Genomic DNA, 47,532 nt, shown 5'->3' with positions numbered 1-47,532 from the left:
GCCAGCAGCAGCGCGCCCGCCGGGATCGCCGACGACAGCGACAGCCGCGCGCCCGTCAGCAGCGCCCCTCCGCCCAGCACACCGGCGCCGATGCCCGCCGTCGTCCGTACCGCGGCGGGCTTCACCCACAGCACCACGGCGAGGTCCAGCACGACCGTCGCGAGCGCCGCCCAGGCCAGCGCGAGCGGACCGCCGTCCGCCGCCAGCACGCCGAGCGGAAGCGGCAGTTGAGCCGCCACCACCGCCGCCGGCAGCGGGATCCACAGCCGCCCGAGCGCCGAACCGTACGCCGTCCACACGCCCGCGAGCACCGCCGACGCCCCGGCCGCATACGCCAGACCGTCCGTGCCCGCCAGCGCCACCCGGTGCAGCGCGTACGCGTCGAGCACCATCAGGGCCAGCCCCAGCGCCGCCACCGACTCCGCCGTGGAGGCCAGACCGCGCCGCAGCAGCACCACCGGCAGGGCCAGCGCCGCCGACGTCACCGCGAAGAGGACGGCCGCGCGGCCGCCGATCCCCATCGAGCCCCAGCTCACCAGCGTGAAGGCCACCGCCGCGATCGTCAGCAGCGCCCCGCCCAGGGTCAGCAGCACGTTCTGCGCGCTGCGCGGGGTCGAATCCGCGACCGGCCGCGGCGGCGTCACCCGCGGCGCCACGGCGGCCGGGTGCAGCAGCTGCAGCAGCCAGGCCCGGCGGGCCAGCAACTGAGACCTGCGGGCGTCGAGTTGAGCCAGCTCACGGTCGACGAGCACCAGCTCGTCCGCGGGCGGCAAGGCATTGTCCATACCCGGAGTGTGGCGCCGGACACAGCCGGGGTCATGCGCGGACGTACTCATATCCCGGCGTGAGTACGTACACACTGAGGACATGGACTGGTGCCGCTACCGCTTCCGCAGCGTCTGGCAGTTGGCCGCCCCGCCCGACGCGGTCTTCGCCGTGCTCGAACGCGGAGAGGACTACCCCCAGTGGTGGCCCCAGGTGCGCGAGGTCCTCCCCGTCGACGAGAACACCGGCACCGCGCGGTTCCGCTCACTCCTCCCGTACGACCTGTGGGTCACCGTCGAGGCCCGGCACCGCGACCCCGTCGCCCACGTCCTGGAGGTCTCCCTCCGGGGCGATCTCAAGGGCTGGGCGCGCTGGACCCTCACCCCTCGCGGGACCGGCACCCACGCCCTCTACGAGCAGGAGGTCGAGGTGACCAGCCCCCTCATGCGCCGGCTCGCCGTCCCCGGCCGGCCCGTCTTCCGCGCCAACCACGCCCTGATGATGCGCGCCGGACGGCGAGGCCTGGCCGCCCGACTGCGCCGGGTTTGAACGAAGCCCGTCGAGGCCTGTATGGTTCAACCCGTTCCCGGGCGATTAGCTCAGCGGGAGAGCACTTCGTTCACACCGAAGGGGTCACTGGTTCGATCCCAGTATCGCCCACCGGGAGAGGCCGGTCCGTCGAAAGACGGACCGGCCTTCCGCATTCCCGGCCTACGCCGCCGTCCGCAGCTCCGGACGGAGCGGCCACGCCGGATCCACCGCCTCCGGTGTCCCGTTGCGCGCGAACCAGGCCTGCAGCCCCCTCGCCTGCGCCGCGTGCCACACCGCCTGCAAGGTGTGCAGCTCCGCAGGCGACAACCGTTCGAGCCGGGACGCGAAACGCCGCGCCACCGCCCGTACGACATCCAGCGCGGCCGCCGCGTCCGCCGCCGCGTCGTGCGCGCCGTCCAGCTGCACGCCGTACTGCGCACACAGATCCGTCAGCGTCCGGCGGCCCTTGCGATAGCGGTCCAGATGCTTGTCGAGCACCCGCGGATCCAGCACGCACAGCGGCGCCGTCTCCAGATAGCGGCCCAGTGAGGAGGCGCGGTGGCGGCGCAGCTCGCGGTCCAGGATCGTCAGGTCGAACGGTGCGTTCATCACCACCAGCGGCCGGCCCGCCGCACACTGCTCGGCGAGCGCCCGCGCCACCTCCTCCATCACCGGAGCGGGCCAGCGCCCGTTCCGCCGCAGATGATCGTCCGTCAGTCCGTGAACCTCCGTGGCCGCGGCGGGCACGGGTATCCCAGGGTTGACCAGCCAGCGCGTGATCCGCGGACGCCCGCCCGCCGTGTCCTGGACGACGAGGGCGGCCGAGACGATCCGGTCCTCCTCGACGTCAACTCCCGTGGTTTCCGTGTCGAATGCGGCCAGGGGCCCCTCATACCAGTGCGTCATCCCCGAACTCCTCGCACATGTGGGGCAGATGGCGATGTCCCTGCCCGAATCGGTGATACCCGGACTGTTTGCGCCGTACGCCGCCCGGTGACAACACAGATGACGGGGAAGGGAATTGACATGGCGCTCGCCCAGCCCGAATCGGGAGGGCTGCCGCCCCAGCGGGCAGCACCACTGCGCGGCTCACTCGCCACCACCGCCTGCATGGAGACGCTTCAGGTGGGTTATCTGCACGCGGTCGCGGCGGCGGCGGGCTGTTCGCTGTCGCAGCCGTTTCCGGACAACGGCATCGACTGGCACGTGAGCCACAGCGCTCCCGGCCACACGGTCGACGACGAAGTGACCATCAAGGTGCAGCTCAAGTGCACCTACCAGATACCGCCGCGGCCGACCGGGTCCGCGTTCTCCTTCACGCTGGACAACGACCATCTGGTGAAGCTGGCGCGGACCCCCGTCGCGGTGCACAAGATCCTGGTCGTGATGCTCGTCCCGCGCTCGCAGGACGACTGGCTGCGGGCCGACCATGACCGGCTCGACCTGCGGCACTGCTGCTACTGGATCAACCTGGCCGGCCATCCGGTCACGGGACGGCGCCGGACCACCGTGCGCGTCCCGACGGCGCGGATCTTCGACGACCGGGCGCTCTGCGAGATCATGACCCGTGTCGGCGTGGGAGGGAGACCTTGATGCACCGGCCGATCGAGGAACCAGGAGACGGGACCGGCCACGAGCCCGCGCTCCCGCCCTTCCGTCCCCATCCGGCACCCGGCGACGGCCCGGGCCACGGGAGCGAGATCCCCGGCGCCCCGGCCGGTCCCTGGGCCGAGACCGGAGGCATCCCCGACCCCGGGCGCGTCGACCCGCTCGTCCTCGGCGCGCTCCTCGCCCGCCACGGCTGGCGACGGCGCGGCGGCGCCGCCGGCCGCTACAGCCGGTGGACCCCGCCGGACCCGGTGGGCTCCACGGGCGGCACGAGCCTCCTGGTGCCCGAGAGCCGCGCGTTCCCCGACTGCGAGGACCTGCTCGGTGAGGCGCTCACAGCCCTCGCCCGCAGCGCCGCGCCGTCGGCCCGGGAGGTGCTGATCGGGCTGACCGTGCCCAGCGACGAGATCCGCTGGTGGCGCGACATGCCGTCGGGCCCCTCCGGCACGGTGCCCTGGAGCGTCCAGGAGCAGCTGAGGTCCGCCGCCCGCCGGCTCCTGCTGGCCGGCGCCCTCGCCGTCCGCGGCCGTGCCGGCTACTACGGCGCCCGGCACCGCCGTCAGGCCCAGGCCTCCTTGGAGGGGGTGGCCGTCGGGGCGGCTCCGGGGGGCCGGGGCCTGACCGCCTTCGTCCCCGTCGATCCGGGCCGGGCCGTCGCCGTACGCCTCTACCACGCCCTCTACGCGGCCCGGGAGGCCACCGACTATCAGCGGGCCACGGGCGGGATGGAGGCGTTCGACGCCGCCGTCGAGGCGGGGGTGAGCCGCGAACTCACCGAGGCGCTGGTCGCGCTGGTGCGCGGGACCGAGGGCGCCCGGGTGGCGCTGGAGTGGGCCCCCGCCGCCGGGACGCCGGCGGGCTGCGCCCCGCGGCCGGAGCCCGTCGAGTTCTCCCCCGGCGACCTTCCCGCGCTGCGCGAGGCGGGCGCCCGCTATCTGACCGACGAGCCGTCGGTGCCGGTACGGATCACCGGGGCGGTGGTCCGGATGCGCCGCTCGGGTCCGCGCGGGGAGGGCACCGTACGGCTGCGGGTCCTGGCGGGTGCGGAGGTGCCGCACGTCAGGGTGACCTTGGACGAGGAGTCGTACCGCACGGCGGGCCACGCGCACCTGGTCGGGCTGCCGATCCGGGTCCTCGGCCGCCTGGAGAGCAGGGGAGGGTTCCGGCGGCTGACCGACGCGTCCGGGGTCGTACCGGTGCAGGTGGACGAGGCGGAGCGGGACCGGCTGATGAAGTCGCTGCACGAGAACCTCGACTTCTTCGAGGAGGCCTGCGGGGGCGAATGACGGCGCACTCGGGTGTCCCAGCCGGACCTGCCCGGACCCGCCCGGGCCCGGTCCCGCCCCGTCGCCGCCCGGCGGCGCGGCTCGGTCCCGCCCGGCCGCCGTCCGACGGTGCGGCTTGGTCCCGCCCGGCCGCCGCCCGGCGGCGCGACTCGGTCCCGCCCGGCCGTTTCGGGGGAGTCGGGCCCGGTCTCGGCGCACCGTTTCGCGGGTGGGGGTCCGGGCTCGGTACGATCGACGGCGACGCGGCACCTCGTCTCTGCCGCGCACCGTCGGCGCCGGCACTTCGTGTCTGCCTGCGCCCTTATGGAGAAGAGCATCCGTGTCTGATGTCCGTGTGACCGTCCAGTCCGCCTCAGGAGCCGAGGATCGGGCGGTGAGCGCGGGCACCACCGCCGGCGCGCTGTTCGCCGACGACCGGTCCGTGATCGCCGCCCGCGTCGGCGGTGAGCTGAAGGACCTCACCTACGTCGTCGCCGAGGGCGATGTCGTCGAACCCGTCGAGATCTCCTCCCCGGACGGTCTCGACATCCTGCGCCACTCCACCGCGCACGTCATGGCCCAGGCCGTGCAGGAACTCTTCCCCGAGGCCAAGCTGGGCATCGGCCCGCCGGTCCGTGACGGCTTCTACTACGACTTCGACGTCGAGAAGCCGTTCACCCCCGAGGATCTCAAGACCATCGAGAAGAAGATGCAGGAGATCCAGAAGCGGGGGCAGCGCTTCTCCCGCCGTGTGGTCACCGACGAGGCCGCCCGCGAGGAGCTCGCCGACGAGCCGTACAAGCTGGAGCTCATCGGGATCAAGGGCTCGGCGTCGACCGACGACGGTGCGAACGTCGAGGTGGGCGGCGGCGAGCTGACCATCTACGACAACCTCGACGCCAAGACCGGCGATCTGTGCTGGAAGGACCTCTGCCGCGGTCCCCACCTGCCCACCACCCGGAACATCCCGGCGTTCAAGCTGATGCGCAACGCGGCCGCCTACTGGCGCGGCAGCGAGAAGAACCCGATGCTCCAGCGCATCTACGGCACCGCCTGGCCGTCGAAGGACGAGCTGAAGGCCCACCTCGACTTCCTCGCCGAGGCCGAGAAGCGCGACCACCGCAAGCTCGGCAACGAGCTCGACCTCTTCTCCATCCCGGACGAGATCGGCTCCGGCCTCGCCGTCTTCCACCCCAAGGGCGGCATCATCCGCCGGGTCATGGAGGACTACTCGCGCAAGCGCCACGAGGAGGAGGGCTACGAGTTCGTCTACTCGCCGCACGCCACCAAGGGCAAGCTGTTCGAGAAGTCGGGCCACCTCGACTGGTACGCCGAGGGCATGTACCCCCCCATGCAGCTCGACGAGGGCGTGGACTACTACCTCAAGCCCATGAACTGCCCGATGCACAACCTGATCTTCGACGCGCGCGGCCGGTCCTACCGTGAACTGCCGCTGCGCCTCTTCGAGTTCGGCACCGTGTACCGGTACGAGAAGTCCGGCGTCGTGCACGGTCTGACCCGGGCCCGCGGCTTCACCCAGGACGACGCGCACATCTACTGCACCAAGGAGCAGATGGCGGAGGAGCTCGACAAGACCCTCACCTTCGTCCTGAACCTGCTGCGCGACTACGGTCTGACCGACTTCTACCTGGAGCTGTCCACCAAGGACCCGGAGAAGTTCGTCGGCTCGGACGAGATCTGGGAGGAGGCCACCGCGGTCCTCCAGCAGGTCGCCGAGAAGCAGGGTCTCCCGCTCACCCCCGACCCGGGCGGCGCCGCGTTCTACGGCCCGAAGATCTCGGTGCAGGCGCGGGACGCGATCGGCCGTACCTGGCAGATGTCGACCGTGCAGCTGGACTTCAACCTGCCGGAGCGCTTCGACCTGGAGTACACCGGTCCTGACGGCACCAAGCAGCGTCCGGTCATGATCCACCGCGCGCTGTTCGGTTCCATCGAGCGCTTCTTCGCGGTGCTTCTGGAGCACTACGCGGGCGCCTTCCCGGCGTGGCTTGCCCCGGTGCAGGCGACCGGCATCCCGATCGGCGACGCGCACATCCCGTACCTGCAGGAGTTCGCCGCCAAGGCGAAGAAGCAGGGGCTGCGGGTGGAGGTCGACGCCTCCTCGGACCGGATGCAGAAGAAGATCCGCAACGCGCAGAAGCAGAAGGTCCCGTTCATGATCATCGCCGGTGACGAGGACATGGCCGCAGGGGCCGTCTCCTTCCGCTACCGCGACGGTTCGCAGGAGAACGGCATCCCGGTCGACGAGGCCATCGCCAAGATCGCCAAGATCGTCGAGGACCGCGTCCAGGTCTGACCCGTCACCACGGTGAGGAGGCCCCGGGGGGATCCCCCCGGGGCCTCCTCGCGTCGGGCCCCGGCGCTCGCCGCTCCCGCGGCCCGTCGCCCATCGGATCGGCATCGCCGCCCGCCGAGAGATCCCGCCCCGGCGACACGTTCCGAACGGGCGAAGCAATATGCTGCTCATCATGACGATTGAGCCGGAACAGCAGATCGGAGTGGGGACGCAGGACGCGTTCCAGCGCCTGTGGACGCCTCACCGGATGGCGTACATCCAGGGCGAGAACAAGCCGACCGGGCCCGGGGCCGAGGACGGCTGTCCGTTCTGCTCGATTCCGTCGAAGTCGGACGAGGACGGGCTCGTGATCGCGCGGGGCGAGCAGGTGTACGCCGTCCTGAACCTCTACCCGTACAACGGCGGCCACCTGATGGTGGTGCCCTACCGGCACGTCGCCGACTACACCGATCTGGACGAGCCCGAGACCGCCGAGCTCGGCGAGTTCACCAAGCGGGCGATGATCGCGCTGCGCACCGCGTCCGGCGCGCACGGCTTCAACATCGGCATGAACCAGGGCTCGGTCGCGGGCGCCGGTATCGCCGCCCACCTGCACCAGCACGTGGTGCCCCGCTGGGGCGGCGACACCAACTTCATGCCGGTCGTCGGTCACACGAAGGTGCTGCCCCAGCTCCTGGCGGACACCCGCACGATGCTCGCCGCCGCCTGGCCGGCCACCTCCGAGCTGGCTTAGTCCCTCCCCTGGCGTCAGGCGTCGTAGACGTCGGCCTTCTTCGGGCCCGGGTCCTGGATGGAGCCGCTCAGGACCAGCGAGCGGTTGGTGAAGCGTTCCGTGTCCACGCCGTGATCGTCGAGGACCTCGATGGTCGCGGCGTGGACCGCGCGCATCACGGGCGTCGCGGTACGGATGGCGTCGTCGGCCATGAAGCGGTGGCGCCAGGGCTGCGCGGCCCAGGCGTGCCGCAGGCCGAACGGCTCGGGCAGGACGAGCTTGCCGCCGAGGAAGTCCAGGACCGGCGGGAACCAGGTCAGCGGGGCGCGGACCGCGAGGCGGACCACCTCGTCGGTCTCGACGAGCGGCAGCTTGATCTCCCGGGTCTCCCAGAAGCGGACCGTCTTGGAGACCTCCTTCGTCTTCGCCTTGGGCTTGGTGGTGAAGAGCGAGTGGACCGGGCCCAGCGCGTGCCCCGTGACCTCGACGCGCAGCGTGTGCAGCAGCGAGGTCACGGTGATCATCATGGTCAGGACGAGCTGGCCGTCCCAGAGCGTGAACTGCACGCCCAGGTAGTGGCGGTTCCCGGCGCCGAACTGCTGGTCGTTGCAGATGCGCTGTATCTCGTGCGGCTTGACCTGGTAATGGACGATGTTGTCGCCCTCGGGGCGGGCGACCTCGTCGGCGCCCTCACCGACCGGCGAGACGATCCAGTGCTTGACGGTCGGCTTGGGAAAGCCGGTCTTCAGTGAGCCCCGCTCCAGGAGCGTGAGCTTGTCGTGGATCTTCCGGACGATGTCCCAGGCGCGGAAGTCATGGATCTCCCGGCCTTCCTGCGGGACCAGCTCCTCGGCCAGCGTCCAGCTGCCCCAGCGGGTGCCCATGCCCAGTATTCCCTTGGGGCCCGCGTAGAAGACGACGTTGGACTGCTGCTCGGCGGAGAGCTTCTCCAGGTTCTGCCGGAGGTCCTCGGCCGACTTCTCGGCGGGGTCCTGGGGCACGGCCTCGGGGATCTTCGCCCCGATCCCGCCCCCGCTGAGCAGCGCGCTCCAGCGTTCGCGCAGGTCCTGTGCGGTGGACTCGCAGACGCGCTTGGCCAGGAACCAGCCGACGACCGGGGCCACGATCATGGCGCGGAGGTAGATCGACAGCAGGCCGGTGAACGGCAGCTTGAGCAGGAAGAGCGCGGCGAGGATGCCGGCCCCCAGGAGCAGGCCCGTCCCCAGCGCGCTGGTGCGCCGGTTCTCCGTGCCGGCGACCATGCGCCGCAGCTGGATGACGCCGAGCCAGAGCAGCAGACCGGGCAGGAAGACGATGCCGAAGACGAAGGTGATCAGGGTCAGCTTGATGTCACGCTGCTTGCGGATGCGCGTGGCGGCCAGGCAGTGCTCGACCACGGGCTGGGGTTCGGTGCCGAAGGACTGGATGAGCGCCTTGCGGGCGCCGCCGAGCATCCGCACCTGGACGGCCCGGGAGAAGGCCTCGCCGAGGTCCGGCCTGAACAGCTTCTTCCACTTGCCCTCGGTCACCTTGGACTGGTGCCATTCGTTGTTGGCGTCCAGGATCGCCTCGACGGGGCCGTCGCGGTACGCGGCGGAGGCGAGGGCATGTGTCGCCGCCGTCTGTCCGTCCGAGCCCTGGAGGGGAATCTGCGCCCCGGGTCCGAAACTGCCGATCGTCACTGATGCCCCCATCGCCGCGTGCCCGCGTGGTTCACCGCCGTGTCCCTCTGCGGCCTGTTCCCAACTACCGCGCCCGGCACACCTTCTGAGCTGGGCACCACAGCGTAACCGGGTACCGGCGGATGCGTCACCGGTCGGACCGGTAACTAGGACCCCTTCTCCGCCTGTTCGCGGATCTTGTCCGCCAGCTGCGGCGGCATCGCCTCATGGCGGGCGTACGACCGGTCGAAGCGGCCCGTCCCGTGCGAGACGGAGCGCAGATCGACCGCGTACCGGCTGATCTCGATCTCCGGAACCTCGGCGCGGACCAGCGTCCGGCCGGGGCCCGCCTGTTCGGTGCCGACGACCCGGCCCCGCCGCCCGGAGAGATCGCTCATCACCGGGCCCACGTACTCGTCGGGGACGAGGACCTGGACATCGGCGACCGGCTCCAGGAGCTGGATGCTCGCGTCGGCCGCCGCCTCGCGCAGCGCCAGCGCGCCGGCCGTCTGGAAGGCGGCGTCGGAGGAGTCCACCGAGTGGGCCTTGCCGTCCCGCAGCGTGACCCGCACGTCGACCAGCGGGTACCCGGCGGCGACCCCCCGCGCGGCCTGGGCCCGTACGCCCTTCTCGACGGAGGGGATGAACTGGCGCGGCACGGCACCGCCCACCACCTTGTCGACGAACTCGATACCGCTGCCGGGCGGCAGGGGCTCGACGTCGATCTCGCAGATCGCGTACTGGCCGTGGCCGCCGGACTGTTTGACGTGCCGGCCGCGCCCGGCCGACGGACCGGCGAAGGTCTCACGCAGCGACACCTTGTACGGGACCGCGTCGACCTGGACGCCGTACCGGTTGCGCAGCCGCTCAAGGGCCACGTCCCGATGGGCCTCGCCGAGGCACCACAGGACCACCTGGCGGGTGTCCTGGTTCTGCTCCAGGCGCATGGTCGGGTCCTCGGCGACGAGCCGGGCCAGGCCCTGGGAGAGCCTGTCCTCGTCGGCCTTGCTGTGGGCCTCGATCGCGAGCGGGAGAAGGGGCTCGGGCATCGCCCACGGCTCCATCAGGAGCGGATCGTCCTTGGCCGAGAGGGTGTCGCCGGTCTCCGCGCGCCCGAGCTTGGCGACACAGGCGAGGTCGCCCGCGATGCACTGGCCGAGCGTGCGCTGCTGCTTGCCGAAGGGCGAGGTCAGCGCGCCGACCCGTTCGTCGACGTCGTGGTCCTCGTGCCCCCGGTCGGTCAGCCCGTGCCCCGAGACATGGACGGTCTCGTCGGGGCGCAGGGTGCCGGAGAAGACGCGGACCAGCGAGACCCGGCCGACGTAGGGGTCGGAGGCGGTCTTGACCACCTCGGCGACCAGCGGGCCCTCCGGATCGCAGGTGATCGGCGGCCGCGGCGCGCCGTCGGGCGTCGTGACGGCCGGGGCCTCGCGCTCCAGCGGGGTCGGGAAGCCACCGGTGATGAGCTCCAGGAGCTCGACGGTGCCCAGGCCCTGCTTGCCGCCGTCGGCGGCCGGGGCAGCGGCGAGCACCGGATGGAAGGTGCCGCGGGCGACGGCCTTCTCCAGGTCGTCGATCAGGGACTTGATGTCGATCTGCTCGCCGCCGAGATAACGGTCCATCAGGGACTCGTCCTCGCTCTCGGCGATGATCCCCTCGATGAGTCGGGCGCGGGCCTCCGCGATGAGGTCCCGCTGCCCGTCGTCCGGCGGATTCTCCTGCCGTACGCCCGTGGAGTAGTCGAAGATCCGCTCCGAGAGCAGCCCGACCAGACCGGTGACCGGCGCGTGTCCGTCGGGTGCCTCGGCGCCGTGGACGGGCAGATAGAGCGGAAGGACGGCGTCGGGGGCGTCGCCGCCGAAGATCTCGCCGCAGACACGGGTGAGTTCGGTGAAGTCGGTGCGGGCCGTGTCCAGGTGGGTGACGACGATGGCGCGGGGCATGCCGACGGCCGCGCACTCGTCCCACACCATGCGCGTCGACGCGGCGACGGCATCGGCCTCCTGCGCGGCCGAGACGACGAAGAGGGCCGCGTCCGCGGCGCGCAGACCGGCCCTCAGCTCCCCGACGAAGTCGGCGTACCCCGGTGTGTCGAGGAGATTGATCTTGCACCCGTCCCATGCGAGGGGGACGAGCGAGAGCTGCACGGAACGCTGCTGACGGTGCTCGATCTCGTCGTAGTCGGAGACCGTCCCGCCGTCCTCGACGCGGCCGGCCCGGTTGACCGCCCCCGCGGTCAGCGCGAGCGCCTCGACGAGCGTCGTCTTTCCCGATCCGCTGTGGCCGACCAGCACCACGTTCCGTACCGCCGAGGGCCGGTCGGCCGTTGGAGCCCTGCCGGCGGCCCCGGAGTGTGCGTTCGCCTTGTCGCCCATGGTGTTCCTCCCGATCGCTTGCACCGATGACCTGCACGGTGCGGCGGGGCGCGGGCGCGGGGGAGTGGACGCGGCGGTGCTCGCGTGCGGCTCCGGCGGTGCCCGCGGTCGTTCTTCGAGCTTTGCACCGTCGTCAGGGTGCGTCCATACGTCGTACGCGACGCGGCGGGGCGGGTGCCCCACCGTACGGCGGGGTGGTCCTGGCTACGATGGGCCAGCCGGTGGTCGTAGGGGCCGCGCGGCCCACCGAACCTCGGGAAGGCCATGCTGAACAAGTACGCGCGTGCATTTTTTACGCGTGTCCTCACACCGTTCGCCGCGTTTCTGCTCCGCCGGGGTGTCAGCCCCGACGCGGTGACGCTCATCGGCACGGCCGGAGTGATGGCGGGTGCCCTGGTCTTCTTCCCCAGGGGAGAGTTCTTCTGGGGCACGATCGTCATCACGCTCTTCGTCTTCTCGGACCTCGTCGACGGCAACATGGCCCGGCAGGCGGGGGTCTCCAGCCGCTGGGGCGCGTTCCTCGACTCGACCCTCGACCGGGTCGCCGACGGCGCCATCTTCGGTGGCTTCGCGCTCTGGTACGCGGGTACCGGCAATGACAACGTGCTGTGCGCCGTCGCCATCTTCTGCCTGGCCAGCGGCCAGGTCGTCTCGTACACCAAGGCGCGGGGCGAATCGATCGGCCTGCCGGTCGCGGTCAACGGCCTGGTGGAACGGGCCGAGCGGCTGGTGATCTCGCTGGTCGCCGCGGGCCTCGCCGGACTCCACGCCTTCGGCGTGCCGGGCATCGACGTCCTGCTGCCGATCGCGCTGTGGATCGTGGCCGTGGGCTCCGCGGTGACGCTCGGGCAGCGCGTGGTGACGGTACGACGGGAGTCGGCGGAGGCCGACGCGGCGGCTCCCGGCGGGAGCACCGCACGGGGGAACGAGGCGACGTCATGAGTGGGGTCAAGGACAAGCTGACCGACGGGCTGTACGGGCTCGGCTGGGCCACGGTCAAGAAACTCCCGGAGCCGGTCGCGGTCGGCCTCGGCCGGCGAATCGCCGACATCGCCTGGAAGCGGCGCGGCAAGAGCGTGCTGCGCCTGGAGTCCAATCTCGCGCGCGTGGTGCCCGACGCCGGCCCCGAGCGGCTCGCCGAGCTGTCGAAGGCCGGCATGCGCTCCTACATGCGCTACTGGATGGAGTCCTTCCGGCTCCCGACCTGGAGCCTGGAACGGGTCGAGGCCGGCTTCGACATCAAGGACGTCCACCACCTGAAGGATGGCCTCGCCTCGGGGCGCGGGGTCATACTCGCCCTGCCGCACCTGGCCAACTGGGACCTCGCCGGCGTGTGGGTGACCCGTTCGCTGGGCGTGCCCTTCACCACGGTCGCCGAGCGGCTCAAGCCGGAGACCCTCTACGACCGCTTCGTCGCCTACCGCGAATCCCTCGGCATGGAGGTCCTGCCGCACACCGGCGGCGCCGCCTTCGGCACGCTGGCGCGACGCCTGCGGGCCGGCGGACTGATCTGCCTCGTCGCGGACCGTGACCTGTCGGCCTCCGGCACCGAGGTCACGTTCTTCGGCGAGACGGCACGCATGCCCGCGGGACCGGCGATGCTCGCCCAGCAGACGGGCGCGCTGCTGCTGCCCGTCACGCTCTGGTACGACGACACCCCCGTGATGAAGGGTCGCGTCCACGCCCCCGTCGACGTACCCGAGTCAGGTACCCGGGCCGAGAAGACGTCCGTCATGACACAGGCGCTGGCCGACGCCTTCGCCACCGGCATCGCGGACCACCCGGAGGACTGGCACATGCTGCAACGACTGTGGCTCGCGGACCTGGAGGAGCGACAGCCTTGAGAATCGGCATCGTCTGCCCGTACTCATGGGACGTACCGGGCGGCGTCCAGTTCCACATCCGCGACCTCGCCGAGCATCTGATCCGGCTCGGACACGAGGTGTCCGTCCTCGCCCCGGCCGACGACGAGACCCCGCTGCCGCCGTACGTCGTGTCGGCGGGACGCGCCGTACCGGTGCCGTACAACGGCTCCGTGGCACGGCTGAACTTCGGCTTCCTCTCGGCGGCGCGCGTACGGCGCTGGCTGCACGACGGCACGTTCGACGTCATCCACATCCACGAACCGGCCTCGCCGTCGCTGGGGCTCCTCAGTTGCTGGGCGGCGCAGGGCCCCATCGTCGCCACCTTCCACACGTCCAATCCGCGCTCCCGGGCCATGATCGCCGCGTACCCGATCCTGCAGCCCGCGCTGGAGAAGATCAGCGCGCGGATCGCGGTGAGCGAGTACGCCCGCCGGACGCTCGTCGAGCACCTGGGCGGCGACGCGGTCGTCATCCCCAACGGCGTCGACGTGGACTTCTTCGCGCGCGCCGAGCCGAAGAAGGAGTGGCAGGGGCAGACGCTCGGCTTCATCGGGCGGATCGACGAGCCCAGGAAGGGCCTTCCCGTGCTGATGAAGGCCCTGCCGAAGATCCTCGCCGAGCGGCCGGAGACACGGCTGGTCGTCGCCGGACGCGGCGACGAGGAGGAGGCGGTGGCCTCGCTGCCGCGCGAGATGCGGGCGCGGGTCGAGTTCCTCGGAATGGTCAGCGACGAGGACAAGGCGCGACTGCTGCGCAGCGTCGACGTGTACGTCGCGCCCAACACGGGCGGCGAGAGCTTCGGCATCATCCTGGTCGAGGCCATGTCCGCGGGGGCACCCGTCCTCGCCTCGGATCTGGACGCGTTCGCGCAGGTCCTGGACCAGGGCGGCGCGGGCGAGCTCTTCGCCAACGAGGACGCCGACGCCCTGGCCGAGGCGGCGATCCGGCTCCTCGGGGACGAGGGGCGCCGCAAGGAGCTGCGGGCACGCGGCAGCGCCCACGTGCGCCGCTTCGACTGGGCGACCGTGGGGGCGGACATCCTGGCGGTGTACGAGACGGTGACGGACGGCGCGGCGTCGGTGGCGACGGACGAACGGACGGGCCTGCGGGCGAGGTTCGGGCTCGCCCGGGACTAGCTCCGTGGCGTGCCACCCGTTCCCTCCCTCCAGGGCCCTGCCCAGGAGGGAGCCCCCGGCGGAGCGAAGGCGCACGACCGCGCCCCGGTAGCCTGTGCGCCCGTGACCCAAACCCTGATCTGGACCGTCGTCGCGCTGATCGCGATCGGCCTGTACCTCAGCTGGACCGCCGGCCGTCTCGACCGCCTGCACGCGCGGATCGACGCCGCCCGCGCGGCCCTCGACGCCCAGTTGCTGCGCCGGGCCTCGGTCGCCCAGGAGCTGGCCACCTCAGGGGTGCTCGACCCGGCGGCCTCGATCGTGCTCTACCAGGCGGCCCACGCCGCCCGGCAGGCCGAGGAGGAACACCGGGAGGTCATCGAGAGCGAGCTGAGCCAGGCCCTGCGTGCCGTGTTCGGCGAGCCCGAGCAGGTCGAGGCCGTGCAGCAGGCCCCCGGCGGCGAGGAGGCAGCGGGCGAGCTCGCGGCGGCCGTCCGCAGGGTCCCCATGGCCCGTCGCTTCCACAATGACTCCGTACGCGCCGCGCGGGCGCTGCGCCGCCACCGCACCGTGCGCTGGTTCCGGCTGGCCGGCCACGCCCCCTTCCCGCTGGCCTTCGAAATGGACGACGAGCCGCCCGTCGCCCTTGCCGATCGCCCGACCTGATCCCCGCCACCTGCGAAAACGATCCACCGGCTGCACATTGGCCCTTGCTGTGGACCCCCGTCGGCCTGTTTCCTCACTGGTGTCTGAACACCGCTTTCACGAGTGAGGTCCCCGTGTCCACCACGCTTCCCAACAGCAACCAGTCCGCAGAGTCGTCGGCGATTGGCACCTCGCGCGTCAAGCGCGGCATGGCCGAGCAGCTCAAGGGCGGCGTGATCATGGACGTGGTCAACGCCGAGCAGGCGAAGATCGCCGAGGACGCCGGCGCCGTCGCCGTCATGGCCCTGGAGCGGGTCCCGGCCGACATCCGCAAGGACGGCGGCGTGGCCCGTATGTCCGACCCGAACATGATCGAGGAGATCATCGGGGCGGTGTCCATCCCGGTCATGGCCAAGTCCCGCATCGGTCACTTCGTCGAGGCCCAGGTCCTGCAGTCCCTCGGTGTCGACTACATCGACGAGTCCGAGGTCCTCACCCCGGCCGACGAGGTCAACCACTCCGACAAGTGGGCGTTCACCACCCCCTTCGTCTGTGGCGCCACCAACCTGGGCGAGGCCCTGCGCCGCATCGCCGAGGGCGCGGCCATGATCCGCTCCAAGGGCGAGGCCGGCACCGGCAACGTCGTCGAGGCCGTCCGCCACCTGCGCCAGATCAAGAACGAGATCGCCAAGCTGCGCGGCTTCGACAACAACGAGCTGTTCGCCGCCGCCAAGGAGCTGCGCGCCCCGTACGAGCTCGTCAAGGAGGTCGCCGAGCTCGGCAAGCTGCCGGTCGTGCTGTTCTCCGCCGGTGGTGTCGCCACCCCTGCCGACGCCGCGCTGATGCGCCAGCTCGGCGCCGAGGGCGTCTTCGTCGGCTCCGGCATCTTCAAGTCCGGCGACCCGGCCAAGCGCGCCGCCGCCATCGTGAAGGCCACCACCTTCTACGACGACCCGAAGATCATCGCGGACGCCTCCCGCAACCTGGGCGAGGCCATGGTCGGCATCAACTGCGACACCCTCCCCGAGTCCGAGCGCTACGCCAACCGCGGCTGGTAATCCCCCATGAACACTCCTGTGATCGGTGTCCTGGCTCTCCAGGGCGACGTACGGGAGCACCTGATCGCCCTGGCCGCGGCTGACGCCGTGGCCAGGCCGGTCCGGCGCCCCGAGGAGCTCGCCGAGGTCGACGGCCTCGTCATACCCGGCGGCGAGTCCACCACCATCTCCAAGCTGGCCGAGCTCTTCGGCCTCATGGGGCCGTTGCGCGAGCGCATCGCCGCCGGCATGCCGGTCTACGGCACCTGCGCCGGTCTGATCATGCTCGCCGACAAGATCCTCGACCCGCGTTCGGGCCAGGAGACCTTCGGCGGCATCGACATGATCGTGCGCCGCAACGCCTTCGGCCGCCAGAACGAGTCCTTCGAGGCCGGCGTCACCGTCACCGGCGTCGAGGACGGACCCGTCGAGGGCGTCTTCATCCGCGCCCCGTGGGTCGAGTCCGTCGGCGCGGAGGTGGAGATCCTCGCCGAGCACGAGGGGCACATCGTCGCCGTACGGCAGGGCCGGGCGCTCGCGACGTCGTTCCACCCCGAGCTCACCGGCGATCACCGACTGCACGCCCTGTTCGTCGACATGGTGCGCGCGGGCCGATGACGGGATCCCGGTAGGATCTCTGGGGTTCGTTCAGAAATGGGTTACGCGAAGGAGACAGGCAGATGTCCGGCCACTCTAAATGGGCTACGACGAAGCACAAGAAGGCCGTGATCGACGCCAAGCGCGGCAAGCTCTTCGCGAAGCTGATCAAGAACATCGAGGTCGCGGCCCGCACCGGCGGCGCCGACCTGGACGGTAACCCGACGCTGTTCGACGCCGTGCAGAAGGCGAAGAAGAGCTCCGTCCCGAACAAGAACATCGACTCGGCGATCAAGCGCGGCGGCGGCCTCGAGGCCGGCGGCGTCGACTACGAGACGATCATGTACGAGGGATACGGCCCGAACGGCGTCGCGGTGCTCATCGAGTGCCTCACCGACAACCGCAACCGTGCCGCCTCCGACGTCCGCGTCGCCATGACCCGCAACGGCGGTTCCATGGCCGACCCGGGCTCGGTCTCGTACCTGTTCAACCGCAAGGGCGTCATCGTGCTGCCCAAGGGCGAGCTCACCGAGGACGACGTCCTCGGCGCGGTGCTCGAGGCGGGCGCCGAGGAGGTCAACGACCTCGGTGAGAGCTTCGAGGTCATCAGCGAGGCCACCGACATGGTCGCGGTCCGCACCGCCCTCCAGGACGCCGGCATCGACTACGACTCCGCCGACTCCAGCTTCGTCCCGACCATGCAGGTCGAGCTCGACGAAGAGGGCGCGCGCAAGATCTTCAAGCTGATCGACGCGCTCGAGGACAGCGACGACGTGCAGAACGTCTTCGCCAACTTCGACGTCAGCGACGAGGTCATGGAGAAGGTCGACGCCTGACACCGGGCCGACTTCGACGGGCCGACGGGGACACACCCCCGTCGGCCCGCCGCCGTTTGTGCGGCGTTGTCAGTGCGAGCGGATAGCCTGCACAAACACATGACCGAAGACGGTGCGGGGAGGGGCTGAGTTGCGCGTTCTGGGGGTGGACCCCGGTCTTACCCGGTGCGGTATCGGTGTCGTCGAGGGCGTCGCCGGCCGCCCCCTGACCATGCTCGGCGTGGGCGTCGTCCGGACGGCCGCGGCCGCGGACATCGGCGTGCGGCTGGTCGGCATCGAGCGCGGCATAGAGGAGTGGATGGACCGCTTCTCGCCCGAACTCGTCGCCGTGGAGCGGGTGTTCAGCCAGCACAACGTCCGTACGGTGATGGGTACGGCCCAGGCCAGTGCCGTCGCCATGCTCTGCGCCTCCCGCCGCGGCATCCCCGTCGCCCTGCACACCCCCAGCGAGGTCAAGGCGGCCGTCACCGGCAGCGGACGGGCCGACAAGGCCCAGGTCGGAGCCATGGTGACCCGCCTGCTGCGGCTCTCCGCCCCGCCCAAGCCGGCCGACGCCGCCGACGCACTCGCCCTGGCCATCTGCCACATCTGGCGGGCCCCCGCCCAGAACCGCCTCCAGCAGGCCGTCGCCCTGCACACAGCCCAGCACGCCTCGAAAGGCCGTACCCGATGATCGCCTTCGTCAGCGGCCCGGTGGCCGCCCTCGCCCCCACCACGGCCGTGATCGAAGTGGGCGGTGTCGGCATGGCCGTGCAGTGCACGCCGAACACCCTGTCCGCCCTGAGGATCGGTCAGGAGGCCCGGCTCGCCACGTCCCTGGTGGTGCGTGAGGACTCGCTGACCCTGTACGGCTTCGCGGACGACGACGAGCGGCAGGTCTTCGAAGTGCTGCAGACCGCCAGCGGTGTCGGCCCGCGCCTCGCCCAGGCCATGCTCGGCGTGCACAGCCCCGACGCCCTGCGCCTGGCCGTCGCCACCGGTGACGAGAAGGCGCTGACCGCCGTCCCCGGCATCGGCAAGAAGGGCGCCCAGAAACTCCTCCTCGAACTGAAGGACAAGCTCGGCCGGCCGCTCGGCACGAGCGGCCTGGTCGGCGCGCAGCGCGCCGCGGCCTCCGGCCCGGCGCCGTGGACGGAGCAGCTGTCCGCCGCCCTCATCGGCCTCGGCTACGCGAGCCGCGAGGCGGAGGACGCCGTCGCCGCGGTCACCCCGCAGGCCGAGGCCGCCATCGCCGACTTCGGCTCGGCCCCGGTCCCGCAGCTGCTGCGCGCCGCGCTCCAGACGCTCAACCGCGCCCGATAGCGCCGCCACACCACCGCACTCCACCGAGAAGGCAGAAACACCGTGAACTGGGACGACGAGACGGCCCCCGCAGCCGAGGAGCGGATCGTCGGCGCCTCCGCCGAAGGCGACGACCAGGCCGTCGAAGCGGCGCTGCGCCCCAAGGACCTCAGCGAGTTCGTCGGCCAGGAGAAGGTCCGCCAGCAGCTCGACCTCGTCCTCAGGGCCGCCCGGCAGCGCGGCGCCACCGCCGACCACGTCCTGCTCTCCGGGGCCCCGGGCCTCGGCAAGACCACCCTCTCGATGATCATCGCGGCCGAGATGAACGCCCCGATCCGGATCACCTCGGGCCCCGCCATCCAGCACGCCGGCGACCTCGCCGCGATCCTCTCCTCCCTCCAGGAGGGGGAGATCCTCTTCCTCGACGAGATCCACCGGATGTCCCGGCCCGCCGAGGAGATGCTCTACATGGCGATGGAGGACTTCCGCGTCGACGTGATCGTCGGAAAGGGCCCAGGCGCCACCGCCATCCCGCTGGAGCTGCCGCCCTTCACGCTGGTCGGCGCCACCACCCGGGCCGGACTCCTGCCGCCCCCGCTGCGCGACCGCTTCGGCTTCACCGCCCACATGGAGTTCTACGAGCCCGCCGAGCTCGAGCGCGTCATCCACCGCTCCGCCGGACTCCTCGACGTCGAGATCGACACCGCGGGCGCCGCCGAGATCGCCGGCCGCTCCCGCGGCACCCCCCGCATCGCCAACCGGCTCCTGCGCCGCGTCCGGGACTACGCGCAGGTCAGGGCCGACGGAACGATCAGCCGCGAGATCGCCGAGGCGGCTCTGAGCGTGTACGAGGTGGACGGCCGCGGGCTCGACCGGCTCGACCGGGCCGTCCTGGAGGCCCTGCTCAAGCTCTTCGGTGGCGGACCGGTGGGCCTGTCCACCCTCGCGGTCGCGGTGGGGGAGGAGCGCGAGACCGTCGAGGAGGTCGCCGAACCCTTCCTCGTACGCGAGGGTCTGCTCGCCCGCACACCCCGTGGCCGGGTCGCTACTCCGGCCGCGTGGACGCATCTCGGTCTCGTTCCGCCGCAGGCAGCGGGCCCGGCGCGGCCAGGAAGCGGACAACCAGGGCTCTTCGGGGCGTGACGGCGCGGAGACTCGTCGGCCCAGGAACCGGGGTGCGATGCTGGACGTTGTTCCATCGATGCGGACTCGCCTAGACTCCGCCGATGCCGACCTTTCTGGTCGGCACGCCCACCCCCGAAGATCAGGCCGCGGGATCTCCGCGTCCGTGCGAAGGAAACCCGTCCCGTGAGTATCCTGACCCTCCTCCCCTTCATCGTCCTCATCGGGGCCATGTTCCTGATGACCCGCTCTGCGAAGAAGAAGCAGCAGCAGGCGGCACAGATGCGCAACGAGATGCAGCCCGGAACCGGCGTACGGACGATCGGGGGGATGTACGCCACCGTCAAGGAGATCGGTGACGAGACCGTTCTCCTCGAGGTGGCGCCCGGCGTGCACGCCGTCTACGCCAAGAACGCCATCGGCGCCGTTCTCGAGGACGCGGAGTACAACCGCATCGTCCACGGCGACGAGCCCGACGCCGTCGTGCCGGACGACGCCTCCTCGCTGACCGAGTCGGTCGAGGGCGCCGAGGCCGAGACCGTCGAGGTCTCCGAGGACGCCAAGCCCGACCTGACCAAGAAGGCGGACGCGGCCGAGGCCGACACCGAGGTCACGGCCGACACCGAGGTCAAGAAGGACGGCAAGGCCGACGGCGGGGCCGAGGCGAAGTAATCACCACCGGGGATCGCGGGACGCCCACCGGCGTCCGCGGTCCCCGGCACGGTTGCACCTCTGCGGGGGCAGGTCCCCACACACACTTCGTGGCCGCACCGCGCACACCCGGCGCGGGACGGTTGGACAGGGAGAAACGACAAGGTGGCAGCACCGAAGAAGGGCCGAAGGCCGGCGGGGGGCCAGGGCAGGCCGGGGCGTGCCCTGGCTCTGATCCTGATCGCGATGGTCGCGCTCACGGGCGGAATGTTCTGGTCGGGTCACACCACGCCGCGCCTGGGCATCGACCTGGCGGGCGGGACGTCGATCACGCTCAAGGCCAAGGCCGAGCCCGGCAAGGAAGACGCCGTCAACGAGACCAACATGAACACCGCGGTCGGCATCATCGAGCGCCGTGTCAATGGTCTGGGTGTCTCCGAGGCCGAGGTCCAGACGCAGGGCCGCGAGAACATCATCGTCAACATCCCCAAGGGAGTCGACGAGAAGCAGGCCCGTGAGCAGGTGGGTACCACCGCCCAGCTCTACTTCCGGCCCGTCCTGACCTACGCTCCCTCCGAGCAGCCGGCGCCGACCGCGAGCTCCTCCGCGTCGCCGAAGCCCTCGGCCTCCGGGGCGACCGTGGACAAGGGCAAGGACGAGAAGTCCGCCACCCCCTCGGCGAGCGCCTCCACCCGGGGCCGCGCGGTCTCCGAGGCCCTGAAGGCCCCGAGCCCGACGGCCACGCCGAGCGGCTCCGCCTCGGACAAGCCGAAGACCTCGGAGAGCCCGAAGGCGACCCAGACGCCGGACCCCTCCACCTCCGCGCTCGAGAAGAAGTTCGCCACCCTGAACTGCCTCGACCCCAAGCAGCGCGCCGCCGCCGGCGAGGGTGTGAAGCCGACCGACCCCACCGTCGCCTGTGGCAAGAACGCCGTCGGCCAGTGGGAGAAGTACCTCCTCGGCCCGGCCGAGGTCGACGGCAAGGACGTCGACGACGCCAGTGGCGTCTTCGACCAGCAGCGCGGCATGTGGATCGTCAACATGGAGTTCACCAGCAGTGGCTCCAAGAAGTTCCAGCAGATCACCAGCAAGCTCTCGCAGCAGCAGGAGCCGCAGAACCAGTTCGCCATCGTCCTGGACGGCGAGGTCGTCTCGGCCCCGTCGGTGCGCACCACGCTGAGCGCCAACGCCGAGATCTCCGGCAGCTTCAACCAGAAGTCCGCACAGGACCTGGGCAACATCCTGTCGTACGGTGCGCTGCCGCTCACCTTCGACACCCAGAGCGTCGACACCGTCACCGCCGCCCTCGGCGGTGACCAGCTCGAGGCGGGCCTCATCGCCGGTGCGATCGGTCTCGCCCTGGTCGTGCTCTACCTGGTGGTCTACTACCGGGGCCTGTCGCTGGTCGCCCTGCTCAGCCTTCTGGTCTCGGCCGTCCTGACCTACGTGATCATGGCCCTGCTCGGCCCGGCCATCGGCTTCGCGCTGAACCTGCCGGCCGTCTGTGGTGCCATCGTGGCCATCGGTATCACCGCGGACTCGTTCATCGTCTACTTCGAACGCATCCGCGACGAGATCCGCGAGGGCCGGTCGCTCCGCCCGGCCGTCGAGCGCGCCTGGCCCCGTGCCCGCCGCACGATCCTCGTCTCCGACTTCGTGTCGTTCCTCGCCGCCGCCGTGCTCTTCCTCGTCACCGTCGGCAAGGTGCAGGGCTTCGCGTTCACGCTCGGCCTGACCACCCTGCTCGACGTGGTCGTGGTGTTCCTCTTCACCAAGCCGATCATGACGCTGCTTGCACGCACCAAGTTCTTCGGCGAGGGCCACGCCTGGTCGGGCCTCGACCCGAAGCGGCTCGGCGCCAAGCCGCCGCTGCGACGCTCCCGCCGTGTCACTGCCCCCGCCGTTGGCCCTGTCGACTCGAAGGAGGCGTGAGATGTCGAAGCTCGGCGATCTCGGCGCCCGGCTGCACCGTGGTGAAGTCGGTTACGACTTCATCGGCAATCGCAAGCTCTGGTACGGCCTGTCCATCCTGATCACCATCACGGCCATCGTCGCCCTGGCGGTCCGTGGCCTGAACATGGGCATCGAGTTCCAGGGCGGTGCCGTCTTCACCACCCCGAAGACGGACGTCTCGGTCTCGCAGGCCCAGGAGTACGCGGAGGAGGCGTCCGGCCACGACGCCATCGTCCAGGGGCTCGGCAACGGCTCGCTCCGTATCCAGGTCGGCGGCCTCGACACCGGCAAGTCCGACCAGGTCCGCGCGGAGCTGGCCAAGGACCTGAACGTCCCCGAGAACAAGATCGCGGCGGAGCTCGTCGGCCCCAGCTGGGGTGAGCAGATCGCCAACAAGGCCTGGACCGGCCTCGGGGTCTTCATGATCCTGGTGGTGATCTATCTGGCCATCGCCTTCGAGTGGCGGATGGCGGCCGCGGCGCTCGTCGCCCTGATCCACGACATCACCATCACCGTCGGCATCTACTCGCTCGTCGGCTTCGAGGTCACCGTCGGTACGGTCATCGGTCTGCTGACGATCCTCGGCTACTCGCTCTACGACACCGTGGTCGTCTTCGACTCCCTCAAGGAACAGACGAAGGGCATCACGAAACAGACGCGCTGGACCTTCAGCGACATGGCCAACCGGTCGATCAACGGCACCCTGGTCCGCTCGATCAACACCACGGTCGTCGCGCTGCTGCCGGTCGCCGGCCTGCTCTTCATCGGTGGCGGTGTCCTCGGCGCCGGCATGCTGAACGACATCTCGCTGTCGCTGTTCGTCGGCCTCGCCGCCGGTGCGTACTCCTCGATCTTCATCGCCACCCCGCTCGTCGCCGACCTCAAGGAGCGCGAGCCGGCGATGCAGGCGCTCAGGAAGCGGGTGCTCGCCAAGCGCGCGGCCGCGGCGTCCAAGGGCGAGCCCCTGGACGCCGACGGGAACGCCGACGGAGCCGGCTTCGAGGAAGAGGCCGAGACCGCGGTCGTCGGCCAGCGCGGCCGTCGCGGCCGCGCCCCGGAGCGCCGCGGATGACGGCGGAGGCACAGGACACCGCCGATCTGCTGCTCAGCCGGATCAGGGACGTCCCCGACTACCCGAAACCCGGGGTGCTGTTCAAGGACATCACCCCGCTGCTGGCGGACCCGGTGGCGTTCACGGCGCTGACCGACACCCTCGCCACGCTGTGCGCCACGCACGGCGCGACGAAGATCGTCGGCCTGGAGGCGCGCGGCTTCATCCTGGCCGCTCCGGTGGCCGTCCGCGCGGGCCTGGGCTTCATCCCGGTCCGCAAGGCCGGCAAGCTGCCCGGCGCGACGCTGAAGCAGGCGTACGAGCTGGAGTACGGCACCGCCGAGATCGAGGTTCACGCCGAGGACCTGCTCCCGGGTGACCGGGTCATGGTCATCGACGACGTCCTGGCCACCGGTGGCACCGCCGAGGCCTCGCTGGAGCTCATCCGGCGGGCCGGCGCCGAGGTCGCCGGGGTCGCGGTCCTCATGGAGCTCGGCTTCCTCGCCGGGCGCGCCCGGCTGGAGCCCGCCCTGCGCGGCGCCCCGCTGGAGGCGCTGATCACGGTCTGACACCGCACCGGCCCACCGTCGTTGCGGAGCGGGGCGCTCCGGGGAATCCCCGGGGCGCCCCGTCCGTTTTCCCCGTATGTCCCGGAACGGGACCCGGCACGCACGTGGTGCCCGTCTCACGGGTCGCACGCGTGAGCACCGGGGCCCGCGGGTCGATACCATGGCCTTTCCGGGCCTGACCGGGGGATCCGGAACCGCACGAGGAGCGCTCTTGCCAGACGAGGCCCAGCCACTCTCCGCCGCGCAGCCCGACCCGCAGGCCGAGAAGGCCGCTGCGGGGCCCGCCACGCCCCAGAACAAGCCTGCGGAGAGCAGGCCCGCGCCCGTGGCCCCCGCCCCGGAACCGGCCGCCTCCCCCGCCAAGCCCGCGCCCGCGAAGCCGGCGCCCGCCCCCGTGGCCCGCTCCGCCGGCTCCTCCTCGTCCAACCGCGTCCGCGCCCGCCTCGCCCGCCTGGGCGTCCAGCGCTCCTCCCCGTACAACCCGGTCCTCGAACCGCTGCTGCGGATCGTCCGCTCCAACGACCCGAAGATCGAGACCGCGACGCTCCGGCAGGTCGAGCGGGCCTACCAGGTCGCCGAGCGCTGGCACCGCGGCCAGAAGCGCAAGAGCGGCGACCCGTACATCACCCACCCGCTCGCCGTCACCACGATCCTCGCCGAGCTCGGCATGGACCCGGCGACGCTGATGGCCGGACTGCTGCACGACACGGTCGAGGACACCGAGTACGGCCTTGAGCAGCTACGCCGCGACTTCGGCGACCAGGTCGCCCTCCTCGTCGACGGCGTCACCAAGCTCGACAAGGTCAAGTTCGGCGAGGCCGCGCAGGCCGAGACCGTGCGCAAGATGGTCGTCGCCATGGCCAAGGACCCGCGCGTCCTGGTCATCAAGCTCGCCGACCGCCTGCACAACATGCGCACCATGCGCTACCTCAAGCGGGAGAAGCAGGAGAAGAAGGCCCGCGAGACCCTCGAGATCTACGCGCCCCTGGCCCACCGCCTGGGCATGAACACCATCAAGTGGGAGCTGGAGGACCTCGCCTTCGCGATCCTCTACCCCAAGATGTACGACGAGATCGTCCGGCTCGTCGCCGAGCGCGCGCCCAAGCGCGACGAGTACCTCGCCATAGTGACCGACGAGGTCCAGTCCGACCTGCGCGCCGCCCGGATCAAGGCCACTGTCACCGGCCGGCCCAAGCACTACTACAGCGTCTACCAAAAGATGATCGTCCGCGGCCGTGACTTCGCGGAGATCTACGACCTGGTGGGCATCCGTGTCCTCGTCGACACCGTCCGCGACTGCTATGCGGCTCTCGGCACCGTCCACGCGCGATGGAACCCGGTCCCCGGCCGGTTCAAGGACTACATCGCGATGCCGAAGTTCAACATGTACCAGTCGCTGCACACGACGGTCATCGGCCCCAACGGCAAGCCCGTCGAGCTGCAGATCCGCACCTTCGACATGCACCGCCGGGCCGAGTACGGCATCGCCGCGCACTGGAAGTACAAGCAGGAGGCCGTCGCCGGCGCCTCCAAGGTCCGCGCCGACGTGCCGAAGAAGGCGGGCGGCAAGGACGACCACCTCAACGACATGGCGTGGCTGCGCCAGCTGCTCGACTGGCAGAAGGAGACCGAGGACCCCAGCGAGTTCCTGGAGTCCCTGCGCTTCGACCTGTCGCGCAACGAGGTCTTCGTCTTCACCCCCAAGGGCGACGTCATAGCGCTGCCCGCCGGGGCCACTCCCGTCGACTTCTCCTACGCGGTCCACACCGAGGTCGGTCACCGCACCATAGGGGCGCGGGTCAACGGACGGCTCGTGCCGCTCGAATCGACCCTCGACAACGGCGACCTGGTCGAGGTGTTCACCTCCAAGGCCGCGGGTGCCGGCCCGTCCCGCGACTGGCTGGGCTTCGTCAAGTCCCCGCGGGCCCGCAACAAGATCCGCGCCTGGTTCTCCAAGGAGCGCCGCGACGAGGCGATCGAGCAGGGCAAGGACGCCATCGCGCGGGCCATGCGCAAGCAGAACCTGCCGATCCAGCGGATCCTGACCGGCGACTCGCTCGTCACCCTCGCCCACGAGATGCGCTACAGCGACATCTCCTCGCTGTACGCGGCGATCGGCGAGGGCCATGTCACGGCCCAGTCCATCGTCCAGAAGCTGGTCCAGGCCGTCGGCGGCGAGGAGGCCGCCAACGAGGACCTCGTCGAGACCGCGCCGCCCTCGCGCGGCCGCTCCAAGCGCCGCTCCAGCGCCGACCCCGGCGTGGTCGTCAAGGGCGTCGAGGACGTCTGGGTCAAGCTGGCCCGCTGCTGCACCCCCGTACCGGGCGACCCGATCATCGGCTTCGTCACCCGGGGCAGCGGGGTGTCGGTCCACCGCAGCGACTGCGTCAACGTCGACTCGCTCTCCCGCGAGCCGGAGCGCATCCTCGAGGTCGAATGGGCGCCCACCCAGTCCTCGGTCTTCCTGGTCGCCATCCAGGTCGAGGCCCTGGACCGCTCCCGGCTGCTCTCGGACGTCACCAGGGTCCTCTCGGACCAGCACGTCAACATCCTCTCGGCCGCCGTCCAGACCTCCCGCGACCGGGTGGCCACCTCACGCTTCACCTTCGAGATGGGCGACCCGAAGCACCTCGGGCACGTCCTGAAGGCGGTACGCGGCGTGGAGGGCGTCTACGACGTCTACCGGGTCACCTCGGCCCGCAGGCCGTAACAGGTCGGGCCCGCAGGCCGTAACAGCGCGTACGAGAAGGGCCCCGGCACCTACCACCAGGTACCGGGGCCCTTCTCGTACCGTCCGTACGACGGTGGCGCTCAGCCGCCGAACTCCTCCAGGCCCTTCAGCGCCTGGTCGAGGAGGGCCTGACGGCCCTCCAGCTCACGTGCCAGCTTGTCGGCCTTGGCGTCGTTGCCCGCTGCGCGGGCCGCGTCGATCTGCTTCTGCAGCTTGTCGACCGCGTCCTGGAGCTGGCCCGTCAGGCCCGCGGCACGCGCGCGTGCCTCCGGGTTCGTCCGGCGCCACTCCGACTCCTCGGCCTCCTGGATCGCCCGCTCCACCGTGTGCATCCGGCCCTCGACCTTCGGCCGGGCGTCGCGCGGCACGTGGCCGATGGCCTCCCAGCGCTCGTTGAGGGAGCGGAAGGCCGCACGGGCCGCCTTCAGATCCCTCACCGGCAGCAGCTTCTCGGCCTCGGCAGCGAGCTCCTCCTTCAGCTTGAGGTTCTCGGTCTGCTCCGCGTCCCGCTCGGCGAAGACCTCGCTCCGCGCCGCGAAGAAGACGTCCTGGGCGCCGCGGAAGCGGTTCCACAGCTCGTCCTCGTGCTCGCGCTGGGCGCGGCCCACGGCCTTCCACTCCGCCATCAGGTCCCGGTAGCGCGCGGCCGTGGCACCCCAGTCCGTGGAGTTCGAGAGCGACTCGGCCTCCGCGACCAGCTTCTCCTTGGCCTTGCGGGCCTCCTCGCGCTGCGCGTCCAGCGAGGCGAAGTGCGCCTTGCGGCGCTTGGAGAACGCCGAGCGGGCGTGCGAGAAGCGGTGCCACAGCTCGTCGTCGGACTTCCGGTCGAGCCGCGGCAGGCCCTTCCAGGTGTCCACGAGCGCGCGCAGCCGCTCGCCGGCGGCCCGCCACTGCTCGCTCTGCGCCAGCTCCTCGGCCTCCTTGACCAGCGCCTCCTTGGCGCCGCGCGCCTCGTCGGTCTGCTTGGCCTTCTGGACCTTGCGCTCCTCGCGGCGCGACTCGACCGTCTCGACCAGCTTGTCGAGACGCGCGGTCAGCGCGGCGAGGTCACCGACGGCGTGGTGCTCGTCGACCTGCTGCCGGATGTGGTCGATCGCGGCCGTGGCGTCCTTCGCCGACAGGTCGGTGGTCTTCACCCGCTTTTCGAGGAGGCCGATCTCGACCACCAAGCCCTCGTACTTGCGCTCGAAGTAGGCCAGTGCCTCCTCGGGAGTGCCGGCCTGCCACGATCCGACGACCTTCTCGCCCTCGGCCGTACGCACGTACACGGTGCCCGTCTCGTCGACGCGGCCCCACGGGTCGCTGCTCACAGCGCCTCCTCCACATGATGCCGACGAGGGGGTTGTGCCCCCTGGGCATCGTCCACAGGTTTCCTGACGGGCCGGCCTCGCCCGCCCGCCCTCCACAGCGCGGCAATCGGCCCGCGCTGCACAACGCCAATCTAGGCGACCGGCCGCCCGGCTGTCCGCTCTCAGCGCGACCGAAATTGAACGGTCCCGCGTCGCGTCGACCGGGCGTCACTTCTTGGTGACGGTGGCCTTCTCGATGGTGACGACCTTCTTCGGAGCACCGTCCGTGGCACCGCCCTCGACCCCGGCCTTCGCGATCTCCTGGACGGCCTTCAGGCCTGCCGCGTCGATCTTTCCGAAGGGGGTGTAGCTCGGGGGCAGCTTGGTGTCCTTGTAGACGAGGAAGAACTGGCTGCCGCCCGTCCCCGGCTGACCGGTGTTGGCCATCGCCACCGTGCCGGCCGGGAAGGTCACCGAACCGTCCGCGCCCGCCTTGCCGAGGGCGCTCAGGTTCTCGTCCGGGATGGTGTAGCCCGGGCCGCCGGTGCCGTCGCCCTTCGGGTCGCCGCACTGGAGGACGAAGATGCCCTGCGTGGTGAGCCGGTGGCACTTCGTCCCGTCGAAGTACTTCTGGTCCGCGAGGTGCTTGAAGGAGTTCACCGTCCTCGGGGTCTTCGCCGCGTCCATCGCGAAGGAGATGTCGCCCTCGTTCGTCTTGAGGGACATCGTGTACGTGGCCTTCTTGTCGATGGCCATCGCCGGCTCCGGCGTCGCCGATGCGCTCGCGGAGGGCGTCGGGGTGTCGCCCGCCGCCGCGTCCCCGGACCCCTTCTTGCCGCCGTCGGTCAGCGAGACCGAGGCGTACACGGCGCCACCCGCGGCGAGTACGACGGCCAGCGAGGCGGCGACGACGGTGTTGCGCCGCCTCGCCTTCTGGCGCGCCTCCTGCCGCCGCTGCTGCTGGCGCACATACTTCTCCCTGGCGAGCTGCCGCCGCCGCTGATCGCTGCTGACCACCGGGTCTGCTCCTTGTCGCTCGACTGTTCCTGTCCTGGCCGGATGTGCCCGTACCGTATACGGGTTGGCTGTGGAATACGCAGCGCCGGTAGGCTCTGATCTGCCGCTTCCGCTCCGCCGCACCTCTGGTGCCGGACGACATTTAAGGACGATCGTGCTGATTGCCGGGTTCCCCGCCGGGGCCTGGGGGACCAACTGCTACCTGGTCGCCCCCGCCGCAGGCGAGGAGTGCGTGATCATCGACCCGGGCCACCAGGCCGCCCAGGGAGTCGAGGAGACGCTTCAGAAGCATCGGCTCAAGCCCGTCGCGGTGGTCCTCACCCATGGCCACATCGACCACGTCGCCTCCGTCGTCCCGGTCTGCGGCGCCCATGACGTACCCGCGTGGATCCATCCCGAGGACCGGTACATGATGAGCGACCCGGAGAAGGCCCTCGGCCGCTCCATCGGGATGCCGCTCATGGGTGAACTGACCGTGGGCGAGCCGGACGACGTGCACGAGCTCACCGACGGCGCCCAGCTGGACCTCGCCGGACTGCAGTTCTCCGTCGCGCACGCGCCCGGTCATACCAAGGGGTCGGTGACCTTCCAGATGCCCCGGAGCGCGGAGATTCCCTCCGTGTTCTTCTCCGGGGACCTGCTCTTCGCCGGCTCCATCGGACGCACCGACCTGCCCGGCGGTGACATGGACGAGATGCTCGAATCGCTGGCCCGCGTGTGCCTGCCCCTCGACAACTCGACCGTGGTGCTGTCGGGGCACGGTCCCCAGACGACCATCGGCCAGGAGCGCGCCACCAACCCTTATCTGCGGCAGGTGGCCGCCGGCCTCGGGAGCGTGGACGCTCCCCGACGAGGAATGTGACGAGACCTACGTGAGCACCTTCAAGGCCCCCAAGGGCACGTACGACCTGATCCCGCCCTACTCCGCCAAGTACCTGGCGGTCCGGGAGGCGATCTCCGGACCCCTGCGGACGTCCGGATACGGCTACGTCGAGACCCCCGGCTTCGAGGACGTCAACCTCTTCGCCCGCGGCGTCGGCGAGTCCACCGACATCGTCACCAAGGAGATGTACGCCTTCGAGACCAAGGGCGGCGACAAGCTCGCCCTGCGTCCCGAGGGAACGGCCTCCGTACTGCGCGCGGCGCTGGAGGCCAGCCTGCACAAGCAGGGCAACCTGCCGGTGAAGCTCTGGTACTCCGGCTCGTACTACCGCTACGAGCGCCCGCAGAAGGGCCGCTACCGCCACTTCTCGCAGGTCGGCGCCGAGGCGATCGGCGCCGAGGACCCGGCGCTCGACGCCGAGCTGATCATCCTCGCCGACCAGGCGTACCGCTCGCTGGGCCTGAAGAACTTCCGCATCCTGCTGAACTCGCTCGGCGACAAGGAGTGCCGCCCCGTCTACCGGGAGGCTCTCCAGGCCTTCCTGCGCGGACTCGACCTCGACGAGGAGACCCTGCGCCGCGCCGAGATCAACCCGCTGCGGGTCCTCGACGACAAGCGTGAGGCCGTGCAGAAGCAGCTGGGCGGTGCGCCGCTGCTGCGCGACTACCTGTGCGACGCGTGCAAGGCGTACCACGAGGAGGTGCGCGCCCTGATCACGGCGGCGGGCGTGCTCTTCGAGGACGACGCGAAGCTGGTGCGCGGCCTGGACTACTACACCCGGACCACCTTCGAGTTCGTCCACGACGGTCTCGGCTCGCAGTCCGCGGTGGGCGGCGGCGGCCGCTACGACGGCCTCTCCGAGATGATCGGCGGACCGGCGCTCCCGTCCGTCGGCTGGGCACTCGGGGTCGACCGCACGGTCCTCGCCCTGGAGGCGGAGGGGGTCGAGCTGGACATCCCCGCCGCCACCAGCGTCTTCGCGGTGGCGATCGGCGACGAGGCGCGCCGTGTGCTCTTCGGCAAGGTCACCGAGCTCCGCAAGGCGGGCGTCGCGGCGGACTTCTCCTTCGGGGGCAAGGGCCTGAAGGGCGCGATGAAGGACGCCAACCGCTCCGGCGCCCGCTTCACCGTGGTCGCCGGCGAGCGCGACCTCGCCGAGGGTGTCGTCCAGCTCAAGGACATGGAGTCCGGCGAGCAGGAGGCGGTCGCCCTCGACGCGCTGGTCGACGCAGTCCGGACGAAGCTGGCCTGACAGCGGCCTTGGGTGCGGGCCCCGGCGTACCGCCGGGGCCCGCACCCATGTTTCGTCCTTATGTCCACCGAACGGTGGACACCGGCCCTCGTGCGGCAGAATGACCGTGCCCAGAAGCCACGAGCGACGGAACGGCGAGATGACGAGAGCAGCGGTTGAGCGAGACAGCGGGACCATAGGCGCGAGCCGGGCCTTCGCCTGGATGCTGGTGGTCACCGGCGCGGCCGGTCTGCTCGCCGCCTGGGTCATCACGATCGACAAGTTCAAGCTCCTCGAGGACCCGAACTTCACCCCGGGCTGCAGCCTCAACCCGATCGTCTCCTGCGGCAACATCATGAAGAGCGAGCAGGCCGCGGTCTTCGGTTTCCCGAACCCGATGCTCGGCCTCGTCACCTACGCCATGGTGATCGCCATCGGCGTGGCCCTCCTCGCGGGCGCCCGCTACCGCCGCTGGTACTGGCTCGGACTGAACGCGGGCACGCTCTTCGGTGTCGGGTTCTGCACCTGGCTGATGTACCAGTCGCTGTACGAGATCAACGCGCTGTGCCTGTGGTGCTGCCTCGCCTGGATCGCCACCATCGTCATGTTCTGGTACGTGACCTCGCACAACGTCCGCAAGGGCGTCATCCCGGCCCCCGGCGGCCTGCGGACCTTCTTCGACGAGTTCACCTGGGTACTGCCGGTGCTGCACATCGGGATCATCGGCATGCTGATCCTGACGCGCTGGTGGGACTTCTGGACCGGCTGACGGGCGCGGGCGGCGTTGTCAGTGCTCTGACTTAGGCTTCATGACTGTGGAGCCCGACCTCTTTACCGCAGCCGCCGAAGAACGCCAGGAGAAGGACCCGTCCAGCAGCCCCCTGGCCGTACGGATGCGTCCGCGCACCCTGGACGAAGTCCTCGGCCAGCAGCACCTGCTGAAGCCGGGATCGCCGCTGCGCCGGCTCGTGGGGGAGGGCAGCGGGGGCCCGGCCGGCGCTTCCTCCGTGATCCTGTGGGGACCGCCGGGCATCGGCAAGACGACCCTGGCGTACGTCGTCTCCAAGGCGACGAACAAGCGGTTCGTGGAGCTCTCCGCGATCACCGCGGGCGTCAAAGAGGTCCGGACGGTCATCGACGGGGCCCGGCGGGCAGCCGGCGGCTACGGCAAGGAGACCGTCCTCTTCCTCGACGAGATCCACCGCTTCTCCAAGGCCCAGCAGGACTCGCTGCTCCCGGCGGTGGAGAACCGCTGGGTGACGCTGATCGCGGCGACCACGGAGAACCCGTACTTCTCGATCATCTCCCCGCTGCTCTCGCGCTCGCTGCTGCTCACCCTCGAACCGCTCACCGACGACGACCTGCGCGACCTGCTGAAGCGCGCCCTGACCGAGGAGCGGGGGCTGGGCGGCGCGGTCACGCTGCCCGAGGACGCCGAGGCGCACCTGCTGCGGATCGCCGGCGGCGACGCGCGCCGTGCGCTGACGGCCCTGGAGGCGGCGGCGGGCGCGGCCCTCGCCAAGGGCGAGTCGGAGATCACGCTCCAGACGGTCGAGGAGACCGTCGACCGCGCGGCGGTGAAGTACGACCGTGACGGCGACCAGCACTACGACGTGGCCAGCGCGCTCATCAAGTCGATCCGCGGCTCGGACGTGGACGCCGCGCTGCACTATCTGGCCCGGATGATCGAGGCGGGGGAGGACCCCCGGTTCATCGCCCGGCGCCTGATGATCTCGGCCAGCGAGGACATCGGCCTCGCGGACCCGACGGCGCTGCCGACGGCCGTGGCGGCCGCCCAGGCCGTGGCCATGATCGGTTTCCCCGAGGCCGCGCTGACGCTGAGCCATGCGACGATCGCGCTGGCCCTGGCCCCGAAGTCGAACGCGGCGACCCTCGCGATCTCCGCCGCTCAGGCGGACGTACGCAACGGCCTGGCCGGCCCGGTCCCCGCGCACCTCCGCGACGGCCACTACAAGGGGGCGGCCAAGCTCGGGCACGCCCAGGGGTACGTCTACCCGCACGACGTCCCGGGCGGGATCGCGGCCCAGCAGTACGCCCCGGACACGGTCCATGGCAAGCGCTACTACGAACCGACCCGGTACGGCGCGGAGGCGCGGTACGCCGACGTGGTGGAGAAGGTGCGCGAACGGCTGCGCGGCGAGGGCGGCTGACGAGCCCCTCAGGCCGCTCCGCGCACGGCGTTCACGCGCGGGCCGCTTCGAAGAGCCGGTGCATCTCGCGCCGCAGCCCACTCACGTCCCGTACGGGCTCGGGGAAGTCGAAGCGTGCGTCGAAGCAGTGCTGCGGTCCCGCGCTGAACCGGATCCGCAGCCCGAAGCGGTCGAGGGCCAGCGGCGCGACGTCCCGGGTCGGCACCAGGGCGGCCGAGCGCTCGCCGAGCAGATGGCTCAGCTCGCGCACCTGCTCGCCGTGGGCCGCGTGCAGATGCTGGAGCAGCTCGGTCTCGTGGGTGTGCAGCGGGTCGGGGTCCGCCGCGGCGAACTCCTCCGGGTCGACCTCCGAGGTGCCCCACAGGTCGTCCACGCTCGCCTCGGCCACCTCGAGGCGCAGCATCATGTGACCGGGTTCGGCGACGCCGGGCAGGCAGGTGAGCCAGCCGGAGACCCAGGCCCGGCCGCGGATACGGTGCGGGACGGAGACCGGCGCCACATCCGTCAGCTCCAGGACGACCGGAAGTTCGTCGTCCTGGGCGTGGGTGGCGGCCCGTACCGGCGGGGCGTCGGCCGGGAACAGCAGGAAGATCTCGCCGTCCGGACCGACCGCCCGGGCCTGAGGTGTCAGCTGCTCGGGGCGCATGCCGTCGGCCCCCGGGATCAGGAGCACCGCGGAGCATGTACTCTGTACGAGAGTTCGTGTGCGCTCGGCTGCTGACGGCATCCGCGCGATTTCAAGCCCGCTGGGACGCGGCTGACCATGAGCTGATCGGACCTCCGTCACATCGATGCTCTCAGAAGCATCGCTCTTTGTGCTGCTGTCTGTGATGCGCGTGGTGTTCCCAGGGCGAGACATGCGATCTCCTTGAGTAAGGTGAGCCTAACCTAACCTACAACGGAGGTCTGGAGAACGTGCCTAACCAGTCGCGTCCCAAGGTCAAGAAGTCTCGCGCGCTCGGTATCGCGCTGACGCCGAAGGCTGTCAAGTACTTCGAAGCCCGCCCCTACCCGCCGGGCGAGCACGGCCGTGGCCGCAAGCAGAACTCGGACTACAAGGTCCGTCTGCTCGAGAAGCAGCGCCTGCGCGCTCAGTACGACATCAGCGAGCGCCAGATGGCGCGCGCCTACGACCGTGCCAAGAAGGCCGAGGGCAAGACGGGCGAGGCGCTGGTCGTCGAGCTCGAGCGTCGCCTCGACGCCCTGGTCCTGCGTTCGGGCATCGCCCGCACCATCTACCAGGCCCGCCAGATGGTCGTGCACGGTCACATCCAGGTCAACGGTGGCAAGGTCGACAAGCCGTCGTTCCGTGTCCGTCCCGACGACGTCGTGATGGTCCGCGAGCGCTCCCGCGAGAAGCCCCTGTTCCAGGTGGCCCGCGAGGGTGGCTTCGCCGCCGACGGTGAGACCCCGCGCTACCTGCAGGTCAACCTGAAGGCCCTGGCCTTCCGCCTCGACCGCGACCCGAACCGCAAGGAAATCCCGGTCATCTGCGACGAGCAGCTGGTCGTCGAGTACTACGCCCGCTGATCATGGGGGCCTCCCGGCTCCGGCCGGGGGAGTAGTACCGCACACCGCGCGGTCATCGGCCCGCCGCTTCTCCACCTTTACCGGTGGGGGAGCCGGCGGGCTTCCGCGTTTCCGGGACCGTCGTACGGAAGGGACGCCGGGCCTCGCCGCCCCGGGCGCCGGTGGCCGGATCCCGACGCTCGCGCAGGGCCCGGTCCACCGCCTCGTCCAGCGACAGACCCCGCCCCTCCCGCACCGAGGCCCCGTAGTTCTCCGGACCGAGCAGCTCGCCCGCCTGCCGCTCGCACACCGCCCGCGGCCCGTTGAAGCACCCGGAGCCGAACAGCTGCAGCCCCACCGCGTCCCAGACGGGTAACGCGGCCCCCTGGAGCACCGCGGCCTCCGCCGGATCGCCCTCGCTCGCCGTCACCAGGCCCAGCAGCTCGATCGCGAGGACCAGACCCACCAGATCGTGGAACGTGTGGTTGATCGTGACGCACTCGCCGAGCAACGCCCTGGCCTCGCCGTGATCACCCCGGGTCCAGGCCGCGTACGCCAGCACATACAGCGCGTACGCCCGGGTCCACCGCTCGCCGCGCTCCTCGCAGATCTCCCGCACCTCTGCACAGAGCGCGACCGCGCCCTCCAGATCCCCCTGGAAGACCCGGGCCATCCCCAGCTCGACCTGCCCCATCAGCACATTGCTGTTCAGCTCGCCGAGCTCCCGGTACGCCTTCAGCGCCCGGCCGATCAGCTCCTCCGCGCGCGGCATGTCGTCCGAGAGCAGCGCGAGACAGCCCATCCGGTGGGTCGCGTACGCCTCCGCCACCGGGTTCCCCGCGCGCCGCGCCCCCTCTCGGCACTCGTGCAGCGCCGCCACCGCCGCCGTGCTGTCCCCCTGCAGGATCGCCACATAGCCGAGCACCCACAGCGCCTTGAGCCGGGCGGCCGTGTGTCCGGAGTGCTCCGAGTCGAGCGCCAGCGCCCGGTCCAGCCAGTGCCGGCCCTCCGAGAGCCGCCCGCAGCCCGCCCAGTAGAACCAGAGCGTCCCCGCGAGATGCTGCGCCAGATGCGCCTCGTCCGGCTGCTCGAGACAGAGCTCCAGCGCCGCCCGGAGGTTGGGCAGCGCCGCTTCCGTGTTCGCGGCGACCTCCGCCTGGCGGGGGCTGAACCACTCCAGCTCGCACCAGGTTGCGAGACCCATGTACCAGTCACGGTGCCGCCGGCGCATCCGCCGCGTGTCGCCGAGCGCCGCCAGCCACTCCGCTCCGTACGCGACGATCGTGTCGAGCATCCGGTACCGGGGCCCCGCCGCGGTCTCCTCACGGAGGACCAGGGACTGGGCGACCAGCCCGCCGAGCACGTCCACCACCCGGTCCGCGGGCAGATCCGTTCCACCGCAGACGTACTCCATGGCCTCCAGGTCGAACGGCCCGGCGAAGACCGAGAGCCGCGCCCACAGCAACCGCTCCTCCGGCGTGCACAGCTCGTGGCTCCAGCCGATCGCCGTCCGCAGCGTCTGATGGCGGGGGAGCGCGCCGCGCGTCCCGTCCGTCAGGAGCCGGAAGCGGTCGTCGAGCCGGTGCAGCACCTGTTCCACGGTGAGCACCGGAAGCCGGCCGGCGGCCAGTTCCAGGGCGAGCGGAATCCCGTCGAGGCGACGGCACAACTCCCGTACCGCCTCCGCGTCCGCCGCCGAAGCTCCCGCCGCCGACGCCCGCTCCGTGAAGAGCCGCGCCGCGTCCTCGTCGTCCATCGGCGTCAGCGTGAACACCGCCTCGCCGTCCACCCGCAGCGGCCGGCGGCCCGCGGCGAGCACGGTCAGGCCGGGGGCCGCCCGCAACAACTCCCGTACCAGCGGGGCGCATTCCTCCACGAGGTGTTCGAAGCCGTCCACGACGAGCAGGAGCCGGCGCTCGGCGAGATGCTCGATCAGCGTCTCGCGCGCGGTGCGCAGCGTGTGGTCGGTCAGGCCCAGCGCCTCGACCAGCGCGAGCGCCAGCAGATCCGGATCGCGCAGCCCCGAGAGTTCGGCGAGCCGCACGCCGTCGGCGTAGCGATTCTGCGCCGCCGAGGCGGTACGCAGCGCGAGCCGGGTCTTGCCGACACCACCCACACCGACCACGGTGACCAGGCGGGATTCCGTCAGGAGGCGGCTCAGTCCGTCCTGTTCCCCGGCCCGTCCGACGAACCGGTTCAACTCGGCAGGGAGATTGCTCCGTCGCATGGGACACGGAGCGTACTCATCCGCGCGCACTCCGTACAATCGGACCGCGCGAGCCCTTCCCGCGAGCCGCCGTGCGGGCGCTAATGCGGTACGGCGAAAGACCGCGGGCGCGATAGGGTCGGAGGACGACTTCTGGCAAGGGCCCAACGACAGCAGAGAGCGGTGCGGAGTGACCGGTGGAGAGGTTGCCGGGATCCTGGTGGCCGTGTTCTGGGCGATTCTGGTCTCCTTCCTCGCCGTGGTGCTGGTGAGGCTGGCGCAGACGCTCAAGGCGACCACCAAGCTGGTGGCGGACGTGACCGAACAGGCCGTCCCGCTGCTCAGCGATGCCTCCGCGACCGTGCGATCGGCGCAGACCCAGCTCGACCGGGTCGACGCCATCGCCTCGGACGTCCAGGAGGTCACCTCCAACGCCTCCGCGCTCTCCACCACCGTCGCCTCCACCTTCGGCGGCCCACTGGTCAAGGTCGCGGCCTTCGGCTACGGCGTGCGCAAGGCGCTCGGCCGCGGCCGTGAGGGGCGCGGCCGTGACGAGGCACCGCGGGCATCCGCGCCACGAACCGTCGTCGTCGGTCGCACCGTGCCGTCCGCGAGACGCCGGAAGCAGAAGGGCTGAGCCTCCATGTTCCGCCGCACGTTCTGGTTCACCGCAGGCGCAGCAGCCGGCGTGTGGGCCACCACCAAGGTCAACCGCAAGCTCCGCCAGCTGACCCCGGAGAGCCTCGCCGCCCAGGCGGCGAACAAGGCGATCGAGACCGGCCACCGGCTCAAGGACTTCGCCCTCGACGTCAGGTCGGGCATGGTCCAGCGCGAGGCCGAGCTCGGAGAGGCGCTCGGCCTGGAGGCACCGGCCGACCACGAACTCCCGGCATCGCGCCGCGTCGCCGCTCTCGACCGCAGCCCGCAGAACACCAAGCATTCGTACCCCACGATTTCGTACAACCGGAATGAGGACCACTGATGGAGTCGGCTGAAATCCGCCGCCGCTGGCTGAGCTTCTTCGAGGAGCGCGGGCACACCGTCGTCCCTTCGGCGTCGCTCATCGCGGACGACCCGACTCTGCTTCTGGTCCCGGCCGGCATGGTTCCGTTCAAGCCCTACTTCCTCGGCGAGGTCAAGCCGCCGTTCTCCCGCGCCTCCAGCGTGCAGAAGTGCGTGCGCACGCCGGACATCGAAGAGGTCGGCAAGACCACCCGCCACGGCACGTTCTTCCAGATGTGCGGCAACTTCTCCTTCGGCGACTACTTCAAGGAAGGCGCCATCAAGCTCGCCTGGGAGCTGCTGACCACCTCGGTGGAGCACGGCGGTTACGGGCTCGAGCCGGAGAAGCTCTGGATCACGGTCTACCAGGACGACGACGAGGCCGAGCAGATCTGGCGCGACGTCGTCGGCGTCCCGGCCGAGCGCATCCAGCGACTGGGCAAGAAGGACAACTTCTGGTCGATGGGCGTCCCCGGCCCCTGCGGCCCGTGTTCCGAGATCAACTACGACCGCGGCCCCGAGTTCGGCGTCGAGGGCGGCCCCGCCGTCAACGACGAGCGGTACGTGGAGATCTGGAACCTCGTCTTCATGCAGTACGAGCGCGGCGAGGGCACCTCGAAGGAGGACTTCGAGATCCTCGGCGACCTGCCGTCGAAGAACATCGACACCGGCCTCGGTCTCGAGCGCCTGGCGATGATCCTGCAGGGCGTACAGAACATGTACGAGACCGACACCCTCAAGGTCGTCATCGACAAGGCCACCGCGCTCACCGGCGTCGACTACGGCGCCTCCCACGACAGCGACGTCTCGCTGCGTGTGGTGGCCGACCACATGCGTACGTCCGTGATGCTCATCGGCGACGGTGTCACCCCGGGCAACGAGGGCCGCGGCTATGTGCTCCGCCGCATCATGCGCCGTGCCATCCGCAACATGCGTCTGCTCGGCGCCACCGACGTCGTCGTCGGCCAGCTCGTGGACACCGTGATCAGCACGATGGGCGAGCAGTACCCGGAGCTGGTCACCGACCGCAAGCGGATCGAGACGGTCGCCCTCGCCGAGGAGGCCCGCTTCCTCAAGACGCTCAACGCCGGCAGCAACGTGCTGGACGGCGCCGTCTCCGAGACCAAGGCCGCCGGCTCGACGGTCCTCCCGGGCGAGAAGGCGTTCCTGCTCCACGACACCTGGGGCTTCCCGATCGACCTCACCCTGGAGATCGCCGCCGAGCAGGGCCTCTCCGTGGACGAGGCCGGCTTCCGCCGTCTCATGCAGGAGCAGCGGGACAAGGCCAAGGCCGACGCCAAGGCCAAGAAGACCGGTCACGCCGATGTCGCCGCCTACCGCGAGATCGCGGACAGCAACGGCGCCACCGAGTTCACCGGCTACACCAACACCGAGGGCGAGACCACCGTCGTCGGCCTGCTGGTCAACGGCGTCCCGTCGCCGGCCGCCTCCGAGGGCGACGAGGTCGAGGTCGTCCTCGACCGCACCCCGTTCTACGCCGAGGGCGGCGGCCAGCTCGCCGACCAGGGCCGGATCAAGCTGCACAGCGGCGCCGTCATCGAGATCCGCGACGTCCAGCAGCCCGTCCCGGGCGTCTCCGTCCACAAGGGCTCCGTCCAGGTCGGCGAGGTGACGATCGGCTCCACCGCCTACGCCGCCATCGACGTGCGCCGCCGCCGGGCCATCGCCCGCGCCCACAGCGCCACCCACCTGACCCACCAGGCGCTGCGCGACGCGCTGGGCCCGACGGCCGCCCAGGCCGGTTCCGAGAACTCGCCCGGCCGCTTCCGCTTCGACTTCGGCTCCCCGAACGCCGTGCCGGGCACGGTTCTCACGGACGTCGAGCAGAAGATCAACGAGGTCCTCGCCCGGGAGCTCGACGTGCACGCCGAGGTCATGCCGATCGACGAGGCCAAGCGTCAGGGCGCCATCGCCGAGTTCGGCGAGAAGTACGGCGAGAAGGTCCGCGTCGTCACCATCGGCGACTTCTCCAAGGAACTGTGCGGCGGTACGCACGTCCACAACACCGCCCAGCTGGGTCTGGTGAAGCTGCTCGGCGAGTCGTCGATCGGCAGCGGCGTGCGCCGTGTCGAGGCCCTCGTCGGCGTCGACGCGTACAACTTCCTCGCCCGGGAGCACACGGTCGTCGCCCAGCTCCAGGAGCTGGTCAAGGGCCGCCCGGAAGAGCTGCCGGAGAAGATCTCCTCGATGCTCGGCAAGCTGAAGGACGCCGAGAAGGAGATCGAGAAGTTCCGCGCCGAGAAGGTGCTGCAGGCCGCCGCCGGTCTTGTCGCGGGCGCCAAGGACGTCCGCGGTGTCGCCCTCGTCACCGGCCAGGTCCCCGACGGCACCTCCGCCGACGACCTGCGCAGGCTGGTCCTCGACGTCCGCGGCCGCATCCCTGGCGACCGCCCCGCCGTCGTGGCCCTGTTCACCACGGCGAACGGCCGCCCGCTGACGGTCATCGCCACCAACGAGGCCGCCCGCGAGCGCGGTCTCAAGGCCGGTGAGCTGGTCCGTACCGCCGCCAAGACGCTCGGCGGCGGCGGTGGCGGCAAGCCGGACGTCGCCCAGGGCGGCGGCCAGAACCCCGAGGCCATCGGCGACGCCATCGACGCCGTCGAGCGCCTCGTGCTGGAAACCGCGTGACGGAGACGACGATGCGCCGCGGCCGTCGCCTCGCGATCGATGTCGGGGACGCCCGGATCGGGGTCGCCTCGTGCGACCCCGACGGGGTCCTCGCCACCCCGGTGGAGACCGTGCCGGGACGCGACGTCCCGGCCGCCCACCGGCGGTTGAGGCAGATCGTCGAGGAGTACGAACCGATCGAGATCGTGGTCGGCCTCCCTCGCTCCCTCTCCGGGGGCGAGGGGCCGGCCGCGGCCAAGGTCCGCCGGTTCGCCCAGGAGCTGGCCAAGGGGGTGGCCCCCGTCCCCGTCCGGCTGGTCGACGAACGCATGACCACGGTGACGGCGACCCAGGGGCTACGGGCCTCCGGCGTGAAGTCGAAGAAGGGGCGGTCCGTCATCGATCAGGCCGCCGCGGTGATCATCCTTCAGAACGCTCTTGAGTCCGAACGGGTATCAGGTAATCCGCCCGGTGAGGGCGTCGAAGTGGTCATCTGATCGCGATACGGTAACGTTCCGCGCGATGCGGCGGTGTTCGAACAGCTGCCGCACAACGTAGAGGCGGACCGTCCGGACGCCTCGCGGCTGTTTGGGGATCGATGACTGAGTATGGCCGGGGCTCCGGCTCCGAACCGTGGCATCCCGCGGACCCGCTGTACGGGGACCAGGGATGGGGAGGCCAGCAGCAGTACCCGCAGCAGGCGCAGGCGCCGTACGGCCATCAGGCCCCGTACGGCCAGGGCCAGGAGCAGGGGTACGACCCGCAGTACCAGCAGCAGCAGCCGCATGCGCCTCAGCAGTACAACGATCCCTCGTACGCGGACCCGTCGTACGGCGGGCAGCAGGAGCAGTACGGACAGCAGGAGCAGTACGCGCAGCCGGAACAGTACGCACAGCAGGGCCAGGGCTACGACACGCCCGGGTACCCCGCACAGCAGTACGACCCGAGCTGGGAGACGGGCCAGGCGGCCATGCCGTACGGCACCACTCCGGCCGATCCCTACGGTGGCCAGAACCCGGACCTCTACGGCACGCCCGAGGCGTACCCTCCGCCGCAGCCGCCCGGCCGTCGGCAGGAGCCGCCGGAGCCCGTGAGCGACTGGGAGACGGAGGCCGAGGAGGAGGAGCGGCACCCCTTCTTCACCGGTGAGAACGGCGACGACGAGCACGACGACGATCCGGCCGGGAGCCGCTCCTCGCGCGGCGGACGCGACCGCCGGGGCAAAGGCAAGAACAAGAAGAAGAGCAAGAACGGTGTCGCCTGCCTCGTCGTCGCCCTCGTGCTCGTGGGCGGTGTGGGCGGAATCGGCTACTTCGGCTACCAGTTCTGGCAGGGCCAGTTCGGCGCGGCGCCCGACTACGCGGGTGACGGCAGCGGCTCGGTCCAGGTGGAGATCCCGAAGGGCGTCGGCGGCTACGAGATCGGCAACATTCTCAAACGCAACGGAGTCGTCAAGAGCGTCGACGCCTTCGTCTCGGCGCAGGAGAAGAACCCCAAGGGCAGGCAGATCCAGGCCGGCGTCTACACGCTGAAGAAGGAGATGTCGGCGGAGAGCGCCGTCAAGCTGATGCTGAGCCCGGCGAGCCAGGCCAACTTCGTCATCCCCGAGGGCAAGCGGAACGTCTGGGTCTACGAGCAGATCGACAAGAAGCTCGGCGTGAAGCCGGGGACGACGCAGGGCGTGGCCAAGGCTCAGGCCAAGAACCTGGGGCTGCCCGCGTGGGCGAACGGCCGCGCGAACCTCAAGGACCCGCTGGAAGGCTTCCTCTTCCCGGCGAGCTACCCCGTGGCCAAGGGGCAGAAGCCCGAGGACGTCCTGCGCAAGATGGTCGCCCGGTCGAACGAGGAGTACGGAAAGTTCGAACTCGAGGACAAGGCGAAGCAGCTCGGCGTCGACAGCCCGTGGGAGCTGATCACGATCGCGAGTCTCGTCCAGGCCGAGGGCACGTCCCACGACGACTTCCGCAAGATGGCCGAGGTCGTCTACAACCGGCTCAAGCCGGGGAACCCGCAGACGTACGGGAAGCTCGAGTTCGACTCGACGTACAACTACATCAAGGGCCAGAGCAAGATCGACCTCACCCTTGAGGAGCTGCGGAAGTACGACAACCTCTACAACACGTACTACTACCGGGGCCTGCCGCCCGGTCCCATCGGCAACCCGGGCGCCGAGGCGCTGCAAGGTGTGGTCAACCCGACGAGCGACGGCTGGTACTACTTCATCTCGCTCGACGGCAAGACGTCCAAGTTCACCAAGACGAACGCCGACCACGACAAGCTGGTCCAGGAATTCAACAAGTCGAGGAACAACTGATGTCGGCAGCACGGCGTGCGGCGGTACTCGGATCGCCGATCGCCCACTCGCTCTCGCCGGTGCTCCACCGGGCCGCCTACGCCGCGCTCGGCCTCGGCCACTGGTCGTACGACCGCTTCGAGGTGGACGAGGCCGGGCTCCCCGGTTTCGTCGCCGGCCTGGACGAGTCCTGGGCGGGGCTCTCGCTGACCATGCCGCTCAAGCGGGCGATCATCCCGCTGCTCGACGAGATCAGCGACACGGCGGCCTCGGTCGAGGCCGTGAACACGGTCGTCCTCACCGAGGACGGCCGCCGGGTCGGCGACAACACGGACATCCCCGGCATGATCGCCGCTCTGCGGGAGCGGGGCGTCGAGAAGGTGGAGTCCGCCGCGATCCTCGGAGCCGGAGCCACCGCCTCCTCGGCCCTGGCCGCGCTCGCCCGGATCTGCGCGGGCCCCGTCACCGCCTACGTACGCAGCGAGGCGCGGGCCGAGGAGATGCGCGGCTGGGGCGAGCGGCTCGGCGTGGACGTCCTCACGGCGCCGTGGGGGAGCGCGGCGGAGGCCTTCGCGTCCCCGCTGGTCATCGCCACGACCCCCGCCGGGACCACGGACGACCTGGCTCCGGCCGTGTCGGGCGCCCCGGGCACCCTCTTCGACGTGCTCTACCACCCGTGGCCGACACCGCTCGCCGCGGCCTGGTCGGAACACGGCGGCAAGGTGTTCGGCGGTCTCGACCTCCTCGTGCACCAGGCGGTGCTGCAGGTGGAACAGATGACCGGCCGGTCCCCGGCGCCCCTGGCGGCGATGCGGGCGGCCGGTGAGCGGGCGCTCGCCGACCGTTGAGCCGGTCGGTTCGAAGGCCTCCGACGCACCGGACCCGACCGGTCCGGCACACGCGACCTGACAAGCTGCGTCCGATACCTGGACCGGCGAACGGGTTCCGCCCGCGGACGTGGGAGGATCGGATACGGCGGGCCAGGGCCGCGCACCCGGTCGCGCCGCAGCAGTTCCAGGCGCGAGCATGAGGAGCATCGTTGAGCAGGTTGCGTTGGCTGACCGCTGGGGAGTCCCACGGACCCGCGCTGGTCGCGACGCTGGAGGGTCTTCCCGCCGGTGTCCCGGTCACCACCGAGCTGGTGGCGGACCACCTCGCGCGGCGGCGCCTGGGTTATGGGCGCGGCGCCCGGATGAAGTTCGAGCAGGACGAGATCACGTTCCTCGGCGGGGTCCGGCACGGCCTCTCCCTCGGCTCCCCGATCGCCGTGATGGTCGGCAACACCGAGTGGCCCAAGTGGGAGAAGGTCATGTCGGCCGATCCGGTCGACCCTGCCGAGCTGAAGGAGACGGGCCGCAACGCGCCCCTGACCCGGCCGCGTCCCGGTCACGCCGATCTGGCGGGCATGCAGAAGTACGGCTTCGACGAGGCCCGGCCGATCCTGGAGCGCGCCAGCGCCCGTGAGACCGCGGCCCGCGTCGCCCTCGGCGCCGTCGCGCGGTCCTTCATCAAGGAGGCCGCCGGCATCGAGATCGTCTCCCATGTCGTCGAGCTCGCCGCTGCCAAGGCGCCGTACGGCGTCTACCCGACGCCCGCCGACGTCGAGAAGCTCGACGCCGATCCGGTGCGCTGCCTGGACGCGGACGCGTCGAAGGCGATGGTGGCCGAGATCGACCAGGCCCACAAGGACGGCGACACCCTCGGCGGCGTCGTCGAGGTCCTCGCCTACGGTGTGCCGGTCGGCCTCGGTTCGCACGTGCACTGGGACCGCCGTCTCGACGCCCGCCTCGCCGCCGCGCTCATGGGCATCCAGGCGATCAAGGGCGTCGAGGTCGGTGACGGCTTCGAACTCGCCCGCGTCCCCGGCTCCAAGGCCCACGACGAGATCGTCAACACCGAGGCCGGCATCAGGCGCACCTCCGGCCGCTCGGGCGGCACCGAGGGCGGCCTGACCACCGGCGAACTGCTGCGCGTACGCGCCGCGATGAAGCCCATCGCGACCGTGCCGCGCGCGCTCGCCACCGTCGACGTGGTGACCGGTGAGGCCGCCCAGGCCCACCACCAGCGCTCCGACGTCTGCGCCGTCCCCGCCGCCGGCATCGTCGCCGAGGCGATGGTCGCGCTCGTCCTCGCGGACGCCGTCGTGGAGAAGTTCGGCGGCGACAGCGTCCCCGAGACGCGTCGCAACGTCCGGTCGTACCTCGACAACCTCCAGATCCGGTGACCGGACCGCTGGTCGTCCTGGTCGGGCCGATGGGCTCCGGCAAGTCCACGGTGGGCGCGCTCCTGGCCGAGCTGCTCGGCGCGCCCTACCGGGACACCGACGCCGACATCGTCGCCGCCCAGGGCCGTGAGATCTCGGACATCTTCATCGAGGACGGCGAGGAGCACTTCCGCGCCCTGGAGCGGGAAGCGGTACGGACGGCGGTCGCCGAGCACGAGGGCGTCCTCGCCCTCGGCGGTGGCGCGATCCTCGACGCCGGCACCCGCGAACTGCTCAGCGGGCTGCCCGTCGCCTATCTCTCGATGGACGTCGAGGAAGCGGTCCGCCGCGTCGGTCTCAACACCGCGCGGCCGCTGCTCGCCGTCAACCCGCGCCGGCAGTGGCGCGAGCTGATGGAGGCGCGCCGCCACCTCTACACCGAAGTCGCCCGGGTCGTCGTCGCCACCGACGACCGCACCCCCGAAGAGGTCGCGAGCGCGGTCCTCGACGCACTGGAGCTGAAGAAGGACGTATGACGGACCAGGAAGTGACCCGTATCCAGGTCGGCGGTTCGGCGGGTACGGATCCGTACGAGGTGCTGGTCGGTCGGCAGCTGCTCGCCGAGCTGCCCGCCCTGATCGGTAACAGGGCCAAGCGCGTGGCCGTGATCCACCCCGAGGCGCTCGCGGAGACGGGCGAGGCCCTGCGGGCCGACCTCGCCGACCAGGGCTTCGAGGCCGTCGCCATCCAGGTGCCGAACGCCGAGGAGGCCAAGACCGTCGAGGTCGCGGCGTACTGCTGGAAGGCGCTCGGCCAGACCGGCTTCACCCGCACCGACGTGATCGTCGGTGTCGGCGGCGGGGCGACGACCGACCTGGCCGGCTTCGTGGCCGCCACCTGGCTGCGCGGGGTGCGCTGGATCGCCGTCCCGACCACCGTCCTCGCCATGGTCGACGCGGCCGTCGGCGGCAAGACGGGCATCAACACCGCCGAGGGCAAGAACCTCGTCGGCGCCTTCCACCCGCCCGCCGGCGTCCTCTGCGACCTGGCCGCGCTGGACTCGCTGCCGGTCAACGACTACGTCAGCGGAATGGCGGAGATCATCAAGGCCGGCTTCATCGCCGACCCGGTGATCCTCGACCTGGTGGAGGCCGACCCGCAGGGCGCCCGTACGCCCGAGGGACCGCACACCGCCGAGCTGATCGTCCGGTCGATCAAGGTCAAGGCCGAGGTCGTCTCCGGCGACCTCAAGGAGTCCGGCCTGAGGGAGATCCTCAACTACGGCCACACCCTGGCCCACGCCATCGAGAAGAACGAGCGGTACAAGTGGCGCCACGGCGCCGCCGTCTCCGTCGGCATGGTCTTCGCCGCCGAGCTCGGCCGGCTCGCCGGCCGGCTCGACGACGCCACCGCCGACCGGCACCGCACGATCCTGGAATCGGTCGGCCTGCCGCTCACCTACCGCGGCGACCAGTGGCCGAAGCTCCTGGAGACCATGAAGGTCGACAAGAAGTCCCGCGGCGACATGCTGCGCTTCATCGTCCTCGACGGTCTCGGCAAGCCGACCGTCCTCGAAGGCCCCGACCCGGCGGTGCTCGTCGCGGCGTACGGCGAGGTGTCCGCGTGAGCGAGCTCCGCCCCGTGCTGGTGCTGAACGGCCCGAACCTCGGCAGACTCGGCTCCCGTGAGCCCGACATCTATGGCGCCACGTCCTACGCCGGTCTCGTGGAGTCCTGCCGGAGCCTCGGGGCCGAGCTGGGCTTCGAGGTGGAGGTGCGGGAGACCAACGACGAGGGCGAGATGATCCGCTGGCTGCACGAGGCCGCGGACGGCTCGGTCCCCGTCGTCCTCAACCCCGGTGCGTTCACGCACTACTCGTACGGGATGCGCGACGCGGCCGCCCAGCGGACCGCGCCGCTGATCGAGGTGCACATCTCGAACCCGTACACCCGGGAGGAGTTCCGGCACACCTCGGTCGTCGCCTCCGTGGCGACCGGGACCGTCGCGGGCTTCGGCATCGGCTCCTACCGGCTCGCCCTGAGGGCGCTGGCCGAGGAACTGACGGGCTGAAAGCGAGCGGGCCGTAGAGCCCCGCGGAGCGCCCCGGAGGCGAACCGAGCCCTGTCGAGGGCACTCCGGACCGCCCCCGGCCGTTCCCCTTGTGGAGGCCGGGGGCGGTAACGTTCCCGGAAGTATCGGCCGTACGAGACGGAGTGGCACGGGATGCAGCACGCAGGGGGGCCTCCGTTGCGGCCCGACCACTCGGGATGGGCGCCCGGCGCCGGTCGACCCTCCGTACCGCCCCTACCGCCGCTGCCGCAGGGCGGCCACCAGGCGTCGCACCCGCACCCCGTCCCCCCGGGGCGGCCCCCGGCCCCGGCGGCCCCTCACCCGGCAGCCCCGCACGCCGCGC

Annotated in this window: 42 protein-coding genes, 1 tRNA gene and 1 pseudogene; 36 read left to right on the top strand and 8 right to left on the bottom strand. The window is 70.9% G+C overall.

Annotated elements, in window-relative coordinates; all coding sequences use genetic code 11:
* A pseudogene (locus J7E93_RS15265) lies at positions 1-785 on the bottom strand (hypothetical protein); the annotation flags it as partial.
* 82 nt (positions 786-867) lie between these two features.
* On the opposite strand from J7E93_RS15265, the gene J7E93_RS15260 reads away from it, so the two are divergent.
* A complete protein-coding gene (locus J7E93_RS15260; RefSeq protein WP_215069595.1) occupies positions 868-1,314 on the top strand; it encodes an SRPBCC family protein in 447 nt (148 codons plus the stop codon).
* A 39-nt stretch (positions 1,315-1,353) separates the two neighbouring features.
* Positions 1,354-1,425, top strand: a tRNA-Val gene (locus J7E93_RS15255).
* A 51-nt stretch (positions 1,426-1,476) separates the two neighbouring features.
* On the opposite strand, the gene J7E93_RS15250 is transcribed toward J7E93_RS15255, so the two are convergent.
* Positions 1,477-2,202: a 3'-5' exonuclease gene (locus tag J7E93_RS15250; RefSeq protein WP_215069593.1), complete on the bottom strand. Its 726-nt coding sequence runs from the start codon at positions 2,200-2,202 to the stop codon at positions 1,477-1,479.
* A 120-nt stretch (positions 2,203-2,322) separates the two neighbouring features.
* On the opposite strand from J7E93_RS15250, the gene J7E93_RS15245 reads away from it, so the two are divergent.
* The 4 genes from J7E93_RS15245 to J7E93_RS15230 all read left to right on the top strand — a co-directional run bounded on the left by J7E93_RS15245 (position 2,323) and on the right by J7E93_RS15230 (position 7,219).
* Positions 2,323-2,889, top strand: a complete 567-nt coding sequence (locus tag J7E93_RS15245) for a DUF4365 domain-containing protein (protein WP_215069591.1) — start codon at positions 2,323-2,325, stop codon at positions 2,887-2,889.
* Positions 2,889-4,190, top strand: coding sequence for a hypothetical protein (locus tag J7E93_RS15240; RefSeq protein ID WP_215069589.1), 1,302 nt, complete (start codon positions 2,889-2,891; stop codon positions 4,188-4,190). The genes J7E93_RS15245 and J7E93_RS15240 overlap by 1 nt, the downstream gene beginning before the upstream one ends.
* Positions 4,191-4,509: 319 nt before the next feature.
* Positions 4,510-6,486, top strand: coding sequence for a threonine--tRNA ligase (thrS, locus tag J7E93_RS15235; protein ID WP_215069587.1), 1,977 nt, complete (start codon positions 4,510-4,512; stop codon positions 6,484-6,486).
* 160 nt (positions 6,487-6,646) lie between these two features.
* Complete coding sequence (locus J7E93_RS15230) at positions 6,647-7,219, top strand: HIT domain-containing protein (RefSeq protein ID WP_215069585.1); 573 nt, start codon at positions 6,647-6,649, stop codon at positions 7,217-7,219.
* A gap of 14 nt (positions 7,220-7,233) precedes the next feature.
* On the opposite strand, the gene J7E93_RS15225 is transcribed toward J7E93_RS15230, so the two are convergent.
* Positions 7,234-8,892, bottom strand: a complete 1,659-nt coding sequence (locus tag J7E93_RS15225; protein ID WP_215069583.1) for a hypothetical protein — start codon at positions 8,890-8,892, stop codon at positions 7,234-7,236.
* Between the two features lie 134 nt (positions 8,893-9,026).
* On the bottom strand, positions 9,027-11,234 hold the full coding sequence (locus tag J7E93_RS15220) for an elongation factor G-like protein EF-G2 (protein ID WP_215069581.1): 2,208 nt from the start codon (positions 11,232-11,234) through the stop codon (positions 9,027-9,029).
* 264 nt (positions 11,235-11,498) lie between these two features.
* Between J7E93_RS15220 and pgsA the strand changes: the two genes are divergently transcribed.
* The 15 genes from pgsA (at position 11,499) to J7E93_RS15145 (ending at position 26,666) form a co-directional block, all read left to right on the top strand.
* Positions 11,499-12,176 (top strand): phosphatidylinositol phosphate synthase, encoded by a 678-nt coding sequence (gene pgsA, locus J7E93_RS15215; RefSeq protein ID WP_215069579.1) that lies wholly within the window; start codon positions 11,499-11,501, stop codon positions 12,174-12,176.
* Positions 12,173-13,078 (top strand): phosphatidylinositol mannoside acyltransferase, encoded by a 906-nt coding sequence (locus tag J7E93_RS15210; RefSeq protein WP_215069577.1) that lies wholly within the window; start codon positions 12,173-12,175, stop codon positions 13,076-13,078. The genes pgsA and J7E93_RS15210 overlap by 4 nt, the downstream gene beginning before the upstream one ends.
* Entirely contained in the window at positions 13,075-14,235 is a 1,161-nt protein-coding gene (locus J7E93_RS15205; RefSeq protein WP_215069575.1) for a glycosyltransferase family 4 protein, read from the top strand. Before J7E93_RS15210 ends, J7E93_RS15205 begins: the two co-directional genes overlap by 4 nt.
* 102 nt (positions 14,236-14,337) lie before the next feature.
* A complete protein-coding gene (locus J7E93_RS15200) occupies positions 14,338-14,880 on the top strand; it encodes a hypothetical protein (protein ID WP_215069573.1) in 543 nt (180 codons plus the stop codon).
* Positions 14,881-14,993: 113 nt separating this feature from the next.
* Entirely contained in the window at positions 14,994-15,917 is a 924-nt protein-coding gene (gene pdxS / locus J7E93_RS15195) for a pyridoxal 5'-phosphate synthase lyase subunit PdxS (protein WP_215069571.1), read from the top strand.
* 6 nt (positions 15,918-15,923) lie between these two features.
* The gene (gene pdxT, locus J7E93_RS15190; RefSeq protein ID WP_215069569.1) at positions 15,924-16,514 is read left to right on the top strand and encodes a pyridoxal 5'-phosphate synthase glutaminase subunit PdxT; all 591 of its coding nucleotides are present in this window, start codon (positions 15,924-15,926) and stop codon (positions 16,512-16,514) included.
* A gap of 62 nt (positions 16,515-16,576) precedes the next feature.
* On the top strand, positions 16,577-17,329 hold the full coding sequence (locus J7E93_RS15185) for a YebC/PmpR family DNA-binding transcriptional regulator (protein WP_215069567.1): 753 nt from the start codon (positions 16,577-16,579) through the stop codon (positions 17,327-17,329).
* A 130-nt stretch (positions 17,330-17,459) separates the two neighbouring features.
* A complete protein-coding gene (ruvC, locus tag J7E93_RS15180) occupies positions 17,460-18,002 on the top strand; it encodes a crossover junction endodeoxyribonuclease RuvC (protein ID WP_215069559.1) in 543 nt (180 codons plus the stop codon).
* Positions 17,999-18,631, top strand: a complete 633-nt coding sequence (gene ruvA, locus J7E93_RS15175; protein WP_215069558.1) for a Holliday junction branch migration protein RuvA — start codon at positions 17,999-18,001, stop codon at positions 18,629-18,631. Before ruvC ends, ruvA begins: the two co-directional genes overlap by 4 nt.
* A gap of 42 nt (positions 18,632-18,673) precedes the next feature.
* Positions 18,674-19,753 carry a Holliday junction branch migration DNA helicase RuvB gene (gene ruvB / locus J7E93_RS15170; protein WP_215069556.1) on the top strand — a complete coding sequence of 360 codons (1,080 nt, stop codon included), beginning with the start codon at positions 18,674-18,676 and terminating at the stop codon, positions 19,751-19,753.
* 165 nt (positions 19,754-19,918) lie between these two features.
* The gene (gene yajC, locus J7E93_RS15165; protein ID WP_215069554.1) at positions 19,919-20,404 is read left to right on the top strand and encodes a preprotein translocase subunit YajC; all 486 of its coding nucleotides are present in this window, start codon (positions 19,919-19,921) and stop codon (positions 20,402-20,404) included.
* A gap of 144 nt (positions 20,405-20,548) precedes the next feature.
* Entirely contained in the window at positions 20,549-22,315 is a 1,767-nt protein-coding gene (gene secD / locus J7E93_RS15160; protein WP_215069552.1) for a protein translocase subunit SecD, read from the top strand.
* Between the two features lies 1 nt (position 22,316).
* Positions 22,317-23,408, top strand: a complete 1,092-nt coding sequence (secF, locus tag J7E93_RS15155) for a protein translocase subunit SecF (protein WP_215069550.1) — start codon at positions 22,317-22,319, stop codon at positions 23,406-23,408.
* Positions 23,405-23,956 (top strand): adenine phosphoribosyltransferase, encoded by a 552-nt coding sequence (locus J7E93_RS15150; RefSeq protein ID WP_215069548.1) that lies wholly within the window; start codon positions 23,405-23,407, stop codon positions 23,954-23,956. Before secF ends, J7E93_RS15150 begins: the two co-directional genes overlap by 4 nt.
* A 211-nt stretch (positions 23,957-24,167) precedes the next feature.
* On the top strand, positions 24,168-26,666 hold the full coding sequence (locus J7E93_RS15145; protein ID WP_215069546.1) for a bifunctional (p)ppGpp synthetase/guanosine-3',5'-bis(diphosphate) 3'-pyrophosphohydrolase: 2,499 nt from the start codon (positions 24,168-24,170) through the stop codon (positions 26,664-26,666).
* Between the two features lie 101 nt (positions 26,667-26,767).
* Here the strand turns inward: J7E93_RS15145 and J7E93_RS15140 are convergent, their stop codons facing one another.
* Positions 26,768-27,997, bottom strand: coding sequence for a DUF349 domain-containing protein (locus J7E93_RS15140; RefSeq protein WP_215069545.1), 1,230 nt, complete (start codon positions 27,995-27,997; stop codon positions 26,768-26,770).
* Positions 27,998-28,204: 207 nt separating this feature from the next.
* The gene (locus tag J7E93_RS15135) at positions 28,205-28,993 is read right to left on the bottom strand and encodes a peptidylprolyl isomerase (protein ID WP_215069543.1); all 789 of its coding nucleotides are present in this window, start codon (positions 28,991-28,993) and stop codon (positions 28,205-28,207) included.
* A gap of 154 nt (positions 28,994-29,147) precedes the next feature.
* Here J7E93_RS15135 and J7E93_RS15130 point away from each other — a divergent pair, with 154 nt between their 5' ends.
* From J7E93_RS15130 to J7E93_RS15115, 4 genes are all read left to right on the top strand, one after another.
* Positions 29,148-29,855: an MBL fold metallo-hydrolase gene (locus J7E93_RS15130; RefSeq protein WP_215069541.1), complete on the top strand. Its 708-nt coding sequence runs from the start codon at positions 29,148-29,150 to the stop codon at positions 29,853-29,855.
* Between the two features lie 10 nt (positions 29,856-29,865).
* Positions 29,866-31,128 (top strand): histidine--tRNA ligase, encoded by a 1,263-nt coding sequence (hisS, locus tag J7E93_RS15125; protein WP_215069539.1) that lies wholly within the window; start codon positions 29,866-29,868, stop codon positions 31,126-31,128.
* Positions 31,129-31,267: 139 nt separating this feature from the next.
* Positions 31,268-31,876: a vitamin K epoxide reductase family protein gene (locus tag J7E93_RS15120; protein ID WP_215069537.1), complete on the top strand. Its 609-nt coding sequence runs from the start codon at positions 31,268-31,270 to the stop codon at positions 31,874-31,876.
* A 46-nt stretch (positions 31,877-31,922) separates the two neighbouring features.
* Positions 31,923-33,278, top strand: coding sequence for a replication-associated recombination protein A (locus J7E93_RS15115; protein WP_215069602.1), 1,356 nt, complete (start codon positions 31,923-31,925; stop codon positions 33,276-33,278).
* Between the two features lie 31 nt (positions 33,279-33,309).
* On the opposite strand, the gene J7E93_RS15110 is transcribed toward J7E93_RS15115, so the two are convergent.
* On the bottom strand, positions 33,310-34,005 hold the full coding sequence (locus tag J7E93_RS15110) for a DUF2470 domain-containing protein (protein ID WP_215069600.1): 696 nt from the start codon (positions 34,003-34,005) through the stop codon (positions 33,310-33,312).
* Positions 34,006-34,193: 188 nt separating this feature from the next.
* Between J7E93_RS15110 and rpsD the strand changes: the two genes are divergently transcribed.
* A complete protein-coding gene (rpsD, locus tag J7E93_RS15105) occupies positions 34,194-34,808 on the top strand; it encodes a 30S ribosomal protein S4 (RefSeq protein ID WP_158985446.1) in 615 nt (204 codons plus the stop codon).
* Positions 34,809-34,860: 52 nt separating this feature from the next.
* Here rpsD and J7E93_RS15100 read toward each other — a convergent pair whose 3' ends face one another.
* Positions 34,861-37,014: an AAA family ATPase gene (locus J7E93_RS15100; RefSeq protein WP_215069535.1), complete on the bottom strand. Its 2,154-nt coding sequence runs from the start codon at positions 37,012-37,014 to the stop codon at positions 34,861-34,863.
* A gap of 169 nt (positions 37,015-37,183) precedes the next feature.
* Here J7E93_RS15100 and J7E93_RS15095 point away from each other — a divergent pair, with 169 nt between their 5' ends.
* The 10 genes from J7E93_RS15095 (at position 37,184) to aroQ (ending at position 47,189) form a co-directional block, all read left to right on the top strand.
* A complete protein-coding gene (locus tag J7E93_RS15095) occupies positions 37,184-37,630 on the top strand; it encodes a DUF948 domain-containing protein (protein WP_215069533.1) in 447 nt (148 codons plus the stop codon).
* A gap of 6 nt (positions 37,631-37,636) precedes the next feature.
* Positions 37,637-37,975 carry a DUF6167 family protein gene (locus J7E93_RS15090; RefSeq protein WP_215069531.1) on the top strand — a complete coding sequence of 113 codons (339 nt, stop codon included), beginning with the start codon at positions 37,637-37,639 and terminating at the stop codon, positions 37,973-37,975.
* Positions 37,975-40,644, top strand: a complete 2,670-nt coding sequence (gene alaS, locus J7E93_RS15085; RefSeq protein ID WP_215069529.1) for an alanine--tRNA ligase — start codon at positions 37,975-37,977, stop codon at positions 40,642-40,644. Before J7E93_RS15090 ends, alaS begins: the two co-directional genes overlap by 1 nt.
* 11 nt (positions 40,645-40,655) lie before the next feature.
* Entirely contained in the window at positions 40,656-41,120 is a 465-nt protein-coding gene (gene ruvX / locus J7E93_RS15080; protein WP_215069598.1) for a Holliday junction resolvase RuvX, read from the top strand.
* A 101-nt stretch (positions 41,121-41,221) separates the two neighbouring features.
* Positions 41,222-42,937, top strand: a complete 1,716-nt coding sequence (gene mltG, locus J7E93_RS15075; RefSeq protein WP_215069527.1) for an endolytic transglycosylase MltG — start codon at positions 41,222-41,224, stop codon at positions 42,935-42,937.
* Positions 42,937-43,764 (top strand): shikimate dehydrogenase, encoded by an 828-nt coding sequence (locus tag J7E93_RS15070; RefSeq protein WP_215069525.1) that lies wholly within the window; start codon positions 42,937-42,939, stop codon positions 43,762-43,764. Before mltG ends, J7E93_RS15070 begins: the two co-directional genes overlap by 1 nt.
* A gap of 191 nt (positions 43,765-43,955) precedes the next feature.
* Positions 43,956-45,140, top strand: a complete 1,185-nt coding sequence (gene aroC / locus J7E93_RS15065) for a chorismate synthase (protein ID WP_215069523.1) — start codon at positions 43,956-43,958, stop codon at positions 45,138-45,140.
* 29 nt (positions 45,141-45,169) lie between these two features.
* Entirely contained in the window at positions 45,170-45,655 is a 486-nt protein-coding gene (locus J7E93_RS15060; protein ID WP_215069597.1) for a shikimate kinase, read from the top strand.
* The gene (aroB, locus tag J7E93_RS15055; protein ID WP_215069521.1) at positions 45,652-46,746 is read left to right on the top strand and encodes a 3-dehydroquinate synthase; all 1,095 of its coding nucleotides are present in this window, start codon (positions 45,652-45,654) and stop codon (positions 46,744-46,746) included. Before J7E93_RS15060 ends, aroB begins: the two co-directional genes overlap by 4 nt.
* Entirely contained in the window at positions 46,743-47,189 is a 447-nt protein-coding gene (gene aroQ / locus J7E93_RS15050) for a type II 3-dehydroquinate dehydratase (RefSeq protein ID WP_215069520.1), read from the top strand. Before aroB ends, aroQ begins: the two co-directional genes overlap by 4 nt.
* Positions 47,190-47,532: the final 343 nt, after the last annotated feature.

Source organism: Streptomyces sp. ISL-36, from assembly GCF_018614205.1.
In the GTDB taxonomy this organism is placed as follows: Bacteria; Actinomycetota; Actinomycetes; order Streptomycetales; family Streptomycetaceae; genus Streptomyces.
The sequence above is the reverse complement of the archived record's forward strand: the minus strand, read 5'-3'. Positions and strand labels throughout refer to the sequence as shown.

Coding starts and splice junctions, on each gene's coding strand:
- secF (WP_215069550.1), top strand. CDS start 22,317: ATGTCGAAGCTCGGCGATCTCGGCGCCCGGCTGCACCGTGGTGAAGTC.
- J7E93_RS15260 (WP_215069595.1), top strand. CDS start 868: ATGGACTGGTGCCGCTACCGCTTCCGCAGCGTCTGGCAGTTGGCCGCC.
- J7E93_RS15230 (WP_215069585.1), top strand. CDS start 6,647: ATGCTGCTCATCATGACGATTGAGCCGGAACAGCAGATCGGAGTGGGG.
- ruvX (WP_215069598.1), top strand. CDS start 40,656: ATGCGCCGCGGCCGTCGCCTCGCGATCGATGTCGGGGACGCCCGGATC.
- J7E93_RS15240 (WP_215069589.1), top strand. CDS start 2,889: ATGCACCGGCCGATCGAGGAACCAGGAGACGGGACCGGCCACGAGCCC.
- J7E93_RS15220 (WP_215069581.1), bottom strand. CDS start 11,234: ATGGGCGACAAGGCGAACGCACACTCCGGGGCCGCCGGCAGGGCTCCA.
- J7E93_RS15185 (WP_215069567.1), top strand. CDS start 16,577: ATGTCCGGCCACTCTAAATGGGCTACGACGAAGCACAAGAAGGCCGTG.
- J7E93_RS15225 (WP_215069583.1), bottom strand. CDS start 8,892: ATGGGGGCATCAGTGACGATCGGCAGTTTCGGACCCGGGGCGCAGATT.
- J7E93_RS15090 (WP_215069531.1), top strand. CDS start 37,637: ATGTTCCGCCGCACGTTCTGGTTCACCGCAGGCGCAGCAGCCGGCGTG.
- mltG (WP_215069527.1), top strand. CDS start 41,222: ATGACTGAGTATGGCCGGGGCTCCGGCTCCGAACCGTGGCATCCCGCG.
- J7E93_RS15120 (WP_215069537.1), top strand. CDS start 31,268: ATGACGAGAGCAGCGGTTGAGCGAGACAGCGGGACCATAGGCGCGAGC.
- ruvA (WP_215069558.1), top strand. CDS start 17,999: ATGATCGCCTTCGTCAGCGGCCCGGTGGCCGCCCTCGCCCCCACCACG.
- J7E93_RS15245 (WP_215069591.1), top strand. CDS start 2,323: ATGGCGCTCGCCCAGCCCGAATCGGGAGGGCTGCCGCCCCAGCGGGCA.
- aroB (WP_215069521.1), top strand. CDS start 45,652: ATGACGGACCAGGAAGTGACCCGTATCCAGGTCGGCGGTTCGGCGGGT.
- J7E93_RS15100 (WP_215069535.1), bottom strand. CDS start 37,014: ATGCGACGGAGCAATCTCCCTGCCGAGTTGAACCGGTTCGTCGGACGG.
- J7E93_RS15210 (WP_215069577.1), top strand. CDS start 12,173: ATGAGTGGGGTCAAGGACAAGCTGACCGACGGGCTGTACGGGCTCGGC.
- J7E93_RS15110 (WP_215069600.1), bottom strand. CDS start 34,005: ATGCCGTCAGCAGCCGAGCGCACACGAACTCTCGTACAGAGTACATGC.
- pdxT (WP_215069569.1), top strand. CDS start 15,924: ATGAACACTCCTGTGATCGGTGTCCTGGCTCTCCAGGGCGACGTACGG.
- alaS (WP_215069529.1), top strand. CDS start 37,975: ATGGAGTCGGCTGAAATCCGCCGCCGCTGGCTGAGCTTCTTCGAGGAG.
- J7E93_RS15250 (WP_215069593.1), bottom strand. CDS start 2,202: ATGACGCACTGGTATGAGGGGCCCCTGGCCGCATTCGACACGGAAACC.
- J7E93_RS15070 (WP_215069525.1), top strand. CDS start 42,937: ATGTCGGCAGCACGGCGTGCGGCGGTACTCGGATCGCCGATCGCCCAC.
- J7E93_RS15060 (WP_215069597.1), top strand. CDS start 45,170: ATGGGCTCCGGCAAGTCCACGGTGGGCGCGCTCCTGGCCGAGCTGCTC.
- pgsA (WP_215069579.1), top strand. CDS start 11,499: ATGCTGAACAAGTACGCGCGTGCATTTTTTACGCGTGTCCTCACACCG.
- J7E93_RS15150 (WP_215069548.1), top strand. CDS start 23,405: ATGACGGCGGAGGCACAGGACACCGCCGATCTGCTGCTCAGCCGGATC.